The sequence below is a fragment of the Nonomuraea sp. NPDC050022 genome (assembly GCF_044460705.1).
In the GTDB taxonomy this organism is placed as follows: domain Bacteria; phylum Actinomycetota; class Actinomycetes; order Streptosporangiales; family Streptosporangiaceae; genus Nonomuraea.
Genome location: NZ_JBITKE010000022.1, coordinates 1 through 54,439, shown reverse-complemented (window position 1 = coordinate 54,439; position 54,439 = coordinate 1). Strand labels below are relative to the sequence as shown.

Sequence of the window (54,439 nt, the reverse complement as noted above, 5' to 3'; positions counted from 1 at the left end):
CGCGGAGGCCGAGCAGCCGACCGCACCGATCATGACGATGGCTCCCGCGTACGCGACTCGCCTGACCCTGAGCACCGCCGCACCCCACTCCGCGCCGTCCTGCACCAAGCATCCACCAAAAAAGTGGACGCCGCCCCTCCTGATACCCAGAATTTCTGGGCGAATCCCTTACCAATGATCATGTTTTCTATCGATGGTGAGGTACGTCAAGGGTGGCAGCTTTGCCGGAAGACAGGGCGGATTTTACTTTTCCGCAGGTTCGGACGGCGTGTCGGCCCACCGCGCGCCGACGCCGCGCAGCGTCACCAGGCGGGCGTCGTCCCCGCTCTCGCGGTCGATGTGGATCTCCAGGCGGTCGTCGGAAAGCCCCTCGACCAGTCCCTCGCCCCACTCCACGACCGTCACCGACTCCTCCAGCGAGGCGTCGAGGTCGAGGTCGTCGACCTCCAGGTCACCGCCCAGCCGGTAGGCGTCGGCGTGCACGAGCGGCGGTCCCTGGCGCAGCGACGGGTGCACTCTGGCGATCACGAACGTGGGCGAGGTGATCGGGCCGCGTACCTTGAGCCCTTCGGCGATGCCCTGCACGAGCGTGGTCTTGCCCGCGCCGAGCGGGCCGGACAGGATCAGCAGGTCGCCCGCCCGCAGCCCGGCGGCCAGCCGGGCGCCGTAGGCGAGCATGTCCTCGGCGGTCGCAAGCCTTTCGGCCACTACAGCTCCACTCGCTTGATCAGGTCGCGCAGCGCGTCGTTGACCACGCCCGGGCGCTCCAGCTGGATCAGGTGCGAGGTGTCGGGCACCTCGGTGAGCTGGGCGCTGGGCAGCGCGGCGGCGATCGCCTTGCTGTGCTCGGGCGGGGTGAGCCAGTCCTTGTCGCCGACCAGGATCGCGGTCGGGACCGGGTCGAGCACGTCGAGGGCGGCCAGTTTGTCGTGGTTCATCAGCGCGGGGTAGAAGTTGGCGAACACCTCGGTCGGCGTCGCCCTGATCATCGTCTCGGCGAAGTCGACCAGGGTGGGGCTGACGTTCTTGGAGTCGCCGAAGCCCATGTAGCGGGTCATCAGGAACGCGATGTCGCTGCCCGCGCTGCGCGTCTTGTCGACGAACGAGCCCCGCCGGCCCAGCAGCGAGATCGTCGACGGGGCGACCTTGTGCACGGCCTTGGACAGCAGCGCCGGCAGGCCCAGGGTGAGCTCGGCCAGCTTGCCCGCCGAGGTGGCGATGAGGGACACCGCGCGGATCTTGTCACCGAACAGCTCGGGGTGGCGGTCGGCCAGCGCCATGATCGTCATGCCGCCCATGGAGTGGCCGACCAGCACGCATGGGCCGGGCACCAGCTGTTCGATCACCTCGGCCAGGTCGTCGCCCAGCCGGTCGATCGTGCAGTCCTCGGCGGTGGCGCGCTGCGAGCGGCCGTGTGAGCGCTGGTCCCACAGCACCATGCGGTGGTTGTCGCGCAGGTCGCGGCGCTGGTAGTGCCATGACTCCAGGCTGAGACAGTAGCCGTGGCAGAACACGATGGTCAGCGGCGCGTCCTCGGGCCCGTCGATCTCGACGTGCAGCTCCGTGTTGTCGGAGGTGACCAGCGTGAGGTCCCTGCCGCGCAGCTCGCCGAACGGCTCGCTCGCCTCGGCGTCGGGGCGCAGCCTCATGCGGCCCACCGCGTAGCGCTTGGCCAGCGCCGCCGCCGCGACACCGGCCGAAGCGGCACCGACGATGGCGCCGGCGATCCCGACCTTCCGCCGTGTTGTCGTCGTCATGTCCCTGATCCCCTATACACCCGCGGCACCCGCGAACCGATCCTGGTCACGATCTCATGCGTTATCGTGCCGAGGTTATCCGCCCACTCCTGAGCGGTCGGCTCACCCCTCCCACCAGGCCCGAACAGGACGACCTCGTCCCCCGCGGCGAGCGGCTCGTCACCCATGTCGATCATGAACTGGTCCATGCACACCCGACCGGCTATCGCCCTTCGGCGACCTCCCGCCAGAACCTCTGCCCGCCCCGTCGCGTGCCGGAGGATCCCGTCTGCGTACCCGAGCGGCACCAGGCCAAGCGTGGTCTCGGAACTCGTGACATAAAGGTGCCCATAGGACACTCCCGAGCCCTCCGGCACCCGCTTGGCCAGAGCGATCCGCGCCACGAGCGTCATCGCCGGTCGCAGCCCGAAGTCGCCCAGCTCGGGGACCGGGCTGAGCCCGTACATGGCGATGCCGGGCCGGACCATGTCGTAGTGGGTGCGCGGCAGCGTCAGGATCGCGGCGGAGTTGGCCAGGTGCCTGATGACGTGGGACCCGGCGGCGCCGGCCTGCTCGGCCTGCTTGAGCGCCGCCTCGTACGCCTCGATCTGCCGGTCGATCGAGCCATGCCCCGGCACGTCCGCGCAGGCGAAGTGGGACCACAGGCCGACGATCTCGATGACGCCCTCGGCCTGGAGGGCGAGCGCCCTGGCCAGCAGCTCCGGCCAGGCGGCGAGCGGGGCGCCGCCCCTGCTCATGCCGGTGTCGGCCTCCAGGTGCGTCTTGGCGGTGCGTCCGGTGCGCCGCGCCGCGGCGGCGATCTCGTCGAGCACCGGCACGTCGGCCGCCGACAGCTCGATCTCGGCTTTTAGCGCCTCGTCGAGCGGCTCTCCTGGTGTGATGATCCACGCCAGCAGCGGCGCGGTGATGCCACCGGCGCGCAGCGCGAGCGCCTCACGGATGAAGGCGGTGCCGAGCCTGCTCGCGCCACCCCCCAGCACGGCCTCGGAGGTCGGTACGAGCCCGTGCCCGTAGGCGTCGGCCTTGACGGCTCCCAGCACTTCGGCGCCGCCCGCGCGCTCCTTGAGCAGCGCCACGTTGTGCCTGATCGCGGCCAGATCGACCTGCGCCTCCGCGGGCGTCGCCATCGGGGATGTCATCCCTCCAGTCTGGCAGCTCGCTCACGTGGTCGAGCGCGAATCGCCCCTGTTGAGGTCAGCCGACCGAACGGTATTCGCCCCCTCGGCGGGAAAAGCCGCGCGACGTGCGGACTCCGGCTTTACCTGGAAGAGTCGCGCAGCGCCCGGATCGCCGCCGGAACCGCCGAGGCCACGTCCGCGGCCGTCAGCGGTGCGTCCTCGGCCGCGATCCGGCCGGCCAGCCCGTGCAGGTACGCCCCGCACGAGCCCGCGTCGAAGCAGTCGAGCCCCTGGGCGAGCAGCGCGCCGGCCACCCCGGACAGCACATCCCCCGTGCCGCCCGTGGCCAGCCAGGCCGTGCCGGTCGGATTGACCCGTACCGGCCGGCCCCGCTCGGCCACGACCGTGGTCGAGCCCTTGAGCAGGACGGTCACGCCCAGCTCCGCCGCCGCCTGGCGGGCGTACCGGAGCCGGCCCGCCTCGATCGCCTCGCGGTCCACCTCAAGCAGCCGCGACAGCTCGCCCGCGTGCGGCGTGATCAGCACCGGGGCGGTACGCCGGAGCAGCGCCCGGTCACGGGCGACCAGGGTCAGGGCGTCGGCGTCGACCAGGACGGGCACATCACTGGCGAGCACTCTGGCGGCCAGCTCGCGCGCCCAGTCGCCGGTGCCGAGACCGGGCCCCAGCACCCATGCCTGCACCCGGCCGACGTCGTCGATCGACGGCTCGTTCAGCTCGGTGATGACCGCTTCGGGCCAGTGGGTGCGTACCTGGGCCACCGGCTCACTCGGCCCCACGTAACGCACCATCCCCGCGCCCGCGCGCAGCGCGCCGCCCACGGCGAGTACGGCGGCGCCCGTGTAGCGGTCGCTGCCCGCCGCGACGCCCAGGACGCCCCTGCGGTATTTGTCGGACTCGCCCATCGGCTGCTTCAACCGGCCGTCGACGTCGCGGTGGGTGAACGCCACGACGTCGGGGTCGGGCAGGTAGGGGCCGAGCCCGATGTCGATCAGCTCGATCTCGCCCACGTTGCCCGCGCCCGGATCGACGAGCAGCCCGGTCTTGGGCGCGCCCATGGTCACGGTCACCTGCGCCGCGATGGCCGCCCCGTCCACCTGACCGGTGCTCGCGTCGACGCCGCTGGGCACGTCCACCGCGACGACCAGGCCGGGCGCGGCGTTGGCCGCCTCGGCCAGCCCCGCGTACGGCTCCCGCAACGCCCCGGTCGCCCCGATCCCCACCAGCCCGTCGACGATCAGCTCGGCCCGGTCGACGGCGTCGGGCCCGGCGATCGTGCCGCCCGCCCGGAGGAATGCCTCCAGTCCCGCCTCATGGGTCTTGGAGCCCGCCAGGACGGCCTCGACCCGGGCGCCACGCCCGGCCAGGCGGGCCCCGGCGTACAGGGCGTCGCCGCCGTTGTCGCCGCTGCCGATGAGCAGCAGCACGCGCGTGCCGTACACCCTGCCGAGGAGGCCGGCGCAGACGGCGGCGAGGCCGGTGGCGGCGCGGTCCATGAGCGTGCCGTCGGGCAGCCGCGCCATCAGCGCGCGCTCGGCGGTCCTGATCTGGTCGGCGGTGTAGGCGGTACGCATGATCTGAAGCTATCCCTCCGCGATCACGTAGGCCATCGCCACACCGGCGTCATGGCTGAGCGAGATGTGCCAGCGCTTGACGCCCAGGCCGTAAGCGACCTCGGCGGCCTTGCCGGTGACGCGCAGCTCGGGCTTGCCGCTCTCGTCGCAGCGCACCTCGGCCTCCAGGTGCCCGAGCCCCTTCGGCGCGCCGAGCGCCTTGGCGACGGCCTCCTTGGCGGCGAACCTGGCGGCCAGCGAGTGTACGGCGAGCGGCCGTTCGACCTCGGTGAACAGCCGCTCGCGCAGCCCCGGCGTGCGTTCCAGCGCCGACTCGAACCGCGCGATGTCGACCACGTCCACGCCGATGCCCAGGATCATCCCCTCAGGTTAACCGGGCGCGCTCCTACAGCCAGCTGGCCCGCACGCTGTCGGTCGGCCCGTCACCGGGCGCTCTGCCGAGCTCGCCCTTCGCCACCCTGGTGAGCAGGCGGCTGACGCTCTCGACGATCTCGGGGACGCACACGCGCAGCTCGGCCACGTCCGCGGCGATCGACTCGTCACGCTCCACCCCCGCCCTTTCCAGCACGGCGTCCAGGTCCGCCAGCTTGCCCGCCAGCCACTGCAGGGGATCACTCGACAGCTCCCTGTCGAAGACACGCGGGCCCGGGTCCCATCCGGTGAAGGCCGGATGGTGGTGGGTGCGGTCAAAGCTGCCGGGGCTGCCGTCGACCGATTCCAGCAGGTCGACGCGCCAGATGGGCCGGTCGAGGTTGATGGGCCGCGCCGAATAGATGGAACCCTTCAGCTGCCCTGGTTCGAGCATCCGCACTTCGAGGCGGACGCCGTGCTCGGCGCCCTCCTGGCCCTTCATCGGTTTGGGGTCGACGAAGTAGAGATCGCTCACGGCTACGCCGATCCGGTCGAAGCCGAAGATGTACAGCACGAGGAGCCCTCCTGTCGCGAGTGTCCTCTTCGAGTATCAACAACCTCCTGGGCGGCTTCAATCAGGGGGTCTCAGCCAACGGATCTCCGCCGTACGCGGGGTCGGCCTCAGCCTACGTAGGGGCGATCTCAGACGCGGGCCAGCCGCCGTACGCCCTCGACCAGCTCGGCGGCGTCCGCCGTCTCGGCGAACCCGAGGCGCAGCCACGCGGCCGGCACCTCGGTGGCGAAGTAGCGGCTGTCCCTGCGCCAGCGCTTCGGCGTGCGCGTCGTGCACGCGCCGGACGCGCCGGAGGGCGGCGTGGACGTGGCGGCGATGGCCGCGCTCATGCGGGAGCACCGGCCCCGGCTGGTGAGCGCCACCCACATCCCCACCAACTCCGGGCTGGTCCAGCCGGTCGCCGAGATCGGCCGCCACTGCCGCGAGCTGGACCTGCTGTACATGGTCGACGCGTGCCAGTCGGTCGGCCAGTACCCCATCGACGTGGCCGCGATCGGCTGCGACCTGCTCACCGCCACCTGCCGGAAGTTCCTGCGCGGCCCGCGTGGCTCCGGCTTCCTCTACGTGTCGGACCGGGTGCTGAAGGCGGGGTACGAGCCGCTGTTCATCGACATGCGCGGCGCCCGCTGGACCGGGCCGGGCCACTACCAGCCCGCCGAGTCCGCCGCGCGGTTCGAGGAGTGGGAGTTCCCCTACGCGACTGTGCTGGGCTGCGCGGCCGCCGCCCGCTACGCCCGCGAGGTCGGCGTCGAGGCCATCGCGCGCCGCTCGCCCGTGCTGGCCGCCCGGCTGCGCGTCCTGCTCGACGCCGTTCCAGGGGTACGCGTCCTCGAAAAGGGCACCGAACTGGGCGCCATCGTCACCTTCACCATCGAGGGGTGGCGGCCGGAGCCGTTCAAGGCGGCCATGGACGCGAAGGGGATCAACTCGGCGCTCAGCTTCCGGGAGTTCGCCCAGTTCGACTTCGGTGACAAGGACGTCGACTGGTGCCTGCGCCTGTCACCGCATTACTACAACACTGATGAGGAGGTGGACCAGGTGGCCGCCGCGGTCGCGGAGCTGGCCGGCTAGAACGAGCCCCGCTGCCAGGGCCCCCAGATGGCGAACGAGGTGCCCTCTTTGGACTGGACGTTGACGTACAAGGTGTGACCGCCGGGGCCGAAGGTGGAGCCCGCGAACTCCGCGCCAGGGTCGCCCGCCACCGGCTCCAGGCGGCAGAAGTCGAAGATCTGGCCCTGCTTGGTGAGGCCGCGCAGGAAGTTGTCGCCGTCGCCGTCCTCGCAGAGCACCAGCGTGCCGCGGGTGCTGGCCGTCACGTTGTCGGGCAGGTCCAGCACCGACGAGCGCGGCGACTCGTACACCAGCCGGAGCCGCCCGGTCCACGTCTCGTACGCCCACACCTGCCCGCGTCCCTGGCCGAACCCGGACGGCGGCGTGTCACCCTCGGCGGTGGCGCCGCCCTGGGTGGAGCAGAAGTACACGGTGCCCTGGTGGTAGATGGCCCCTTCGAGCCTGGCGAAGATCGCCGCGCCCTCGGCTCGCCCCTGTTTGCCGACGGCCTGGACGGCCTCGTCGTTCGACGGCTTGCCGGTGAAGGTGGGGTCGGGGTCGTCGATGGTCACCCATACGGTGTTGTACGTCGCGCCGGGCCGCTGTCCCTTGGACAGGTCCTTGCGCGGCGAGCCCTTGATCGCGAGCATCTGCAGCCGGCCGCCGTCCAGCAGCCGCCCGGCCTTGAGCGGATGCTTCGGCGGCGTGTAGCGGTAGAAGCCGGAGGCGAAGGAGAAGCAGTCTTCGGTCAGGTAGAGCGCCCCCGCCTGCGGGTCGAACGCGGCCGACTCGTGCGCGAACCGGCCTGCGGCCTTGATCGGCTTGGCGTTGGAGGTGCCCGACACCGGCACCTCGAAGATGTAGCCGTGCTTGCGGGTCAGCTTGCCGTTGTCGCCGCCGGAGAAGTCGTTGGCCACGTCGGGGCCGTTGACGGTCTCCTCGCAGCTCACCCAGGCGTTCCAGGGCATCGGGCCGCCCGAGCAGTTCATCATGGTGCCGTTGAGCGACGGGGCGCTCTTGAGCACCTCGCCGTAGCGGGTGACGTGGAGGGTCGAGGTGCCGCCGCCGGCCGCGGGGTCGTAGGCCTTGGCCTTGTCACCGAAGGCGCCGACCGCTCCGCTGACCTCGTGGTTGCGCACCAGGATCGCGGTGTCGCGCGGCCCGCGGAACGCGGCCATCCCGTCGTGCCTGCCCGGCACGATGGAGCCGTCGGAGTATTTGCTGCCCGCCGGGCTGAAGGAGCGGTATTTGAACCCGTCGGGCAGGTGCAGCCTGACCTTGCCGTCACGCGCGTCGCGCACCGCCTTCAGCGGCCCGTAGCCGGTCGCCCGCGTGACCCCGCCCCTGGCGCCCGCGCAGGCCACCCCGGCGAACGGCCCGGTGATGCCGGCCGCGGCGGCCAGCCCTGCTCTGGTCAGAAAGCGACGACGGTCCACAAGCCCTCCCGAAGGTCAGGTCTCCGAACAGTAGCCGCTGACAAATCGCCGCATGCCCGGTTTGATGAGATCCCCGGGCGCAGGCCACCGCCTTACCCCAAACTGGTCATAAGTAATCCCATGTATTTATCCACAGGCTGTGGATAGAGAGTGCCACCCGGTCGAGAGCGCGTTTGTCGGCCGTCGATACGCTGCCAAGGTGAACAACGGCTACGTTGAACTGAGCAGGGAGCAGTGGAGCGAACTCCGCAAGAACACGCCCTTGACTCTCACCGAGGCAGAGCTGGAAGAGCTGCGTGGCGTCGACGACCCCATCGACCTCGCCGAGGTCACCGACATCTACCTCCCCCTGACCCGGCTGCTGAACCTCCACTACACCGGGTCCAAACAACGCAGTAGCGTGCTGAGCGCTTTTCTCGGGCATCCCGGGCAGCACGTGCCGTACATCCTGGGCATCGCGGGCAGTGTCGCGGTCGGGAAGTCGACGACGGCGCGGCTGCTGCACACACTGCTGGCCCGCTGGCCCGAGCATCCGCACGTGGAGCTGCTCACCACGGACAGCTTCCTCTATCCCAACGCGGTGCTGGAGTCCGAGGGGATCATGCATCGCAAGGGCTTCCCCGAGAGCTACGACCGCAGGGCGCTGGTCAGGTTCGTCGCCGAGGTCAAGGCCGGGCTGCCTGAGGTGCAGGCCCCGGTCTACAGCCACCTCGAATACGACATCGTCCCCGGCGCCAAACAGGTAGTGAAAAATCCGGATATCTTGATCATTGAGGGGTTGAACGTGCTGCAGCCCGCTCCGCCCACATCCCTGGCGGTCAACGACTACTTCGACTTCTCGATCTACGTCGACGCCAAGGTGGAGGACATCCGGGCCTGGTACGTCGACCGCTTCCACAAGCTCCGCCGCACCGCCTTCGAGGACCCCAAGTCATACTTCAAGTACATCGCCGACCTCTCCTACGAGGAGGCGACGGAGTTCGCGGTCAACGTCTGGCGCGACATCAACGAGCGCAACCTGATCGAGAACATCGCCCCCACCCGTGGCCGCGCCGGCCTGGTCATGCAGAAGGGCGCCGACCACTCCGTCAGGCGGGTACGGCTTCGCCGTACCTGAACACCTCCTCGAACAGGTAGGTCGCGAACCTGCCCGAGCACCCCTGATCGTCTATGTCGGCGAACCAGCAGTCCTCGCCGTCCTCGTGACACCTGAACGTCTGCCTCATGTGAGAGACCCTCGCGTACGGTAGTCAACGCCCCATCAACATCCAATGGACAAGAATGACCCAGTGCTACATCTGCGATTGATCACCCCGTCCACCCGTACGGGGGAGGTGACGGCCGTGCTCGACGAGTGCACGGGCGTCACCAACGTCGCCGTGCTGCCCGGCGCGGCCCGCGAGCCGAAGGGCGATCTGATCCTCTGCGACGTCGCGCGCGAAGCGGCCAACGAGGTGATCGACCGGCTCAAGTGGGTGCAGGACGAGGGGTCGATCGCCGTCGAGCAGGTGCATCTGGCCCTGTCCAAGGTCGCCGCGGACGCCGTCGAGGAGGCCCCCGGCGACCCCGACGACGCGGTCATCTGGGCGGAGCTCGCCCAGAGGGTGCAGGCCGAGTCGCGCATCACGTGGGCGTACCTGGCGTTCCTCGCGATCGCCACGCAGCTCGCGGGCATCGGCGTCCTGCAGAACTCACCCATCCTGATCGTCGGCGCGATGGTGCTCGGCCCCGAGTTCGGCGCCATCGCGGCCATCTGCTTCGGCCTGCTCCGTGGCCGGGGCCGGCTGATCATCACCTCGCTCAAGACCCTGGTCGTCGGGTTCGCGGTGGCGATCGCGATCACGTTCGCCTGCGCGCTGGTCTCGCGCTGGATGGGCTGGATCGACCTGAGCAACCTGCGCGTGAACCAGGAGGTCCAGTTCATCGTCAAGCCCGACCGCTGGTCGTTCATCGTGGCGCTGCTGGCGGGCGCCGCCGGGGTGCTGTCGATCACGGCGGGCAAGTCGTCGGCCCTCATCGGCGTCTTCATCTCGGTCACCACGGTCCCCGCCGCCGGCTACGTGGCCGTGGCGCTGGCGCTCAGCGATTGGGGCGAGGTCGGCGGGTCGGTCGCGCAACTCGCGCTGAACATCGCCGGCATGATCATCTCGGGCACCGTCACCCTGGCCATCCAGCGGAAATTCTGGCCTCAAGTAGGACATCGTTCATCCGTGTGAACGAGGCCACACCTCATGTCCGGCCGGTAGGGTCCGGACCATGCACATCCTCGCTACCGAGGGGCTGACCAAACGCTTCCCGACCGTCACGGCACTCGACCAGCTGACGGTCACCGTCGGGTCCGGTGTCACCGGCCTGGTCGGGGCGAACGGCGCGGGCAAGTCGACGCTGATCAAGATCCTGCTGGGCCTGCTGCCCCCGACCCAGGGCGGCGCGCGGGTGCTCGATCTCGACGTGACCACGCAGGGCGCCGAGATCCGCAGGTTCGTGGGCTACATGCCCGAGCACGACTGCCTCCCCCCTGACGTGTCCGCCACCGAGCTGGTCGTCCACCTCGCCCAGATGTCCGGGTTGCCGCGTACGGCGGCCCGCGAGCGCGCCGCCGACGTGCTGCGCCATGTCGGCCTGGCCGAGGAGCGCTACCGCGCCATCGGCGGCTACTCCACCGGCATGAAGCAGCGGGTCAAGCTGGCCCAGGCGCTCGTGCACGACCCCAAGCTGGTATTCCTCGACGAGCCGACCAACGGGCTCGACCCGCGCGGCCGGGACGAGATGCTGGCGCTGATCAGGCGCATCGGCACCGACTTCGGCATCAGCGTGCTCGTCACCTCGCACCTGCTCGGCGAGCTGGAGCGGATCTGCGACCACGTGATCGTCATCGACGCGGGCCGGCTGCTGCGCTCCTCCGCGATCGCCGAGTTCACCCAGGCCACGCAGACCGTCACGGTCGAGGTCGAGGAGGGCACGCAGCCGCTCGCCGAGCGGCTGTCCGAGCTCGGCCACAACGCCGTCCAGCACGGCCGCCTGCTGCTGGTCAAGGTGGCGGGCCCGGAGACGTTCGACGCGATCCGCGACGCGGCCGTCGATCTCGACCTCTGCCTGATCCGGCTGGAACAGGGCCGCCACCGCATCGAGGACGTCTTCAGAGAGGAGGTCGACGCGGGTGTCTGAGATCTATGACATCGGATACCGCCATTACGACGGTCCGCGACTCGGCCGCGGCTACTCGACGCGCGCACTCACCGTCCACAGCCTGCGTGGCGTGTTCGGCCTCGGGCGTACGGCACGCAGCAAGATCATTCCGTTCGCCCTGGTAGTCATCATGCTGCTGCCCGCGGTCGTGTCGATCGCGATGATGGCCCTGTTGAAGCAGCGCGGCATGGCCTACAGCGGCTTCGCGGTCTACATGCAGACGGTCGTGGCGATCTTCCTGGCCTCACAGGCGCCGACGGTCGTCGCGCCCGACCTGCGTTTCCGGGTGCTGCCGCTGTACCTGTCACGTCCGGTCACGATCGCCGAGTACGTGGCCGCCAAGGTCATCGCCATGACCGCGGCGCTGTTCCTGCTGCTCGCCGTGCCGCTCACACTGATCTACGTGGGCGAGCTGCTCATCGACATGGACGGGCCGCCGCAGACCAAGGAGTACTTCGGGGCCCTGGCCATGGCGCTGGTGCTCGCGCTCCTGCTGTCGTCGTTCGGCCTGGCCATCGCCGCGCTGACGCCCAGGCGCGGGCTCGGCGTCGCCTCCGTCATCGCCCTCTACCTGCTGACCTCGGCCTCCGCCACGGTCATCTTCGCCACGCTGTACTCGTCGGGCAACGATACGGGGGCCGGCTGGGCCTGGCTGATCAACCCGTTCTGGCTGGTCGACGCCGTACAGGTGTGGCTGTTCAGCACGACGGCCAACGTTCCGGACGGTACCTACCCGCCGGGGCCCGTCCCGGCGATCCTCGTGCTCGTGCTCATCGGGATCGGCCTGGCGGCGCTCGCGGCGCGCTATCGGAAGGCGGCCGCCCAATGAACATCGAGCTCGCACAGGTCTCTCGCTGGTACGGCAACGTGGTGGCGGTCAACGACGTCACGATGACGATCGGCCCCGGCGTCACCGGGCTGCTCGGCCCCAACGGCGCGGGCAAGTCGACGCTACTGCACCTGATGGCCGGGTTCCTGGCCCCCTCGGGCGGCACGGTGACGATGGACGGCACCCAGATCTGGAAAAACCACCACATCTATAAGAACATCGGCCTGGTCCCTGAACGGGAGGGTGTCTACGGGTTCCTCACCGGCTGGCAGTTCGTCCTGTCCGCCGCCAGGCTCCACGGTCTGCCCGACCCGATCGAGGCCGCTCGCAAGGCGCTGGCCACGGTCGAGATGGAGGAGCCCAAGGACCGCCGGGTCGAGACCTACTCCAAGGGCATGCGGCAGCGGGTGAAGGTCGCCGCCGCGCTCGTCCACGACCCGCCGGTGCTGCTGCTCGACGAGCCGTTCAACGGCATGGACCCGCGCCAGCGGCTGCACCTGATGGACCTGATCCGCGCCATGGGCACGGCGGGCAAGACGATCCTGTTCAGCTCGCACATCCTGGAGGAGGTCGAGCGGGTCGCCCAGCAGATCGAGGTACTGGTCGCGGGCCGGCACGCCGCCTCGGGCAACTTCCGCGAGATCCGTCGGCTGATGACCGACCGGCCGCACCTGTTCAGAATCCGGTCGAGCGACGACAGAAAGCTCGCCGCCGCCCTGATGCTCGACAACTCGGCGGGCGGCGTCTCGCTCGGCGCGGGCGGGCTGGAGGTCCAGGCGGTCGAGTTCCGGCGCTTCGCGTGGCTGCTGCCGCGCGTCGCCCGCACCGAAGGGATCCGCCTGCACGAGGTCTCCCCCGCCGACGAGGACCTGGAGAGCGTCTTCGCCTATCTGATCAACCGGAGCACCTGATCCAGGCGACTGAGGCGCCGAACGGAGTGAGGCAATGAATACAGTCGTCGCAGGTATTACCTACCGGGCTCTGCTGGGCAGGCGGAGGATCTTCCTTCTGCTCCTGCTGCCCCTGGCGCTGATCGGGTTGGCCGTCATGCTGCGGGTGTTCGCCGGCTACGACCCGCGCTCGGCGGCGCTGCTGATGGACAAGTTCGCCATCGGCACGATGCTCCCGCTGCTCGGCCTCATCGCGGGAACCGGGGTGATCGCCCCGGAGATCGACGACGGCACGATCATCCACCTGATGTCCAAGCCGATCTCGCGGCCGGTCATCGCCCAGACGAAGTTCCTGGTGGCCGCCTCCCTGCTGGCGGTGTTCTCGGCGGTCCCGACGTACTTCGCGGCCTGGCTGCTGGTGGGCAACGAGGACGGTCTCGCGGTCGGCTTCGCGCTCGGCGCGCTGGTCGCGGGCATCGCCTACGCCGCGGTGTTCCTGCTGCTCGGCATCCTGACCCGGCACGCGGTCACGATCGGGATCATCTACGCGCTGCTGTGGGAGACGCTGGTCGGCACGTTCGTACCGGGGGCGCAGAAGTTCTCCATCCAGCAGTGGGCCAAAACGATCGCCGACCAGATCTCCGACACGCCGTTCCTGACGGCCAACGTGACGCTCGGATTCGCCGTACCAGCGCTGATCATCGTGACGCTGGGCGCGGTGCTCTTGGCGGGACAGCGCCTGCGGGTCTTCACGCTGACGGGCGACGAATAGCGCCTCGCCTGCGGGCGACGCTCACAGGCGTCACCCGCAGGTGACGAACAGCTCACGGGCGGCCGATGGCCGCGCGCAGCGCCGCCCGGTCGAGCTTGCGCCGGCTGGATCGCGGGAAGTCCGGCAGCACCGCGATCCGGTCGGGCAGCGCGCCCGCGTCGACCAGCGCGGGCAGCCGGGCGCGTACCGCCGCCTCCTGGAAGCCGTCGCCGGGCACCAGCGCCAGTACGACCTCCTCGTCCCCGGTGACCGGATCGGCCAGGCCGACGATGGCCGCGTCGGCTACGCCGGGCAGTGCGGCGATAGCCGGTTCGTACAGGCTCGGGTAGATGTTGAACCCATCGCGAAGGATCATGTCCTTCTTCCGGCCGAGCAGGACGAGACGGCCCTGTCCGTCCAGGCGGACCAGGTCGCCGGTGGCCACCTCGTCGTGCGGCGGCTCGCCCAGGTAGCCGCGCGCCACGTGCGGGCCGCTGACGACCAGCTCCTGGTCCTCGGTGAACCGCACGCCGACTCCCGGCAGCGGCGCGCCGAGCAGGTCTCCCTCGGCGCAGGCCAGCTTCTCGGCCGCGCTCGCCAGCGCGATCGGCAGCGCCTCCGTCATCGCGTACACGCTCAGCACCTCCGCGCCGGGCGCGGCGGCGATCGCCTTCCGCAGTACGGCCGGGGGCGCGGGAGCCGAGCCGAGCAGCAGGTGGCGCAGGCTGTGCGGCAGCCGTTCCACCCGGGCGACGAGCCCGGCCAGCTCGACCGGCACGCAGTACAGGTGGGTCACCCGGCGTTCGAAGATGAGCTTGGCCGGGCCGGGCATCGACCAGGTGGCGCCGCCGATGAGCGCGGGCAGGCCGAGCATGAGGCCGTCGGTGTGGACGACGTCGCCGGGCTCGACGGGGAAGCGGTCTCTGAAGATCTCCAGCCCGGCGGCGAGGGACGCGCGGGTGTGGACGACGGCTCTGGGATGCGCGGTGGTGCCGGAAGTGAAGATCACCGCCGCCGGATCGTCCACCTCACCCCGGCTCGCGCCGGCCGTCGGCATCGGACCGTCCAGGCCGCGTAACCGTACCGCCGCGCTCGGCACGCCGGGCAGCCACCGGCCGGTGTAGGCGTGGCGCAGTTCCAGCTCCGGCAGCGGATCGCGAAGGCCGGGCAGGAGCACGCCCCGCCGCCTGGCCAACGCGCGCAGCGGCGCGAACGACGTGACCGCGTACAGCAGCGACCCCGCCACCACCCAGCGCGGCCGGGCCAGCCGGAGCCGGGCCCGCAGGATCTCCGGCGCGAGACCGGGATCGGCCAGCACCAGCACCCCGCCCGCGGCGACCACGCCCAGCGCCACGGCGATCGCGTCCGGCGAGGGCTCGACGGCGTACAGCACGCCATCCCCACGCCCGAGCCCTTCCGCCACCAGCCGGTCGCGGATGCGCAGCGCCCGCTCGCGCAGCCCGCCGAACGTCAGCTTCCGCCCGCGCGCCCCCACGATCGCCGTCGCCCGGGGCGTACGCTCGCACGCGGCGAACACCTGAGCCAGCAGATCACTCCGCATCCCACTCCCTCAAAAGCCCTCAAAGCTCGTAACGCCGCATGATCGGCACCGCGACCCGGTCGAGCAGCCAGGCCAGCACCACCCACCCTGTACGCCGCCGCCACGGCAGATGCCCGACATACACGGCCCGATACTCGATCTCCGGCACCGCCCCACGCAGCCGCTTGAACTCCCCCGCACCCGCACTGTCGTTGACCGACAGCCCCTCGTCCACAGCGATCTGGTAGACCAGCGCGCTCAGCATCCGGTACAGCCCGATCCCCTGCGGCAGCGCGGTGTCGTAGCCGAAGATCGGCGTGGTCAGCGTCCCGTCGCGGTGGAAGTAGCCGAGCACCGCGTCGATCCGCCCGTCCCTGGTCAGCGCCCAGTAGGTGATCGTCCCCGCCCGCATGGTCTCGCGCACGAACCGCTCGGTGAACTGCGGATTGTTCCGTGAGTACTTATCCAGATAAAGCAGGTCATAAAGCTCGACCACCCGAGCCACGTCACCCTCGCCCGGCCGCACCACCTCGTACCCCCTGCGCCCGACCAACCGCAGATCGCGCCGCCACCGCTTGCGATGCCGGGCCTCCTGCTCCCCCGGCCGCACCAGGTAGATCCGCCGCCCCGGCACCATTACGCAGCCGTCGATCCGCCGGTTCACCGAGCAGAACCCGACGGCGTGCCCGGGGAACCGCTCCCGCAGGAAGCGGATGGCGGCCTGCTCATGGGCGGGCTCGATGGCCGGATAGAGGTTCGTGGACAGCAGCCAGTTGTTGACCAGCACCACCCGGTCCAGCTCCGCCCACCGGCACAGCGCGCCCAGCGCGGCCAGCGCCGCCGCCAGCACCGCGCGCAGCGCCCCGCTGCCGAGCACGCGCAGCTCCTCACCGGCATAGGTCACATAGTGCGTGTACGGCGAGCACACCCACGCGTTCCCCTGTTCACCGTCGTTGACCGACACCGGCAGGACAATGCGCCCGTCCACCAGCAGCACCCCGTAGGTCGTGGTCACATTGGCGACGAACGCCTCGGTCCCGTGCTCGACCAGCGGCACCAGGTAGTCACGCGCGTAGGCGCCGTCCTCGGTGTCGGGCCAGGGCAGCTCGCCGAGGGTGTCCTTCGTGAACAGCTCGGCCTTCACCGGCCGTCCCACTCGATGTCGTACGTCGAGCACTCGATCAGTGACCGCCGCGTCCACAACGAGCGGATCCAGTTCTCCCACAGCACCCCGAACTGCGCCAGGAACGGCCCCCGGTCCCCGTCCACCGCGATCACGTCGTCAGCGGCCGACACCACGCTCGCCCACCGGCGCAGCTCCGGCCAGGACCGTACTCCCGCCAGGCCGAAGCCCAGCATCGCCAGCCCGATCATCGCCCGCGTGCCCGGCGCGGGCCGCAGCGGCCGGTCGGGCACGTCACCGAGCAGCACCCCGGCCAGCTCGTCGCCCAGCAGATGGACCCCGCTGGTGGCCCGTGGATTGCACTCCATCGGCAACACCCGATCGCCGGCCATGAAGTCGAAGGCGATCTGCCCACTGAACCCGACTCGCGCGACGAACTCCGTCACCCAGGCGTCCACCTCGGCATGCTCCACCGGCTCGAAGCTGACACAAGCCCCGGAAGCCGTGAACTCCACCGCGTAGGCGGCATGAGCCACCAATCGCCCCTTCACCGCCACGGAGTAGGTGCAGACCTGCTTCCCGTCGAGCAGTTCCTGAGCCACCCAGGGCCCCTCGCCCGCCCTTAACGCGATATTTCCCCGGACAACCCGCACTTTCGTACCAAAGCGCGAAAAAACAGGCTTCAGGATGAACGGGCGCCGGATCCCGGCCAGGTCGGCCTGCGACGTCACCAGCGCCGTCTCGGGCGCCGGCAGCCCGAACCCCTTCGCCAGCTGGACGAACTCCCACTTGCTGTGCAACGCCCGCAGCGTCCCGAGCGGCTCGGCCAGCACCTCACAGGGCAGCCGCTTCCGCCCCCGCGCCACCCAGAAGATCTCCTCGCACGTGGGCACGACCAGCCGCACGCCCTCCAGCTTGACGATGTCGGCCAGCGCGTCGGCGAACGCCTCGGGCGCCCGGTTGGGCGGCGGCACCCGATAGCTGACCGCCACGGCCGAGGACCGCGCGCAGAGCTGCGCCCGCGAGCTCTCGGCCACCACGACCCGCGCACCCGACCTGGCGAACTTCCTGGCCAGGTCCAGCGCCACGGGCGCCCGCCCACCGGTGATCAGCACAGTCACGCTCACCAGCCGCAGGATACGCGTGAGGGGCACGGCGCCGCCGTGCCCCTCACTGGAAAAGCCTCAGACGCAGGCGGCCCGGACCACGTCGGCCAGCCGGCCGGCGACCTCGGAGGCGTGCTCCTCGGACGAGGCCTCGACCATCACGCGGATCATCGGCTCGGTGCCGCTGGGCCTGATCAGCACCCGGCCCGTCTCACCCAGCTCCTTCTCCGCCAGCGCCACGGCCTCGGTGAGCTCGGGCACCGACGCCTTGCCCCGGTCCACGTCCTTGACGTTGATCAGGATCTGCGGCAGTGGCGTCATCACCGCGGCCAGCTCGCGCAGCGACTTGCCCGACCTGGCCACGACCGAGAGCAGGTGCAGCGAGGTGAGCAGGCCGTCTCCGGTGGTGGCGTGGTCGAGCATGATGACGTGCCCCGACTGCTCACCGCCCAGGTTGTAGCCGTCGGACTTCATGCGCTCCAGCACGTAGCGGTCGCCCACCGCGGTCTCCACGACGTGGATGCCCGCTTCGCGCATGGCCAGCTTGAAGCCCAGGTTGGACATCACGGTCGCGACCACGGTGTCCTTGGCCAGCGTGCCCTCGGCGTGCATGTCGGCCGCGAGGATCGCCATGATCTGGTCGCCGTCGATGATCGCGCCGGTGTGGTCGACCGCCAGGCAGCGGTCGGCATCGCCGTCATAGGCGATGCCGAGGTCGGCGCCGCGCGAGACGACGACCTGCTGCAGCTTGGGCAGGTGGGTGGAGCCGTAGCCGGCGTTGATGTTGAGGCCGTCGGGCCGCGCGCCGATGGCCTCCACCCTGGCTCCGGATCGCACCAGCGCCTCGGGGGCGACCATGTGAGCGGCGCCGTGGGCGCAGTCGACGACGATGTCGAGGCCGTCGAGCCGGCCACTGACCGTGGTCAGCACATGGGAGATGTAGCGGTCGGCCTCACCGTAGGCGTCACGCACCCGGCCCACGGCGGAGCCGACGGGAAAGGTCCAGTCCTCGCCGAGCCGCCGCTCGATCTCGTCCTCGACCGCGTCGGACAGCTTGAAGCCGCCCCGGGCCAGGAACTTGATGCCGTTGTCCGGTGCCGCGTTGTGCGACGCCGACAGCATGACGCCGATGTCGGCGCCGAGCGCCGCGGTGAGGTAGGCGACGGCCGGGGTGGGCAGCACGCCGAGGCGCAGCACATCCACTCCGGACGACGCAAGGCCGGCGACCACTGCGGCCTCGAGGAACTCCCCCGAGGCACGCGGGTCCCGGCCTACGACGGCCACAGGACGACGTCCTGTGGCCGTGAACGCGCCCGCATCGCCGAGGACGTGAGCCGCCGCGACCGAGAGGTCCATGGCGAGCTCCGCCGTGAGGTCGCGACCAGCGACCCCACGAACCCCGTCGGTGCCGAAAAGACGCGCCAATTTAGCGCTTGCTGTACTGCGGAGCCTTACGGGCCTTCTTGAGGCCGTACTTCTTCCGCTCCGTGGCGCGGGCGTCACGGGTGAGGAAGCCGGCCTTCTTCAGAGGCGCTCGGTTGGTCTCGACATCAAGGATCGCCAGCGCACGGGACAGGCCCATGCGCAGCGCGCCGGCCTGGCCGGTCACGCCGCCACCGTCGATGCGCGCGATGACGTCGAACGCCTCCTCGGCGCCGAGCACAACGAAGGGCTCGTTGACGATCTGCTGGTGGACCTTGTTGGGGAAGTAGACGTCCAGCGAACGACCGTTGATCGTCCACTTGCCGGTGCCGGGGACGATGCGCACGCGGGCGATCGCCTCCTTACGGCGACCGGTGCCGTACGAGTTGCCCGTGGTGACGGGCTTGCGCACGGGAGCGTCAGCGCTGGCGGTGGACTCGGTGGTGTACTCGGAAGGGAACTCCTCGCCGGAGAATTCTTCCACCTCGGCCTCGACGGCCGTCTCGACACCGGTGGGCTCAGCCACGGTTCTCCTCTAAATCTTTCGGACTACTACTGGGCGATCTGGGTGATCTCGAACGGCACCGGCTGCTGGGCCTGGTGCGGGTGCTCGGACCCCGCGTAGACCTTGAGCTTCTTGGCCATCTTCCGGCCGAGGGAGTTCTTCGGCAGCATGCCCTTGACGGCCTTTTCGACGGCCTTGTCCGGCCGCTTGTCCATGAGCTCGCCATAACTGACGGAACGCAGACCGCCCGGGTAACCCGAGTGGCGGTAGGCCTTCTTCTGCTCACGCTTGTTGCCGGTGAGCGCGATCTTGTCCGCGTTGATGATGACGACGAAGTCGCCGGTGTCGACGTGGTTGGCGAAGATCGGCTTGTGCTTGCCGCGGAGCAGGATCGCGACGTGGCTGGCCAGCCGGCCCAGCACGACATCGGTCGCGTCGATGACGTACCACTGACGCTGAACGTCGGCGGGCTTCGGTGAGTACGTGCGCACGGTCGTAGCCTTCTTTATGCTCGCGTCTTCGGCGCTGTCGGGAAGCGACAGCTCTAGGGTCGGTCGGTGCGGGCACACGGCAGCCCGGACCTTCCGTCTCCCTGGCCCGATGGGCTGATGATGGGAGATGACGCCGGACGCGCCGCGCATCGGTCGCGCTGGACCTATGCACACAACGATTGATTAGGCTACCCGCATTTAAGGGTGCTGGTCAAAAGACCGGTAACCTGCGATCAGTCTACCTGACACAGAACGGTTCGATTTCGGTTCCCTGGGATCCCTTCTTTCCCAGGACCAGACATCTCTATCGTTGGGTGTGGCATGTGGCACACCTCTCTCACCCGGCACACCCAGCGGAGCGCACGGCGCCGGAACCATCTGGGGGTGCTCGCCTGTCTTATGGCGGTTCTGTTCACGGGTGTGCTGATCGGGCGGTTGACGGACAACGTCGAAGAAACCGGCCACATCTACCTCAACGAGACAGCCCCGCCCGCCGCCGCGGCCAAGGCCGAACCCACGGTCACGCCCACGGCCAAGAAGGCGCAGCCGTACGCGGGCCGCATCCCCAGGGAGAGCACCGCCGGGGTCCCGCGCGGCAACGTCAGGGCCAAGCCCACCAAGAGCCCGGACGGCAACACAGTGCCCGGCTTCACCGCCGAAGATCCCACGCGGGTGCTCGGCGAGCAGACCGCCGAGATGTCGCCGGCGATGGCGGCCAAGGTCGTCAACCTCACCAACGCCGCCAGGCTCAAACGCGGCTGCGGCCGCCTCCGGACCGACGCGAGGCTGACTCGCTCGGCCCGCGCGCACTCCCTTGAGATGGCGAGCAGCGGCCGCTTCACCCACGACTCCCCCGACGGCTCGTCGCCGTGGGACCGGATGGAGCGCGCCGGATACCGCGCGGGCGCCGCCGAGAACATCGGCCGCGGCTACACCTCTCCCGAAGAGGCGGTCCGCGGCTGGCTCGACAGCAAGGACCACCGCCAGAACATCCTCAACTGCCGCATCGAATCCATCGGAGTCGGCGTGGTGGCGGGGGCCGGCGGTCCGTGGTGGACGCAGGACTTCGGTTACTCATGACCACTTCACGGTAATGTCGCCGCATGGGTTTTCCCGACGAACGTGACACCAGCACGGAGAGCACCCCCCGCCGTTCTCGCAGGGCCCGTGACACGGCCGAATCCGGCGGCTCCCGCAACCCCTTCGAACCGATCGGGGCTGCCACCGGTCGCAGGGCCAAGGAACCGGCCGCGGCCGAGCCGGTCGCCGAACCGGCGCGCCGCAGCACTACGTGGAGCCCCTACGACGAGGGCAAACGCTCGCGTGGGCCGCTCTGGTTCACGCTCGGCGGCGTCGCGGTGCTCGGCCTGTTCGTCGCGGGCCTCGTGGTGATGTTCAAGTCAGGCGGCTCCGACCAGGCCGAGACCCAGGCGGCCCGCCGCACCTCCGCGCCGTTGCCGTCCTCGCCTCCCGGCAAGTACAGCTACGCGGCCGATCGCAAGACCGACCCCGAGCCGCTCACGGTCAAGGAGCTATTCGCGACCAAGAAGATCGCGGTCGCCGGCCGCTCGTACACGATGACCGTCACCAGCAAGGTCAAGAAGTGCTCCGACGGAGCCGTCGGCGACAAGCTGCAGAAGGCCCTCAAGGCCGGCAAGTGTACGCAGATCATCCGCGCGAGCTTCCGCGACAAGGCCGGCAAGCTGATGGGCACGGTCGGCGTGGCCAACCTCAAGTCCAGCCCGACCGCGACCAAGGTGCAGTCGGTCGGCAGCAAGACCGACTACGTCAAGCCGCTGGCCGGCAAGGACTCACTCACCAAGAGCCTCGGCACCGGGAGCGGCGGCACCCAGATGTGGATGCACGGCCACTACGCCGTCATGATCTGGTTTCAGAACAAGGACGGCAGCAAGCCCGACAAGAAGGGGCAGAAGAAGCTCTTCCAGGCGGTCGACGACATCACCAAGGCCACCGTCTTCAAGGCCCTTGACTCCCGCACGCTGACCGGCCACCCGGGCACCTAAAAGCCTCAAACCTTTTCATAGGTACCCAAACGGCATCGATGATCCAGTCGGGAACGCCCATACCGGCATAACGATCTCGCGACTCTCGCTAGGCTCCCCCTTATGCGTGGCCAGGAACCTGGGTCTGACAACGAGCGCAGGGACAAAGATCGTAGGGAAGCTGACGGCTCGGCCGCACCGGCGACGCCACCGCCGAGCTTCGGCCAGCCCCTTCAATATCCCGAGTCACGGGCGTCTCACGAGGCGCCCGGAGCTACTCCAGCATCGCCACCGGAGCCCGGCACGGGCGCTGACTCCGGCTCTGACAGCGCCGGTTACGAGAGTGCCGGTTACGAGAGTGCCGCCTACGGGAGTGCCGATAATGACGATGCCGGTCATGACATGCTGCCCGCTTTCCCGGGCACGCCATCGGATGCTGAGCAGACGGTGACCGGGGCATCGGACTTCGACTCGCCGTCCGAGTGGCAACCGTTCGAACCACAGCCGTCGGACCCGGCGTCGGCCGAGGACCAGTCCGACCTTCCTGGGCTGCCGGCCTTCCCTGGCGCGCAGCCGTGGGAGGTGGCGGGCGACGACGCCGCGCCGTACGACTGGTTCGCCGACCCCCAGGGCCCGCCCCGCCCCATGCGCGGCCGCCTGCCCCGCAACCTCGGCGCCCAGCCCGGCACCCCGTCCCCGTCTCCGCGACCTCCCGCCGCGGGCCCTCCGCCCGCCGGCTCCGCACCCACAAGGCCGCCCGCTCCGGGACCGGGCGCTCAACCTCCGTCGCAGACCCCGCGACCGGGCGCCCAGCTTCCGTCGCACAGCCCGGCGCCAGGCGCTCAGCCTCCGTCACATCCCCCCGGGCCAGGCGCTCAGCCTCCATCACACGCCGGCGGGCCGGGCGCTCAGCCTCCATGGCAGTCCGCCGAGTCCGAATCGGGCGGTCAGGCCTCCGGCCCCCAGCCCTCGTGGCCGCGCGCCGAGCCGGGGCAGGACGCCCCGGCTCCCGGCCAGCCCGGCGCCGGATGGTCTCCGGCGTCCGGCGTCTGGCCCGCACCCATCCCGGAGGAGCCCGCCACCTGGGCCCCCGAGGAGCCCGCCACCTGGGCGGCCGACCCCGTGGTGCCCGGTGCGCCGTCGTGGGAGCCGCCACCGGCCTTCACCGCGGCGGCCGCGGGCATGCAGGTATGGCCCGCCCCCGTGGCCGACCCGCCCGCCATGCCGCCCTGGCCCGCCGCCACGGGCGAACTCGCCGTGGAGCCGGATTCCGACGACGTGTCCGGCCCGACATCGCCCTGGAACGTCCCATCGGACAGCTCGCCCCCGGACGACTCCCCCACCCGCCCGGGGGGCATCATCCCGCCCGGAGCCCCCGCGTCCGACGACAGCGACCCCGCGCCCAAGAGCTCCGTGTACGGCGGGCCGACGACCAAGGGCCCCGCGTTCGGGCAACCCGCGGCCGACTACGAAGAGGCCGACCCCTCAGAGGACGCCGAGGACTACCAGACCGACCCGAACCTGACCGACCCGAACCTGACCGCCCCCTTCGACGCGAGGGGCGCGTCCGCCCGCCCCTTCGCCGCCAATGAGGCGGCCCCACCGGCCTTCGACCCGAACGCCACCGATCCCACCTTCGACGCGAACCCCACTACGCCCGCGTCCGGCGCGACGGCGCCCCACGCCTTCAACCCCAACACCGGCGCCCCCAGCACCTTCGACCCGAACGCCACCGGGCTCACCTTCGACCCGAACGCGACCGCGCCGGGGTTCGACGCGACGGCCCCCCACGCCTTCGGCCCCAACGCCCGCCCGCACGCGTTCGACGCCAGCACCCCACCAACCGCCTTCGACCCGGGCACCCCGCCGCCCGCCTTCGACCCGAACGCCGCCGGACACCCGGTCGAGCCGAGCGACGTCCCGGTCTGGCCGCCGATCCCCCCTGGCGGAACCCAGCAGAAGGGCAACGTCCCCGACCTCCCGTTCGAGGTATGGGGCCAGAAGCCCACCGCCGCCCTGCCCGTCCCGGCCTCGCAGGACCGCTCCACACCGCCCGCCGCCTACGGGCAGGGGCCGTTCAAGCAATCGCCGTTCCAGGCGACACCGCCCGCCACCGGCCAGCCCGGCAAGCCGGCGGGCCGGAAAGCACTCTTCATCACCCTGGGCGTGCTCGCTCTGGCAGGCGTCGCCACGGGCGGCTTCTTCGCTTACAAGTCGGTGAGCGCCCCATCAGCGCCCGCCGCCACGACGGCCGCCAAGGAGCCGCCGACGACGGCACCCCCGGCCATCGTCAGCCCCGATGCCTCCACGACCCCGGTCGTCCCCGCCACCTCGATCCTCAACTCCGAGCAGACCGACCCGCGCAAGATGTCGCTCTCCGAGGCGTTCCCGAAGAAGAAGATCGAGGCGGAGGGAGCCGTCTTCTCCAAGGTCAAGACCGACATGACGGGGAGCTGCGAGAAGGCCGCCTCCGGTCCCTTCGCCGACGCGCTGCGCGAGCAGAAGTGCAGCCGGATCGTACGAGCGACGTACGTCGACACCAAGCGCCGCTACGCCGTGACGACCGGCATCGCCGTACTGCCCACCAAAGAGGCCGCCATGAGCGCCGACAAGGCCAAGAACCTCGGCCGCAACGTCTGGTTCCGCGGCCTGCCCGCGGCGGCGGGCTCGGGCGGCGAACGCGTGGAGATCGCGGGCGGCTATGCCGCGGGGCTGGTCTGGGGCCGCTACATCGTCTTCAGCTACGCCACGTACGCCGACGGCCACACACCAGGCACCAAGGAGAAGACACTCGGCAAGGTCAGCGGCGCCTTCCGCGACCAGACCTCCCAGGCCCTGGAACGCCGCCTCACCAACGACTGACAACCCGCTCGGCACGGGGCTACGCACTCGCCGACAACAGACGAATCGACGCGCCGGGCTGCCGCAAGCGGGTCACCGCCCAACGCACGAACGCGCTGCACCATGGCTCGTCGGCAGCAGGCGGCCGGACGCGCTGACAGACGGCCCGCCGACCGCGGGCGGATCACCGCCCGGCGTACGGACAGGCCGGGTTACGGCGCGTCGACGGCGGGCGGATCATCGCCCAGCGTGCGGACGCGCCGGGTCGCGAGGGCGCGCGCGGCGAGTTCCGCGTCCGGCGGGTAGGTCACCTCTTCCAGGCACAGGCCGTGCGCGGGCGCCACATGCACCCCGGAGTCCCGTACGGCCCGCCCCAGCACCTGCCCGGGCCACTCGACAGGCCGGCGCCCATCGGCGGCCGACAGGAGGGAGCCGACCAGCGACCGCACCATCGAGTGGCAGAACGCGTCGGCGACCACGGTGGCGACCAGCACCCCGTCGCCCTCCCGCACCCAGTCGAGCCGTTGCAGCCGCCGGATCGTGGTGGCCCCCTCGCGCTTCTTGCAGAAGGCGGCGAAGTCGTGCTCGCCGAGCAGGTGCGTGGCCGCCGCGTTCAGCGCGTCCAGGTCCAGCGGCCGGTTGTGCCAGACCACCTCCCGGCGCCGCAACGGATCCACCCCACCGGCCGCGTCACTGACCCGGTACGCGTACCGCCGTGACAAGGCGGAGAACCGCGCGTCAAAGCCCTCAGAAGCCACGGAGACCCGATGAACGCGTACATCTGACTCCAGCACCCCGGCCAGCCGCCGCAGGAGTGTAGCGAGCCGCTCATCCACGTCCAGCGGCAACACCGCGCCGGCCCTCACAGAGCCGACAGCCGGAAAGAGAGCCGCGGAGTCGGCCGCCAGAAAAGCCGCCGTGGGGGCCGCCGCAGGCTCGGGCCCGGCGGATCTCCGGTGGTTGCGGTCGAGGGCGGAGAACGCCTCCACGGGAAGATCCACGTGCGCCACCTGCCCGCGCGCGTGCACCCCGGCATCCGTACGCCCGGCGACGGTCAACGCCGGTGGCTCGGCCAGCCGCAGGATCCTGCCGAGCGCCCGCTCGATCTCCCCCTGGACCGTACGCAGCCCCGGCTGCCTGGCCCACCCGGAGAAGTCGGTCCCGTCATAGCCGAGATCAAGCCGGAGCCGTACCACCATCGCCCTCCCCAAAACGCGAACAGGCCCGAACCCCCGCGAGAGGGGCTCGAGCCCGATTCAACTGGGCCCGGAATCCCCGCATAAAAGGGGGTCTGGGCCCGATTCAGCTGACCTGACGGATCAGGCCTCGTCCTTCTTAGCCTCGCCGGCCTCAGCCTCGGCCGAACCCGACTCAGCGGCCTCAGCCGTGGCGGCCTCGTCCGACGCGGCGGTCTCCGCGGCGGCCGGCGCCTCAGTCTCGGCCTCAGCGGCGGGAGCGGCAGCGGCGGCCGGAGCCTCCGTGCGCGACACGCGAACCGGGTTCAGCGGCTCGGTCACCAGCTCGATCACCGCCATGGGGGCGTTGTCACCCTTACGGGCGCCCACCTTGGTGATGCGGGTGTAACCGCCGGGACGCTCGGCGAACGTCACCGCGATGTCCGTGAACAGGTGGTGGACGACGCCCTTGTCCTTGACGACCGTGAGCACCTGGCGACGGTTGTGGATGTCGCCCTTCTTCGCCTTGGTGATCAGGCGCTCCGCCAGCGGACGGACGCGCTTGGCCTTGGCAACCGTGGTGCGGATCTTGCCGTGGCGGAACAGGTCCGTGGCGAGGTTCGCCAGGATCAGCCGCTCGTGCGCCGGGCTGCCGCCAAGACGTGCACCCTTGGTGGGCTTGGGCATTGCGTTCTCCTTGTGAGTTAACCCGCCCCGGCCGTACCAGGTACCGAAGTCGGGCCGGTCGCAGTCGCTCTAGGGGCGATGCGAGCCGTTACCGTCGCCCGCGCCGAACGGGAACCGTTCGGCGCGGGGAGTCGCGAGGCAGAGCCCTCGCGATGGCTTAGTACTGCTCGGTCTCGACGTACGCGCTGTCGTCGTCGTCGTAGCCGGCGCCGGCCACCGCGCTCGGGTCGAACCCGGGCGGGGAGTCCTTGAGCGCCAGCGTCATCTCGTGCAGCTTCTGCTTGACCTCTTCGATCGACTTGGCGCCGAAATTCCTTATGTCGAGCAGGTCCTGCTCGCTGCGGGCGACGAGCTCACCCACGGTGTGGATGCCCTCGCGCTTGAGGCAGTTGTAGGAGCGAACGGTGAGGTTCAGCTCCTCGATCGGCAGCGCCAGGTCGGCGGCCAGGGCGGCGTCGGTCGGCGACGGGCCGATGTCGATGCCCTCGGCCTCGACGTTGAGCTCACGGGCCAGGCCGAAGAGCTCGACGAGGGTCTTACCGGCGGAGGCCACCGCGTCGCGGGGCTTCATGGCCGGCTTGGTCTCGACGTCGAGGATCAGACGGTCGAAGTCGGTACGCTGCTCGACTCGGGTCGCCTCGACCTTGTAGGTGACCTTGAGCACCGGGGAGTAGATCGAGTCGATCGGAATGCGGCCGATCTCCTGACCCGGCTGCTTGTTCTGCGCGGCGGAGACGTAGCCGCGACCGCGCTCGACGGTCAGCTCCATCTCCAGCTTCGCCTTGCCGTTGAGCGTGGCGATGCGCAGCTCGGGGTTGTGCACCTCGACACCGGCCGGCGGCGCGATGTCGGCGGCGGTGACCTCACCCGGGCCCTGCTTGCGCAGGTACATCACGACCGGCTCGTCGTGCTCGGAGGAGACGACGAGCTCCTTGAGGTTGAGGATGATGTCGGTGACATCTTCCTTGACCCCGGGAACGGTCGAGAACTCGTGCAGCACGCCCTCGATCCGGATGCTCGTCACGGCCGCGCCCGGAATGGACGACAGCAGCGTGCGGCGGACCGAGTTGCCGATGGTGTAGCCGAAACCCGGCTCCAGCGGCTCGATGACGAATCGGGATCGGGTGTCGTCGATCGACTCTTCGAGAAGAGTCGGGCGCTGAGCGATCAGCATGTGGGGTCTCCCCTTTTCGTGTGGCGCCCGCTATATGACGCCACTCCGATACAAGCCTAGTTGAGGTGCGGCGAACCGCACCTCAACCACTACTTACTTCGAGTAGTACTCGACGATCAGCTGTTCCTGAACCTGGGTGTCGATCTGCTGACGGACCGGCAGCTGGTGGATCAGGACGCGGATCTTGTCCGGCACGACGCCGAGCCACGCCGGGACCGAGCGGTCACCGGCGGTGGCGCGAGCCACCTCGTACGGGAGCAGGTTGCGCTTGGTCTCACGGACCTCGATGATGTCGTGCTCACGCACGCGGTACGAGGGGATGTCGACCTTCTTGCCGTTGACCAGGAAGTGTCCGTGACGGACCTGCTGGCGAGCGGCGTCGCGCGACTGGGCGAACCCGGCGCGGTAGACCACGTTGTCGAGACGGCTCTCCAGGATCTGGAGCAGCGCCTCACCGGTCTTGCCGCTCTTGCGGGTGGCTTCCTCGTAGTAGTTGTGGAACTGCTTCTCGAGGACGCCGTAAATGCGGCGGGTCTTCTGCTTCTCACGAAGCTGAAGCTGGTACTCGGACTCCTTGGGACGTCCGCGGCCGTGCTCACCCGGCGGGTAAGGACGGATCTCGATGGGGCACTTCGCGGACTCGCACTTGCTGCCCTTGAGGAAGAGCTTGGTCTTCTCGCGGCGGCAGAGCTTGCAGTCCGCACCCGTGTAACGAGCCATTTCTCAGATTCTCCTGGGTGTCAGACGCGGCGGCGCTTCGGCGGACGGCAGCCGTTGTGCGGAACCGGGGTGACGTCCTGGATCGAACCCACTTCGAGGCCGGTGGCCTGAAGGGAACGGATCGCGGTCTCACGGCCGGAGCCGGGACCCTTGACGAAGACGTCAACCTTGCGCATGCCGTGCTCCATGGCGCGGCGGGCGGCGTTCTCGGCGGCCATCTGAGCGGCGAACGGGGTGGACTTACGGGAGCCCTTGAAACCCACGTGGCCGGCGCTGGCCCAGGAGATCACGTTCCCGTTGGGGTCGGTGATCGAAACGATCGTGTTGTTGAACGTGCTCTTGATGTGGGCGTGCCCATGAGCGACGTTCTTCTTTTCCTTGCGGCGCACCTTCTTGGGCGCACCCTGACGGCTCTTAGGAGGCATCCTTTGCCTTCACTCCTGAGGTGTTCGGTCCCGCGGCTGCGTGGACTACTTCTTACCGGGCTTCTTCTTGCCGGCCACGGTCTTCTTCTTGCCCTTGCGGGTGCGCGCGTTGGTCTGCGTGCGCTGACCGTGGACAGGCAGGCCCTTGCGGTGCCGAATGCCCTGGTAGCACCCAATCTCGATCTTGCGGCGAATGTCGGCCTGAACCTCACGGCGCAGGTCACCCTCGATCTTGAAGTTCGCCTCGATGTAGTCACGCATCGGGACGAGCTCAGCGTCGGTGAGCTGATGCACGCGGGTGTCGCCGCTGACACCGGTGGCCTCGAGGACCTCCAGCGCACGGGTGCGGCCGATTCCGTAAATGTAGGTGAGAGCGATCTCCAGCCGCTTTTCGCGGGGGAGGTCGACGCCAACCAGGCGAGCCATGGTCGGGCATTCTCCTTCGTTGTGGCGGAGGTCTTGCGCCTCACGTCCCCTCCCCATGCCCGGGGTGAGGGCCTCGGCCTCCGACCGAGGGTCTCCTGGGTGGTACGGCCCGGAAATCAGGCCGCCTGCTCAGGTGTGACGCGCGATTACTGTCTCAGGCTTCTCATGCGTCGAGCCCGCTCCCTGACTGGGGCGGACTCGGAGAAGCCTTACGGCGACTAACCCTGACGCTGCTTGTGGCGCAGGTTGTCGCAGATCACCATGACGCGACCGTGCCGGCGGATCACCTTGCACTTGTCGCAGATCTTCTTGACGCTCGGCTTTACCTTCATTGTCCTTCGTGTTCCTCAGACGTCTTACTTGTATCGGTAGACGATCCGCCCACGACTCAGGTCGTAGGGGCTCAGTTCCACGACTACCCGGTCGTCGGGCAGGATCCGGATGTAGTGCATCCGCATCCGTCCGCTGATGTGGGCCAGGACCTTATGGCCGTTGTCAAGCTGCACCCGGAACATAGCGTTCGGGAGCGACTCGACCACAGTGCCCTCGATCTCGATGGCGCCGTCTTTTTTGGCCAAAATTCCTCGCGTTTCACTGATCGATCGTCTGAGGCTCCGGTTCACTAAGCAGCCGCGACCTCACGCTTCGAAGAGAGCGGCGACCGGCAACGGGCGCCGACGCGTGATAGTCATAGTGAGCCGAGTAAGGAGTGTACGACACCTGAGACAAAAACGCGAAACGCGTGTCAGGTGTCCTGACACAACCACGAGTCAGCTTACCCCACCCGCGAACCCGTATGAGCCGAGCGGCACAGCGATTCGGGCGGCACAGCGATTCAGGCGGCACAGCGGTTCGGGTGGCACAGCAAAGGCCCACCGGCGAACCGGCGGGCCCTCGCGAGTCAGCACACCCCCTGGGATGACTCCCCCCTGATGTGCCGTGAAGACGCTGATGTGCTTAGAAGACGTCGTGCCAGCCGCCGCAGCCGCTGTTGCGCGAGCCGCCCTCACACACCTGGATCTTGAAGTCCCTCTTGAAGCGGATGCTGTCGAAGTGCCGGCGGTCGTCGGACCGGTACCAGTTGCGGTGGAAGTCGCCGTGCCGGTCGTAGTACTGGAACCACACGTAGCTGTAGTCGCCGTCGTTGTGGTGACGGTCGTACAGGTCGCCGTAGAAGTAGTAGTTGCCCCCGCGCTTCTGCCAGTAGCCCTTGAAGTACGACTCGTGGCCGCCGTTCTCGGAGCCGTTGGAGAAGTACGGGCCGAAGAAGTGCCTCGGGCCGGCCTGGGCGCTCTGCGCCTGGGTGGCGGTCGCGGCGTCGGCCTGGGCCGTGGGAGCGATGGCCAGCGCACCGGCGACCATCGAGCCGGCGAGAGCGGTGCCCGCGAGAAGGTGACGAATACCCACTGTGTCCTCCTGTAAGACGGTTCCCCGTACCGGACCGGGACTGCTCGGGTGAGCCCCTCTGTTGTCCGGCACCGCTTACGTTAGGAAGGACATTCGCCGCCTTCTGCGGACGAATACACACAGTGCACTACTACACACTCACTGACGCTTTTGACCGCCCCCGAAGATGGTGCTGATCAGCAGAATCGCACCCCAGGGACCCATCACCCACAGCGGCCAGGGGTAGATCATGTGCCCGGAGGTGACGCTCACGATCAGCCAGATCACCCAGTTGATCGAGCTCGCCGCGGCCCACGCGCTCCAGGCCGCGCGCATTCCCGAGTGCATGCCGCTCTTGGGCGCCGGGGTGGGCTCGGTCAGCTTGGCGGGCGGGTTGCGCAGGTCCACGTCCGGCAGGTCCGCGGTCAGCCGGGCCAACTCGCCATAGGTCTTGCTCTGGTAGAGCTGTTCGAGCCGCTCGTTGAACTCGTCCATCGTGATGCGGCCCTGCGCGGTGTGCTCCCGGAGCACGCCGGCCACCCGATCTCTGTCGACGTCCGAGGCACGCATCTCGGGGCTCTGCGCCATACCCACCACTCCCGGCTCGTCTACGGCTGCGCCAAGCGCTCTTCGCCCCCATCGAGGGCGGTTAGCACCCAAGGACCATTATGTGTCACCGCGACGCTGTGTTCGAAGTGTGCGGATTGCTTCCCGTCGATCGTCACGACGGTCCAATCGTCGGCCAGTACGCGCGTGCGCTCCGTGCCCAGGTTGACCATGGGCTCGATCGCCAGGCACATCCCGGCCTCCAGCACGGGTCCCCTGCCGGGACGGCCGTGGTTGGCGATCCACGGGTCCATGTGCATCTCGGTGCCGATGCCGTGGCCGCCGTACTCGGGCGGGATGCCGAAGCGGCCCTGCGACTTGATGTAGCGCTCCACCTCGTACCCGATGTCCGACAGGTGGCGGCCGACGGTCAGCGCGGCGATGCCGCGCCACATCGACTCCTCGGTGATCCGCATGAGCTCGGTGAGCTTCGGGTCCACCTCCCCCACCGGCACCGTGACCGCCGAGTCGCCGTGCCAGCCGTCGAGGATGGCGCCGCAGTCGATGGAGATGACGTCGCCTTCGCGCAGCGCGCGGGCGCTCGTCGGGATGCCGTGGACGACTTCTTCGTTGACCGAGGCGCAGATCGTGGCGGGAAACCCCTGATAGCCCTTGAACGACGGGATGGCGCCCTCATCCCTGATCGCCTTCTCCGCGATGGCGTCGAGGTCCAGGGGTGTCATCCCCGGCTCGACGGAGCGCTTCAACAGATCGAGCGTTCGCCCGACCACCAGACCGGCCGCCCGCATCTTGTCGAGCTGCTCGGGCGTCTTGATCTGGATTCCATGCCGGTTCTTCTTGAACACGTGTGGCACCCCCCCGGGGTCTCAACGGGCAGATGTGGGAGCCCAATTCCCTCACAATAGCCGCGAGGTGGCACGGAAATCCGTGCCACCTCCGCAGTCGGCCATCGGGCTTACCCCATGAAAGGGCGGATGGCCTCCATGGCCCGCTGGGTGACCTCCTCGACCGGACCGGTCGCGTCGACACCCACGAGGATGCCCTCGTCCGCGTAGTAGGACACCAGCGGCGCCGTCTGCTCCTGGTAGACCTCCAGGCGATGCCTGACCGTCTCCTCTTTGTCGTCGTCACGCTGGAACAGCGTGCCGCCGCAGGCGTCGCACCGGTCGTCCTTCTTGTCATCGAACTCGACGTGCCAGATGCGACCGCACTGGCTGCAGGTGCGGCGGCCGGCCAGCCGCCTGACCACCTCGTCGTCGTCAACTACCAGCTCCAGGACCAGGTCGAGCGCCTGGCCCCACTCCTTCAGCATGTCGCGCAGGATCTCGGCCTGAGCGACGTTCCTGGGGAAGCCGTCGAGCAGGAAGCCGTCCTGCGCGTCGTCCTCGGCGAGACGGTCGCGGACCATGGCGATGGTGACCTTGTCGGGCACCAGGTCGCCGCGGTCCATGAACGTCTTGGCGAGCTTGCCGAGCTCCGTGCCCCCGGAGACGTTGGCACGGAAGATGTCACCTGTCGAGATCTTCGGGATGGACAGGTTCGACGCGATGTACTGGGCCTGTGTCCCCTTACCCGCTCCGGGGGGCCCGACCAGAACGAGACGCACTACCGCAGGAAGCCTTCGTAATTACGCTGCTGCAACTGGCTCTCGATCTGCTTGACCGTGTCCAGGCCGACGCCAACCATGATCAGAATGCTCGTCCCTCCGAACGGGAAGTTCTGGCTCGCTCCGGCCACCGCGAGCGCGACGATCGGGATCATGGCGATCAGACCCAGATAGAGCGCGCCGGGGGCGGTCAGGCGGGTGAGCACAAAACTCAGGTAACCAGCCGTCGGCCGTCCCGGGCGGATGCCCGGAATGAACCCACCGTACTTCTTCATGTTGTCAGCCACTTCAGTGGGGTTGAAGGTGATGGACACGTAGAAGTAGGTGAAGAACACGATCAGGACGAAGAACGTGATCATGTAGATGGGCGTGTCGCCCTTGGTGAGGTTCGCGGAGATCCACTGCACGACCGCGTTGGGGTTCTCCGCGTTGGCGAACAGCGAGGTCAGCAGCTGCGGCAGATAGAGCAGCGAGGACGCGAAGATGACCGGGATGATGCCGGCCTGGTTGACCTTCAGCGGGATGTAGGTGGACGTGCCGCCGTACATCCTGCGGCCGACCATCCGCTTGGCGTACTGCACCGGAATGCGGCGCTGCGCCTGCTCGACGAAGACCACGGCGGCGATCATGAAGACGCCTACCACCATGACGACGGCGAAGGTGAACTTGTTGGCCTGGAAGATGCTGGCCAGCTCGGACGGGAAGACCGCGACGACCTGCGTGAAGATGAGGATCGACATGCCGTTGCCCACACCACGGTCGGTGATGAGCTCGCCCAGCCACATGATGACCGAGGTGCCGGCCGTCATGATGACGACCATCGTGACGATCATGAAGATGTTGTCGGGGTCGAGCAGGACGTCCTTGTCACAGCCCTGGAAGAGCTGCCCGGAGCGCGCCAGCGCGATGAACGCCGTCGACTGCAGGATGCCCAGACCGATCGTCAGATAACGCGTATATTGTGTGATCTTCGTCTGACCGGCCTGCCCCTCCTTCTTGAGGGCTTCAAGGCGTGGGATCACGACGACGAGAAGTTGGAGAATGATGCTGGCGGTGATGTACGGCATGATGCCCAGTGCGAACACCGACAGCTTCAGGAGCGCGCCGCCGCTGAACAGCTGCACCATCCCGTAGATATTGCCGTTTTCACCGTTGCGGACCTGATCAAAACAGGACGCAAGGTTCTGGACGTGAACTCCCGGAGTCGGAAGAACCGAGCCGAGTCGGAACAGCGCGATGATGCCCAGAGTGAAGAGCAACTTCTTGCGCAGATCCGGCGTCCGGAACGCCCGGGTAAACGCGGTCAGCACGGTCCCTCCTGCGCGCCTATAAGGCGGTGTGAGTATGCGATGGTGCGGGGATCTGCCATCAGAAGTCTCATGTCAAAACGAGCCGGACAGAATCCTGCCGTCTCGCGAACTCTAACGCACTACGGGCGTGGGGGCCCATGGTCAGAGCCCCCACGCCTCGTAATAGCTCTTACAGCTCGGTAACGGAACCCCCAGCAGCGGCGATTTTCTCCTTCGCGGAAGACGAGAAGGCATGCGCCCGCACGTTCACCGCGACCGAGATCTCGCCGGTGCCGAGCACCTTCACCAGCTGGTTCTTGCGGACAGCACCCTTGGCGACCAGCGTCTCGACGGTGACCTCGCCACCCTCGGGGAACAGCTCGCCGAGCCTGTCCAGGTTGACGACCTGGTAGGTCGTCTTGAACAGCGCGTTGGAGAAGCCCTTGAGCTTCGGCAGACGCCTCTGCAGCGGCACCTGGCCACCCTCGAAACCGAGGGGGACCGTCGTACGGGCGTGGCTGCCCTTGGTGCCGCGACCGGCCGTCTTACCCTTGGACGCCTCGCCGCGACCCTTGCGGATCTTGGACTTGTTGGCGCCGGGGGCCGGACGCAGGTCGTGAATCTTGAGCGGAGCCTTGTCAGTCATGACTAGTCGACCTCTTCCACCTCGACGAGGTGCGTCACCACGGAGACCATGCCGCGAATCTCGGGCCGGTCCTCCTTGACGACGACATCGCCGATTCGCTTCAGGCCAAGCGAACGCAGCGAGTCACGCTGGTTCTGCTTGCCACCGATCTTCGAGCGAACCTGAGTGATCTTCAGGCGTGCCATGACTAGCTCACCGCCTTGGCGGCCGCCGCTTCGGCGATGCCTTCGCGCTGAGCCTTCAGCATCCGGGCCGGAGCGACGTCCTCGATCGGCAGACCACGGCGGGCGGCGATCTCCTCGGGCCGGGAAAGACCCTTCAGAGCCGCCACCGTGGCGTGCACGATGTTGATGGGGTTGTCCGAGCCGAGCGACTTGGACAGGACGTCGTGGATGCCGGCGCACTCCAGAACGGCGCGCACCGGGCCACCGGCGATGACGCCGGTACCGGCGGAAGCCGGACGCAGGAAGACGACACCGGCCGCCTCCTCACCCTGCACGGTGTGCGGGATGGTGCCCTGGATCCTCGGGACCTTGAAGAAGTGCTTCTTGGCCTCTTCGACGCCCTTGGCGATGGCCGCGGGGACTTCCTTGGCCTTGCCATAGCCGACGCCGACCAGGCCGTTGCCGTCACCGACGACGACGAGGGCGGTGAAGCTGAAGCGACGACCACCCTTCACGACCTTGGCCACTCGGTTGATCTTCACTACGCGCTCGATGTACGAGACGCCCTTGTCGGCGGCGCCACCGCGGCGATCGTCACGACGGTCCCGCCGCTCGCCACCGGTGCCGCCACCGCGACGCGGAGCTGCAGCCATCAGTGGTTCCTCATCTCAGTTGCCATATCAGAACTCGAGCCCACCTTCGCGGGCGCTGTCCGCCAGAGCGGCGATGCGCCCGGCGTAGCGGTTGCCACCGCGGTCGAACACGACCGCCGTGATCCCGGCTTCCTTGGCCCGCTGAGCGAGGAGCTCGCCGACCTTCTTGGCCTTCTCGGTTTTGTCAGCCTCGAGCGTGCGCAGCGCGGAGTCCATGGTGGACGCGCTCACCAGCGTGTGGCCGACGGAGTCGTCCACGATCTGCACGAACAGGTGACGAGTCGAACGGTTGACGACCAAGCGCGGACGCGCGGCCGTACCGACGACGTTCTTGCGGACGCGGCGGTGACGGCGGGCCCGCGAGACGGTGCGGGCAGCCGTGTGCTTGCCGAACGCAGTCTTCGGAGCCATGCCTACTTACCAGCCTTTCCGACCTTGCGGCGGATCTGTTCGCCCTGGTAACGCACGCCCTTGCCCTTGTACGGGTCAGGCTTGCGCAACTTGCGGATGTTGGCCGCGACCTCGCCGACCTTCTGCTTGTCGATGCCGTCCACGTGGAACAGGGTCGGCTTCTCGACGCGGAAGGTGACGCCCTCGGGGGCGTCGACGATGACCGGGTGACTGAAGCCCAGTGCGAACTCCAGCTGCGCCGGGCCCTTGGCCTGAACGCGGTAACCGACGCCGACGATCTCCAAGGTCTTGGAGTAGCCCTGCGTGACGCCCTGCACCATGTTGGCGATCAGCGTCCGCGACAGGCCGTGCAGCGCACGGACCTTGTTCTCGTCGTTGGGCCGGGTGACGGCGATAGCGCCGTCGTCATCGCGACCCACCTTGATGGGATCCGCGACTGTATGAGAAAGCGTGCCCTTCGGGCCCTTGACCTGGACATCCTGGCCGCTGATCGCGATGTCAACGCCGCTCGGCACAGGGATGGGCAGCCGTCCGATTCTCGACATGCTGTGTTCCTCCCCTCTACCAGACGTAGGCGAGGACTTCCCCGCCCACGCCACGCTTGCCGGCCTGCTTGTCGGTCATGAGACCGGCGGACGTCGAGATGATCGCGACACCCAGCCCTCCCAGAACGCGAGGCAGGTTGTCCTTCTTCGCATACACCCGCAGACCGGGCTTCGACACCCGGCGCAGCCCCGCGAGCGACCGCTCACGGGTAGGCCCGAACTTGAGCTCCACCACGAGGTTCTTGCCAACCTTGGCGTCTTCGACGGTCCAAGCCTGGATGTAACCCTCCTGCTGGAGGATCTCGGCGATGTGCGCCTTGATCTTCGAATACGGCATGGTCACGCTGTCGTGATACGCCGAGTTCGCATTACGCAGACGCGTCAGCATGTCTGCGATCGGGTCGGTCATCGTCATGGCCAGTGGCCTTCCTCGCCGCGGTTTCCAGTCGGTGAAGCGGAGCTCTACCGGTGGACCTTCGGCGCGGTCATGGGCGCTCTCTAGGAGAGCACCCGGTTTGACAGGTTCAACATATGTACGGCGAGCAGCCCCCACGGGGGCGACACGTGGCCGCCCCCAAGGGTAACTACCAGCTGGACTTGGTGATGCCGGGCAGCTCGCCCCGGTGCGCCATCTCACGGAAGCACACACGGCAGAGCCCGAACTTGCGGTAGACGGCGCGGGGCCGGCCACAACGCGTGCAACGGGTGTACGCCCGGACTTCGAACTTCTGCTTACGCCCTGCCTTGGCGATCAGCGACTTCTTCGCCATGATCAGGCCTCCTTGAAGGGGAACCCGAGGAGCTTCAGCAGCGCCCGGCCCTGGTCGTCGGTCTTCGCGGTGGTCACGACCGTGATGTCCATGCCCCGCGGCCGGTCGACCTTGTCCTGGTCGACCTCGTGGAACATGACCTGCTCGGTCAGACCGAACGTGTAGTTGCCGTTGCCGTCGAACTGCTTGGGCGACAGGCCACGGAAGTCCCTGATGCGGGGCAGCGCCAGCGACAGCAGCCTGTCGAGGAACTCCCACATCCGGTCGCCGCGGAGCGTGACGTGCGCGCCGATCGGCATGCCCTCGCGCAGCTTGAACTGGGCGATGGACTTGCGCGCCCGGACGACGGCCGGCTTCTGGCCGGTGATCACGGTGAGGTCGCGCACAGCGCCCTCGATGAGCTTCGAGTCGCGAGCCGCCTCGCCGACACCCATGTTGACCTTGATCTTCACCAGGCCGGGGATCTGCATGACGTTCTCGATGCCGAAGTCCTCGCGAAGCTTGGCCGCGATCTCCTCGCGGTACTTCGTCTTGAGGCGCGGCGTCGGACGCTCGGTCTCAGTGGTCGTGGCAGTCATCAGCTGTCCTCACCCGTCTCGTCGGCCTTGTCCTCGGCCTTCTTGTCGGCGGGCTTGTCCTCGCGCTTCTCGTCCTTGAGCTTCTTCACGTTGCTCACGTGGATGGGAGCCTCCATGGTCTGCACGCCGCCGGTCTTGGCGCCACGCGGGCCCTGGTGGGTCTCCTTGGTGTGCTTCTTGATCATGTTGACGCCCTCGACCACCACGCGGTCTTCCCGCGGGAGGGTGGCGATGACATGACCCTTGGCACCCTTGTCCTTGCCGGTGATGACCTGGACGAGGTCACCCTTCTTCACATGCAGCTTCGGCATTACAGCACCTCCGGCGCGAGCGAGATGATGCGCATGAACTTCTTGTCGCGCAGCTCACGGCCCACCGGGCCGAAGATACGGGTGCCACGAGGGTCACCGCTGTCCTTGATGATGACGGCGGCGTTCTCGTCGAAGCGGATGTAGGAGCCGTCCGGCCGGCGGCGCTCCTTGGCCGTGCGGACGATGACGGCCTTGACCACGTCGCCCTTCTTGACGCCGGTGCTACCGGGCAGGGCATCCTTGACGGTGGCGACGATCACGTCGCCGATACCGGCGTAGCGTCGGCCCGAGCCACCGAGAACGCGGATGCAAAGAATCTCCTTGGCACCCGTGTTGTCGGCGACCTTGAGCCGCGACTCCTGCTGGATCACTGTTTTCTCCTGATTAGTCGCGCCGGTTCTCGTTACCGAGCCTGGCGGAACTCGTATGGTCTTGTTCCTCCGGCTACAGCCCCTGAGTGCCCTCCGAAAGCCCAGGGGCTTCGGGTGGCTCTGGAGCCGCACCGCAGGCGACGCGAGGCCGGAGCCTCGCGTCCTTGGACACCGTCATGGGGGCTTGGCGGCCCCCACGAGGCGCGTTATATCCGAGAAGCCGTTAGGTTACTTGGCCTTCTCAAGGATCTCCACGACCCTCCACCGCTTGGTGGCGGAGAGGGGGCGGGTCTCCATCAGCAGCACGCGGTCGCCGACGCCACAGGCGTTGGCCTCGTCGTGCGCCTTGTACTTGGTCGTACGGCGGATGACCTTGCCGTACAGCCGGTGCTTGACCCGGTCCTCGACGGCGACGACGACGGTCTTGTCCATCTTGTCGCTGACGACCAGGCCCTCACGGACCTTGCGGAAGTTCCGCGCGTCGTCGTTCGTCTCGGTGGTCTCTGTGGTCTCGGTCTCAGCCATCGCTCGTCTCCTTCTCGACCGTGATGATGCCAAGCTCGCGCTCGCGCATCACGGTGTAGATACGGGCGATCTCGCGGCGGACGGCGCGCAGCCGCCCGTGGCTCTCCAACTGTCCGGTCGCTGCCTGGAAGCGGAGGTTGAACAGCTCCTCCTTGGCTTCCTTGAGCTTCTGGACCAGGGTGTCCTCGTCCTCGACTCGCAGCTCGCCGGCGGTCAGGCCCTTAGCCATCACGCCTCACCAACTTCACGCTTAACGATCTTGCACTTCATGGGCAGCTTGTGGATCGCGCGAGTGAGCGCCTCGCGGGCAACCGACTCGGCGACACCGGAAAGCTCGAACATGACGCGACCCGGCTTGACGTTGGCGATCCACCACTCGGGCGAACCCTTACCGGAACCCATGCGGGTCTCAGCCGGCTTCTTGGTCAGCGGGCGGTCGGGGTAGATGTTGATCCACACCTTTCCACCACGCTTGATGTGACGGGTCATCGCAATACGAGCCGACTCGATCTGGCGGTTGGTCACGTAGGAGTGCTCAACAGCCTGGATGCCGAACTCGCCGAACACGACCCTGGTGCCACCCTTGGCGGCGCCACTGCGGTCGGGCCGGTGCTGCTTGCGGTGCTTGACCCTGCGCGGGATCAGCATGGTCAGCTCCCTTCAGCACCCGGCTGCGCAGCCGGGCCGGTCTCGGGGGCAGCCTGTGAGGCCGCCTCAGTCCTGGGGGCACGGTCGCCACGACCGCCACCGCGACGGGCGCCACCGGCGCCACCACGGCGCGGACGGTCGCCGCCGCCACCGCCGCCACCGCGACGGTCGTCACGCTCGCGACGCTGGCCGGCACGGGCGCCGGCAGCCGCCGCCTCGCGCTCGGCGCGGCTCGTGGGCGCCTCGCCCTTGTAGATCCACACCTTCACGCCGATGCGGCCGAAGGTGGTGCGGGCCTCGTAGAAGCCGTAGTCGATGTCCGCGCGGAGCGTGTGCAGCGGCACGCGACCCTCGCGGTAGAACTCCGACCTCGACATCTCGGCGCCGCCAAGACGACCGGAGCACTGCACCCGGATGCCCTTGGCGCCGCTCTTCATGGCCGACTGCATCGCCTTGCGCATGGCGCGGCGGAACGAGACACGGCTGGAGAGCTGCTCGGCGACACCCTGCGCGACGAGCTGGGCGTCGATCTCGGGGTTCTTCACCTCGAGGATGTTGAGCTGAACCTGCTTCTTGGTCAGCTTCTCCAGGTCGCCACGGATCCGGTCGGCCTCCGCGCCGCGACGGCCGATGACGATGCCCGGCCGGGCGGTGTGGATGTCGACCTGGACGCGGTCGGTCGTGCGCTCGATCTCCACCTTGGAGATACCGGCCCGCTCCATGCCCTTCTGCAGCATGCGACGGATCGACACGTCCTCGGCGACGTACGACTTGTACAGCTTGTCGGCGTACCACCGGCTCTTGAAGTCGGTCGTGATGCCGAGGCGGAACCCGTGCGGGTTAACCTTCTGGCCCACTATCGGGTCCTTCCCTTCGGCTCGCGGGACTCCACGATCACGGTGATGTGGCTCGTCCGCTTGTTGATCCGATAGGCACGACCCTGGGCACGCGGACGGAACCGCTTCAGCGTCGGGCCCTCGTCGACCCACGCCCGGCTCACGAAGAGCGTCTGGGGGTCGAGATCGAAGTTGTGCTCTGCATTTGCCATGGCGCTCGAGAGCACCTTGTAGATCGGCTCGCTCGCCGACTGGGGAGCGAACTGCAGCACGGCCTGCGCCTCCGAAGCGGGCAGCCCGCGAATAAGGTCCACCACACGGCGGGCCTTGAGGGGCGTGACGCGGACGAACCGCGCCTGAGCCCTGGCTTCCATCGCTTACTCCTCTTACTGCTTCTGAAGGCGTCTATCGCCGGCTGCGGCGGTCTTCCTTGACGTGGCTGCGGAAGGTGCGCGTCGGGGCGAACTCTCCCAGCTTGTGGCCGATCATCGACTCGGTGACGAACACCGGGACGTGCTTGCGGCCATCGTGTACGGCGATCGTGTGCCCGAGCATGTCAGGCACGATCATGGAGCGCCGCGACCACGTCTTGATGACGGTCTTGGTGCCCTTCTCGTTCTGGACATCCACCTTCTTGGCGAGGTGGCCGTCCACGAAGGGACCCTTCTTAAGGCTACGTGGCATATCGGCTGCTCCTACCGCTTCTTCCTCTTGCTCCGGCGGCGGATGATCAGCCGGTCGCTGGACTTGTTGGCCTGGCGGGTGCGGCCCTCGGGCTTGCCCTTCGGGTTCACCGGGTGGCGACCACCGGAGGTCTTACCCTCACCACCACCGTGCGGGTGGTCAACGGGGTTCATGGCGACACCACGGACGGTCGGGCGCTTGCCCTTCCACCGCATACGGCCGGCCTTGCCCCAGTTGATGTTGGCCTGCTCGGCGTTACCGACCTGACCCACCGACGCCCGGCAGCGCACGTCGACCATGCGCATTTCGCCGGACGGCATACGCAGCGTGGCGTACTGGCCTTCCTTGGCGAGCAGCTGGATCTGAGCGCCCGCGGAGCGGCCGAGCTTGGCGCCGCCGCCCGGACGGAGCTCCACCGCGTGGATGAAGGTACCCGTCGGGATGTTGCGCAGCGGCAGGCAGTTGCCCGGCTTGATGTCGGCCCCGGCGCCGTTCTCGATGCGGTCGCCCTGCTTGAGGCCGGTCGGCGCGATGATGTAGCGCTTCTCGCCGTCGGCGTAGTGCAGCAGAGCGATGTTGGCGGTGCGGTTGGGGTCGTACTCGATGTGAGCGACCTTCGCCGGGATGCCGTCCTTGTCATGCCTACGGAAGTCAATGATCCGGTAGGCGCGCTTGTGACCGCCGCCTTGGTGGCGCGCGGTGACCCGGCCGTGTACGTTGCGGCCGCCCTTGCCATGAAGGGGCGCAAGCAACGACTTCTCGGGCGTGCTGCGGGTGATCTCGGAGAAGTCCGAGACACTCGAGCCGCGGCGACCCGGAGTCGTCGGCTTGTACTTACGGATGCCCATCTTTTTCGTTCATCCTTCGTCGGTTACATGGGTGAGCCCGCCGCACGGACGTGCGACGGTCTCGACCCCTGGCAGGCCGTACGGCCCGCCTACTTCTATGGCTGCTAGCCGATCTGACCGAAGATGTCGATCCGATCGCCCTCGACCAGGCTCACAATCGCGCGCTTGGTGTCGGGACGCTTGCCGAAACCGGTGCGGGTGCGCTTGCGCTTGCCCTGCCGGTTGATCGTGTTCACGCTGGTGACCTTGACCCCGAAGATCTGCTCAACGGCGATCTTGACCTGGGTCTTGTTCGCGGTCTTCTTCACCAGGAACGTGTACTTGTTGTTCTCATCGATCAGGCCGTAGCTCTTCTCAGAGACGACCGGCTTGATGATGACGTCGCGCGGGTCGGCGATCTTCTCCATCAGGCGTCTGCCCCTTCACTCGAATTGGCCGACCCTGCCGACAAACGCGCCACGACCTGGTCGTACGCCTCCTGGGTGAAGACCACGTCGTCGTGGCAGAGCACGTCGTAGGTGTTGAGCTGCCCGGAGTCCAGCAGGTGGACCTCGGGAGCGTTGCGCAGGCTCAGCCAGGTCAGCTCGTCGGCCTCGTCGACGACGAGGAGGACGGTCCTGGACTGGGTGATCTTACGCAGGGCCTCCAGAGCCGCCTTGGTCTTCGGCGTCTCGCCGGTGACCAGGCCACTCACCACGTGCACGCGACCGCCGCCGGCCCGGTCCGACAGGGCGCCACGCAGGGCGGCGACCTTCATCTTCTTGGGCGTCCGCTGCGAGTAGTCGCGCGGCACCGGGCCGTGGACGACGCCACCACCGGTGAACTGCGGCGCGCGGGTCGAGCCCTGACGGGCGCGACCGGTGCCCTTCTGGCGGTACGGCTTCTTGCCGCCGCCCCTGACCTCACCACGAGTCTTGGCCTTGTGGGTGCCCTGCCGGCGAGCGGCGAGCTGGGCCACGACCACCTGATGGATCAGCGGAATGTTGACCTTGGCGCCGAAGATGTCTTCGGGCAGGTCGACGGTGCCGGCCTTGCTACCGCTGGCGTCGAGGACGTCAATGCTGGTCACTTGGCAGCCCCCTTCTTAGCAGCGGTACGGACGAGGACCAGGCTGCCGTTGGCGCCGGGGATCGCACCCTTGATCAGGATGAGACCGTTCTCGACGTCGATGGCGTGAACCTTGAGGCTCTGCACGGTGGTGCGGACGTTACCCATCCGACCAGCCATGCGCAGACCCTTGAATACGCGGCCCGGGGTGGCGCAGCCACCGATGGAACCCGGCGAGCGGTGCTTGCGCTGCGTACCGTGCGACGCGCCCAGACCCTTGAAGCCGTGCCGCTTCATGACACCGGCGAAGCCCTTGCCCTTGCTCTTGCCCGTCACATCGACGAACTGGCCGGCCTCGAAGGTATCGGCCAGCAGCTCCTGGCCCAGGGTGTAGTCGCTCGCGTCGTCGGTGCGGATCTCCGCGAAGTAACGGCGCGGGGTGATGTCGTGCTTACGCAGGTAGTCGCCGAGCGGCTTGTTGACCTTCCGCGGGTCGACCTGTCCGAAGCCGAGCTGAACAGCGGAATAGCCATCCTTGTCGGCGGTGCGGACCCTGGTCACCACGCACGGACCGGCCTCCACCACGGTCACCGGAACCATCCGGTTGTCCGCGTCGAAGACCTGGGTCATGCCGAGCTTCTTGCCCAGGACGCCCTTGATCGTCTTAGCCATGTCAGTGCGTTCCCTCAGAGCTTGATCGAAATGTCGACGCCCGCGGGGAGGTCGAGCCGCATGAGCGAGTCGACGGTCTTGGGCGTCGGGTCGATGATGTCAATCAGCCGCTTGTGCGTGCGCATCTCAAAGTGCTCGCGGCTGTCCTTGTACTTGTGCGGCGAGCGGATGACGCAGTACACGTTCTTCTCGGTCGGCAGCGGCACCGGGCCCGCGACCTTCGCGCCAGTCCGCGTCACCGTCTCGACGATCTTCTTGGCCGAGCTGTCGATGACCTCGTGGTCATAGGCCTTAAGCCGGATGCGGATCTTTTGTCCCGCCATAGTGGCCTCGGTGTCCTTCGCTGTCGTCTGAAAAAGTATCGTGCGGCCTGTTGCCGCTGTTCGTGCGGGTCGAACCCGCACGGCCCCACGTGACAGACGTTGTCGATCTGCCGTTTTCTTCCGTGATCCGGCAGTTACTTCGGTCACTCCGAAGCCACTGCGAGATCACGGCTTTCCCGTGGAGCCTGAGGGCGGAAGCCGTAGGGACTCCTGCCCTCGTGGCGCGGCGGTCGGCCTTCTTCCGAGGGCCGACCGCCGCCCCGCGATCGTACTACTTGATGATCTTGACGACCCGGCCGGCGCCGACGGTGCGGCCACCCTCACGGATCGCGAACTTCAGACCGTCCTCCATGGCGATGGGCTGGATCAGCTCAACGCGCATTTCGGTGTTGTCGCCCGGCATGACCATCTCGGTGCCCTCGGGGAGGTGCACGACACCGGTCACGTCAGTCGTACGGAAGTAGAACTGCGGGCGGTAGTTGTTGAAGAACGGCGTGTGGCGGCCGCCCTCGTCCTTCGACAGAATGTAGACCTGGCCGTCGAACTCGGTGTGCGGGGTGGTCGTGCCCGGCTTGATGATGCACTGGCCGCGCTCGACGTCGTCGCGCTTGATACCACGGAGCAGCAGCGCGGCGTTGTCGCCCGCGTGACCCTCGTCGAGCATCTTGTTGAACATCTCGATGCTGGTGACGGTGGTGGTCGTCTTCTCGGTCTTGATGCCGATGATGTCGACCTGCTCGTTGATCTTGACGACACCGCGCTCGATACGGCCGGTGACGACCGTGCCACGACCGGTGATCGAGAAGACGTCCTCGACCGGCATGAGGAACGGCTTGTCCGTCTCACGGGGCGGCTCGGGCACGTTCTCGTCGACCGCGTCCATCAGCTCGATGATGCTGTCGGCCCACTTCTGGTCGCCCTCAAGAGCCTTGAGCGCGGAGACGCGGATGACCGGCAGGTCGTCGCCGGGGAACTCCTGAGCGGACAGGAGCTCACGGACCTCGAGCTCGACGAGCTCCAGGATCTCCTCGTCGTCGACCATGTCGGACTTGTTAAGGGCCACGACGATGTAGGGGACGCCGACCTGGCGGGCCAGGAGGACGTGCTCCTTCGTCTGCGGCATCGGGCCGTCAGTGGCGGCGACCACGAGGATCGCACCGTCCATCTGCGCGGCACCGGTGATCATGTTCTTCACGTAGTCGGCGTGACCGGGGCAGTCCACGTGGGCGTAGTGGCGCTTCTCGGTCTGGTACTCGACGTGCGCGATGGAGATCGTAATTCCGCGGGCCTTCTCCTCGGGCGCCTTGTCGATCTTGTCGAACGGCGTCGCCTTGTTCAGCTCGGGGAAACGGTCGTGAAGCACCTTGGTGATCGCCGCGGTGAGCGTGGTCTTACCGTGGTCGATGTGCCCAATGGTGCCGATGTTCATGTGCGGCTTGTTCCGCTCGAACTTGGCCTTGCCCACTGGTTCTCTCCTTGAGAATCTGTCTGACTTTCGTCTACACACTCGGGCCCGGGTGATCCCGAACCCCTAAGCGGTGAGGCGGCTCGCACCGCCCCACCAGAGGCCGAAGCCCCTTAACGGCTGGGCGAAGCCCGGCCGGGGGTCCCGGGACTATTCGCCCCGGGCCTTCGCGACGATCTCCTTGGCGATGCCCGGGGGCACCTCCGAGTAGGAGTCGAACTGCATGCTGTAGCTCGCGCGCCCCTGCGTCTTGCTACGCAGGTCGCCCACGTAGCCGAACATCTCAGAAAGCGGTACGAGCGCCGAGACGACACGGGCGCCTGCCCGCTCGTCCATCGCCTGGATCTGTCCGCGGCGACCGTTGAGGTCACCGATGACGTCACCCATGTAGTCCTCGGGCGTGGTGACCTCGACGGCCATCATCGGCTCGAGGAGTACAGCATCGGCCTTGCGAGCGGCCTCCTTGAAGGCCATCGAGCCGGCGATCTTGAAGGCCATTTCCGAGGAGTCGACGTCGTGCGCGGCACCGTCGATGAGCGTCACCTTCACGCCCACCATCGGGTAGCCGGCCAGCACGCCGAACTCGGCGGCCTCCTGAGCACCCGCGTCGACCGAGGGGATGTACTCCCTCGGGACACGGCCACCGGTGACCTTGTTCTCGAACTCGTAGCCGTCGTTGCCTTCGCCCAGCGGCTCGAGCTTGATGATGACCCGCGCGAACTGGCCGGACCCACCCGTCTGCTTCTTGTGGGTGTAGTCGACCTTGTCCACCGTGCGGCGGATGGTCTCGCGGTAGGCCACCTGCGGACGACCGACGTTGGCCTCGACCTTGAACTCGCGACGCATACGGTCGACGAGGATCTCCAGGTGAAGCTCGCCCATGCCCCAGATGACCGTCTGGCCGGTCTCCTCGTCACGACGGACCTGGAAGGACGGGTCCTCCTCGGCCAGCCGCTGGATCGCGGTCGACAGCTTCTCCTGGTCGCCCTTGGTCTTGGGCTCGATCGCGACGTTGATGACCGGAGCCGGGAACGTCATCGACTCGAGCACGACCTGGTTGGCCGGGTCGGACAGGGTGTCGCCGGTCGTGGTGTCCTTGAGACCCATGACCGCGACGATCTGACCGGCGGAGGCAACCGGGCGCTCTTCACGCTTGTTAGCGTGCATCTGGTAGATCTTGCCGATCCGCTCCTTCTTGCCCTTCACCGAGTTCACGACCTGTGAACCCGCCTCGAGCGTGCCGGAGTAGATGCGGATGTAGGTGATCTTGCCCAGGTGCGGGTCGCTCGCGATCTTGAAAGCGAGAGCGGAGAACGGCTCGGTCGGGTCCGCGTGACGTACGACGACCTTCTCCTCGTTGCCGACCGCGTGGCCCTCGAAGGCCGGGATGTCGGTCGGCGCGGGGAGGTAGGCGACCACCGCGTCGAGCAGGGGCTGAACGCCCTTGTTCTTGAACGCGGTGCCGGTGAGAACCGGGTTGATGGCGCTGGACAGCGTCGCGCGGCGGATGGCCGCGACCAGCTGCTCCTCGGTGGGCTCGATGGCCTCGAGGAAGAGCTCCATCATCTCGTCGTCGTTCTCGGCGACGGTCTCGACGAGCTTGTCACGCCACTCGCGAGCTGCTTCGGCGTGGTCGGCCGGGATGTCGACGACGTCGTACATCTCGCCCTTGGCCGCGTCCTCGCTCCAGAGCAGGCCCTTCATCTTCACCAGGTCGATGACGCCGCGGAAGCCGGCCTCGACGCCCCAGGGAAGCTGGATGACCGCGGGAGTCGCGGCAAGACGGGTGACCATCATGTCGACGCAGCGGTGGAACTCCGCGCCGACCCGGTCCATCTTGTTCACGAAGCAGATGCGGGGGACGTTGTAGCGGTCGGCCTGACGCCACACCGTCTCTGACTGCGGCTCGACGCCCGCGACACCGTCGAACACGGTGACCGCACCGTCGAGGACACGAAGGTTGCGCTCGACCTCGATGGTGAAGTCGACGTGGCCCGGGGTGTCGATCAGGTTGATCGTGTGACCGGCCCACTCGCAGGTCGTCGCGGCAGACGTGATCGTGATGCCACGCTCCTGCTCCTGCTCCATCCAGTCCATGGTGGCTGCGCCGTCGTGGACTTCACCGATCTTGTAGTTGATGCCGGTGTAGAACAGGATGCGCTCAGTCGTGGTGGTCTTACCCGCGTCAATATGGGCGATGATCCCGATGTTTCGGACCTTCGCCAGGTCAAGGGCGGTCGTTGCGGCCACTTCTCTCGCGTCCTCGTCGTCTCGTCGAACCCGCCGGGGTTACCAGCGGTAGTGGGCGAAGGCCTTGTTGGACTCGGCCATCTTGTGGGTGTCCTCGCGCTTCTTGACGCTCGCCCCGAGGCCGTTGCTGGCGTCGAGGAGCTCGTTCATGAGGCGCTCGGTCATGGTCTTCTCGCGGCGGGCGCGGGAGTACTGCACCAGCCAGCGCAGGGCCAGGGTCGTGCTGCGCGCGGCGCGCACCTCGACCGGCACCTGGTAGGTCGCGCCACCAACGCGACGGCTGCGGACCTCGAGGGTCGGCTTGACGTTGTCAAGCGCGCGCTTCAGGGTGACGACCGGGTCGTTGCCCGTCTTGTCCCTGCAGCCCTCAAGGGCGCCGTACACGATCGACTGCGCGATGGAACGCTTGCCGTCCAGGAGCACCTTGTTGATCAGAGCGGTGACCAGGGGCGAGCTGTAAACCGGGTCAGACATGAGCTGACGGCGGCCGGGAGAACCCTTGCGAGGCATAGTTAGCTCTTCTCCCTCTTCGCGCCGTACTTGCTGCGAGCCTGCTTACGGTTGCGGACACCCTGGGTGTCCAGCGAACCGCGAATGATCTTGTAGCGGACACCCGGCAGGTCCTTCACACGACCGCCGCGCACGAGCACGATGGAGTGCTCCTGCAGGTTGTGGCCCACACCCGGGATGTACGCCGTGACCTCGATGCCGTTGGTGAGCCGCACACGGGCCACCTTGCGCAGTGCCGAGTTGGGCTTCTTGGGGGTCGTGGTGTAAACGCGCTGGCAAACACCTCGCCGCTGCGGATTCGCCCTTAGGGCAGGAGTCTTGGTCTTGGCGACCTTGTCCTGCCGGCCCTTGCGGACCAACTGCTGAATAGTGGGCACTGCCACTCCGTTCGTGCCTTGGCCGGTAATACGTCTGTTGTTCATTCGCAGGTTCTGCCGGTGTCATGACCTGCTGGTTTTCCCCGTCTCGGCGCCCCCGCGCTCGGGCGTGTCGCGCACTTCGCACAGACACATCCGAGGGGACTTCGAGCCAGGAAGCCGTCCGGCGCTCCCAAATATGAGCGCACAGCCGAGAGCCCGCTAACGACGGGCACGATGCTCTAGACTACCCAGGCCCACGCGACACGTCAAAGCAGCGCGACAAAGCGGACAACGCTTCTGCCACTACTGCCGGTCGCTGGGCCTCTTCGATGCATGCCCGGCTACTGCTCCGCGCCTATCATATCCGGCCCGGGGAGTGTTTGGTCGCGGTTCCCCTGGACGCCGCGCGCGGCGCTGCATCGGCGCACCGGCCCCTGGGCCGTCCGGGCAGTCCCCGGCACACCCTCCCACCACCCGAACGGCCCAGAGGGCGCACGTAGCGGCGCACAGTCCTATCTGTCGGTAAAAAGCACCGCGCCCGGATCGCAGCGATCCGGGCGCGGTGCTTCAAAGAGCGACTAGCGGTTGTACTGACCGAAGTCGTACTCCTCCAGCGGAACGGCCTCGCCGCTACCGGTGCCGAAGGTGTAGTCGGCCGCGGAACCGTCGTATCCACCAACGGTGTACATGGCCGCCTTGGCCTCTTCGGTCGGCTCGACCCGGATGTTGCGGTACTGGGGCATGCCCGTACCGGCCGGGATGAGCTTACCGATGATGACGTTCTCCTTCAGGCCCAGGAGCGAGTCGGACTTGGCGTGGATCGCCGCGTCCGTCAGGACCCTGGTCGTCTCCTGGAAGGAGGCCGCCGACAGCCACGACTCGGTGGCGAGCGACGCCTTCGTGATGCCCATGAGCACCGGACGGCCGGCGGCAGGAGCGCCACCCTCCGCCACCGTCTCGCGGTTCATCTGCTCGAAGCGCGGGCGCTCGACGAGCTCGCCGGGCAGCAGGTCGGTCTCGCCGGACTCCAGCACGTTCACGCGCTTGAGCATCTGCCGCACGATGATCTCGATGTGCTTGTCGTGGATCGACACACCCTGCGAGCGGTAGACCTGCTGGACCTCCGCCACCAGGTGCAGCTGCACGGCCCGCGGGCCGAGGATGCGCAGCACCTCGTTGGGGTTGACCGCACCGGCGACCAGCTGCTGGCCGACCGTCACACGCTGGCCGTCGGAGACCTGCAGGCGCGAACGCATCGAGACCGGGTAGGCGATCTCCTCCGAACCGTCGTCCGGAGTGATGACGAGCTTGCGCGACTTGTCGGTCTCGTCGATGCGGACCCTGCCCTCGGCCTCGGAGATCGGGGCGACACCCTTGGGGATGCGCGCCTCGAAGAGCTCCTGGACACGGGGCAGACCGTGGGTGATGTCCGCGCCCGCCACACCACCGGTGTGGAAGGTACGCATCGTCAGCTGCGTGCCCGGCTCGCCGATCGACTGGGCGGCGATGATGCCGACCGCCTCGCCGACGTCGACGAGCTTGCCGGTCGCCAGCGAGCGGCCGTAGCAGGTCGCGCAGACGCCGATCTTGGCCTCGCAGACGAGCGCGCTGCGCGTGCGGACGGTCTCGATGCCGGCCTCGACCAGCGCGGTGACGTGGATGTCGTTGATGTCGACACCCGCCGCCACGACGACCTTGCCGTCGACCTCGACGTCCTCGGCCAGGATGCGGCCGTGCACGTTGGACTCGGCGTTCTCCGCCTTGACCAGGTTGCCCGAAGAGTCCCGCTCGCCGACGTGCAGCGGGACCGCGCGGTCGGTGCCGCAGTCGATCTCACGCACGATGACGTCCTGCGCGACGTCCACCAGACGACGGGTCAGGTAACCCGAGTCGGCGGTACGCAGGGCGGTGTCGGCCAGACCCTTCCGCTGTCCGTGGGTGGAGATGAAGTACTCCAGCACCGACAGGCCCTCGCGGAAGGAGGCCTTGATCGGACGCGGGATCGTCTCACCCTTGGTGTTGGACACCAGGCCACGGATACCGGCGATCTGACGCACCTGCATCTTGTTGCCTCGGGCACCGGAGTTGACCATCATCCAGACCGGGTTGGTCGCCGGGAAGGCGTTGACCATGTCGGTCTCGACGTCGGCCGTGGCGTGCGTCCAGATCTCGATGAGCTCCTGACGGCGCTCCTCGTCGGTGATCAGGCCGCGCTCGTACTCGCGCTGAACCTTGTCGGCCCGGCGCTCGTAGTTCTCCATGATGTCGGCCTTGTTCGGCGGCGCGACGACGTCGTCGATCGAGATCGTGACGCCGGAACGGGTCGCCCAGCGGAAGCCGGCGTCCTTGAGCGCGTCGAGCGAGTTGGCCACGTCGACCTTGGGGTAGGTCTCGGCCAGCTCGTTCACGATCGTGGACAGCTGCTTCTTGCCGACCTGGAAGTTGACGAACGGGTAGCTCGCCGGGAGCGTCTGGTTGAACAGGCACCGGCCGAACGTCGTCTCCAGGCGGATCGGGTCACCCTGCTCCCAGCCCTCCGGCGCGACCCACTCACGGGGCGGCAGGACGTCCTTGAGCCTGATCTGGATCTTCGCCTGAATATCCAGCTCGTGGCGGTCGAAGGCCATCTGGGCCTCGGCGATCGAGCCGAAGACCCGGCCCTCACCCGTGGCGCCGTCCTTGTGGGTGGTCAGCCAGTAGAGGCCGATGACCATGTCCTGGGTGGGCATCGTCACGGGCTTGCCGTCGGCCGGCTTGAGGATGTTGTTGGTCGAGAGCATCAGGATGCGGGCCTCGGCCTGGGCCTCAGCCGACAGCGGCAGGTGCACGGCCATCTGGTCGCCGTCGAAGTCCGCGTTGAACGCGGTGCAGACGAGCGGGTGGATCTGGATGGCCTTGCCCTCGACCAGCTGCGGCTCGAACGCCTGGATGCCCAGGCGGTGGAGCGTCGGAGCGCGGTTGAGCAGCACGGGGTGCTCGGTGATGACCTCTTCGAGCACGTCCCACACGACCGGACGCGCCCGCTCGACCATCCGCTTGGCCGACTTGATGTTCTGGGCGTGGTTGAGATCGACCAGCCTCTTCATCACGAATGGCTTGAACAGCTCCAGCGCCATCTGCTTGGGCAGACCGCACTGGTGCAGCTTGAGCTGCGGGCCGACGACGATGACCGAACGGCCGGAGTAGTCGACTCGCTTGCCCAGCAGGTTCTGGCGGAAGCGGCCCTGCTTGCCCTTCAGCATGTCGCTGAGGGACTTGAGCGGACGGTTACCGGGACCGGTGACCGGGCGACCGCGACGGCCGTTGTCGAACAGCGCGTCGACGGCCTCCTGGAGCATCCGCTTCTCGTTGTTCACGATGATCTCGGGGGCACCGAGGTCGAGCAGACGCTTGAGGCGGTTGTTCCGGTTGATGACCCGGCGGTACAGGTCGTTCAGGTCGGAGGTCGCGAACCGGCCACCGTCGAGCTGCACCATCGGGCGCAGGTCCGGCGGGATGACCGGAATGCAGTCGAGCACCATGCCGCGCGGCGAGTTGGTGGTGTTGAGGAACGCCGACACGACCTTGAGCCGCTTGAGCGCGCGGGCCTTCTTCTGGCCCTTGCCGCTGCGGATCGTCTCGCGCAGGTTCTCAGACTCGACGTCGAGGTCGAAGCTGATCAGACGGTCCTGGATCGCCTGCGCGCCCATGCCGCCCTTGAAGTAGCGGCCGAAGCGGTCGCGCATCTCGCGGTAGAGCAGCTCGTCGCCCTCAAGGTCCTGGACCTTGAGGTTCTTGAAGCGGCTCCAGACCTCGTCGAGCCGGTCCAGCTCGCGCTGGGCCCGGTCGCGAAGCTGACGCATCTCGCGCTCGGCGCCCTCACGAACCTTGCGGCGCTGGTCGCCCTTGGCGCCCGCGGCCTCAAGCTCGCCCAGGTCGCCTTCGAGCTTCTTCTGCCTGGCCTCGACGTCGGCGTCACGGCGCTGCTCGATGTGCTGCCGCTCGACGGAGATCTTCGCCTCCAGCGACGGCAGGTCACGCTCACGCATCTCGGTGTCGACATGCGTGATCATGTACGCCGCGAAGTAGATGACCTTCTCCAGGTCCTTCGGGGCGAGGTCGAGCAGGTAGCCAAGGCGCGACGGGACGCCCTTGAAGTACCAGATGTGCGTGACGGGCGCGGCCAGCTCGATGTGGCCCATCCGCTCACGACGCACCTTGGCGCGAGTCACCTCGACGCCACAGCGCTCACAGATGATGCCCTTGAACCGGACGCGCTTGTACTTGCCGCAGTAGCACTCCCAGTCGCGGGTCGGACCGAAGATCTTCTCGCAGAAGAGTCCGTCCTTTTCCGGCTTGAGGGTGCGGTAGTTGATGGTCTCTGGCTTCTTCACCTCGCCGTGCGACCACTGGCGGATGTCGTCGGCCGTCGCGAGGCCGATCCTGAGCTCGTCGAAGAAGTTGACGTCTAGCATTTTGTGCGATCTCCCCCTCAGACTTCTTCCACGCTGCTCGGCTCACGCCGGGACAGATCGATGCCGAGCTCTTCCGCGGCGCGGAAGACGTCCTCGTCGGTGTCACGCATCTCGATGGACATGCCGTCGCTGGAGAGCACCTCGACATTCAGGCACAGCGACTGCATTTCCTTGATGAGGACCTTGAAGGACTCGGGGATTCCCGGCTCGGGGATGTTCTCGCCCTTGACGATCGCCTCGTAGACCTTCACGCGGCCCAAGACGTCGTCGGACTTGATCGTCAGCAGCTCCTGGAGGGCATAGGCGGCGCCGTAGGCCTCCAGAGCCCACACCTCCATCTCACCGAAGCGCTGGCCACCGAACTGGGCCTTACCGCCGAGCGGCTGCTGGGTGATCATGGAGTACGGGCCGGTCGAACGTGCGTGGATCTTGTCGTCGACCAGGTGGAGCAGCTTGAGGATGTAGATGTAGCCGACCGAGATCGGGTACGGGAACGGCTCGCCGGAGCGGCCGTCGAACAGCTTGGCCTTACCGCTCTGCTGGACCATGCGGTCCCCGTCGCGGTTGGCGATGGTGTTGTCGAGCAGCCCGACGATTTCTTCCTCGTGGGCGCCGTCGAAGACCGGGGTGGCCATGTTGGTGCGCGGGGCCACCTTCTCGAAGCCCTTGTCACGCAGGCGCTCGGCCCAGGCCTCCTGGACGCCGGAGATGTCCCAGCCGCGGGCGGCGATCCAGCCGAGGTGGGTCTCCAGCACCTGGCCGACGTTCATCCGGCCGGGCACGCCCAGCGGGTTGAGGATGATGTCGACCGGGGTGCCGTCCTCCAGGAACGGCATGTCCTCCACCGGGAGGATCTTGGAGATGACGCCCTTGTTGCCGTGCCGGCCGGCCAGCTTGTCGCCGTCGGTGATCTTCCGCTTCTGGGCCACGTAGACGCGGACCAGTTCGTTGACGCCGGGCGGCAGCTCGTCGCCCTCCTCGCGGGAGAAGACGCGGACGCCGATGACTTTGCCCTGCTCGCCGTGCGGCACCTTCAGCGAGGTGTCGCGGACTTCGCGGGCCTTCTCACCGAAGATCGCGCGCAGCAGCCGCTCTTCCGGGGTCAGCTCGGTCTCGCCCTTCGGGGTGACCTTGCCGACCAGGATGTCGCCGGGTACGACCTCGGCGCCGATGCGGATGATGCCGCGCTCGTCGAGGTCGGCCAGGACCTCTTCGGAGACGTTCGGGATGTCCCGGGTGATCTCTTCTGGGCCCAGCTTGGTGTCACGGGCGTCGACCTCGTGCTCCTCGATGTGAATCGAGGACAGGACGTCGTCCTGGACCAGCCGCTGGGACAGGATGATCGC

The 54,439-nt window shown here is 68.0% G+C and carries 65 protein-coding genes and 1 pseudogene (1 of these 66 cut by a window edge); 10 read left to right on the top strand and 56 right to left on the bottom strand.

Annotation, left to right across the window (positions count from 1 at the left end; translation table 11 throughout):
• The 8 genes from ACIBO2_RS56045 to ACIBO2_RS56010 form a co-directional block, all read right to left on the bottom strand.
• Nucleotides 1-105, bottom strand: the start of a protein-coding gene (locus tag ACIBO2_RS56045; RefSeq protein ID WP_397305105.1) for a hypothetical protein. 597 nt of this gene lie to the left of the window's left edge; only the first 105 of its 702 coding nucleotides appear in the window; the start codon lies at nucleotides 103-105; its stop codon lies off the left edge, out of view.
• 138 nt (nucleotides 106-243) lie between these two features.
• Complete coding sequence (gene tsaE, locus ACIBO2_RS56040) at nucleotides 244-708, bottom strand: tRNA (adenosine(37)-N6)-threonylcarbamoyltransferase complex ATPase subunit type 1 TsaE (protein ID WP_358553034.1); 465 nt, start codon at nucleotides 706-708, stop codon at nucleotides 244-246.
• Nucleotides 708-1,757 carry an alpha/beta hydrolase gene (locus tag ACIBO2_RS56035; RefSeq protein ID WP_358553036.1) on the bottom strand — a complete coding sequence of 350 codons (1,050 nt, stop codon included), beginning with the start codon at nucleotides 1,755-1,757 and terminating at the stop codon, nucleotides 708-710. Before ACIBO2_RS56035 ends, tsaE begins: the two co-directional genes overlap by 1 nt.
• The gene (alr, locus tag ACIBO2_RS56030) at nucleotides 1,754-2,884 is read right to left on the bottom strand and encodes an alanine racemase (RefSeq protein WP_397305131.1); all 1,131 of its coding nucleotides are present in this window, start codon (nucleotides 2,882-2,884) and stop codon (nucleotides 1,754-1,756) included. The genes ACIBO2_RS56035 and alr overlap by 4 nt, the downstream gene beginning before the upstream one ends.
• A 131-nt stretch (nucleotides 2,885-3,015) precedes the next feature.
• Complete coding sequence (locus ACIBO2_RS56025) at nucleotides 3,016-4,467, bottom strand: NAD(P)H-hydrate dehydratase (RefSeq protein WP_397305104.1); 1,452 nt, start codon at nucleotides 4,465-4,467, stop codon at nucleotides 3,016-3,018.
• A 9-nt stretch (nucleotides 4,468-4,476) separates the two neighbouring features.
• On the bottom strand, nucleotides 4,477-4,827 hold the full coding sequence (locus ACIBO2_RS56020; protein WP_225293879.1) for a holo-ACP synthase: 351 nt from the start codon (nucleotides 4,825-4,827) through the stop codon (nucleotides 4,477-4,479).
• A gap of 25 nt (nucleotides 4,828-4,852) precedes the next feature.
• Nucleotides 4,853-5,392 carry a hypothetical protein gene (locus ACIBO2_RS56015; RefSeq protein WP_358553040.1) on the bottom strand — a complete coding sequence of 180 codons (540 nt, stop codon included), beginning with the start codon at nucleotides 5,390-5,392 and terminating at the stop codon, nucleotides 4,853-4,855.
• Between the two features lie 128 nt (nucleotides 5,393-5,520).
• Entirely contained in the window at nucleotides 5,521-5,721 is a 201-nt protein-coding gene (locus ACIBO2_RS56010) for a hypothetical protein (protein ID WP_358553042.1), read from the bottom strand.
• Here ACIBO2_RS56010 and ACIBO2_RS56005 point away from each other — a divergent pair.
• Nucleotides 5,693-6,463 (top strand): aminotransferase class V-fold PLP-dependent enzyme, encoded by a 771-nt coding sequence (locus ACIBO2_RS56005; protein ID WP_397305103.1) that lies wholly within the window; start codon nucleotides 5,693-5,695, stop codon nucleotides 6,461-6,463. The genes ACIBO2_RS56010 and ACIBO2_RS56005 overlap by 29 nt on opposite strands.
• Here the strand turns inward: ACIBO2_RS56005 and ACIBO2_RS56000 are convergent.
• Complete coding sequence (locus tag ACIBO2_RS56000) at nucleotides 6,460-7,878, bottom strand: alkaline phosphatase PhoX (RefSeq protein ID WP_358553046.1); 1,419 nt, start codon at nucleotides 7,876-7,878, stop codon at nucleotides 6,460-6,462. The genes ACIBO2_RS56005 and ACIBO2_RS56000 overlap by 4 nt on opposite strands.
• Before the next feature lie 199 nt (nucleotides 7,879-8,077).
• Between ACIBO2_RS56000 and coaA the strand changes: the two genes are divergently transcribed.
• A complete protein-coding gene (coaA, locus tag ACIBO2_RS55995) occupies nucleotides 8,078-8,995 on the top strand; it encodes a type I pantothenate kinase (protein WP_358553048.1) in 918 nt (305 codons plus the stop codon).
• Here coaA and ACIBO2_RS55990 read toward each other — a convergent pair.
• Nucleotides 8,967-9,104 carry a hypothetical protein gene (locus ACIBO2_RS55990; protein ID WP_358553050.1) on the bottom strand — a complete coding sequence of 46 codons (138 nt, stop codon included), beginning with the start codon at nucleotides 9,102-9,104 and terminating at the stop codon, nucleotides 8,967-8,969. The genes coaA and ACIBO2_RS55990 overlap by 29 nt on opposite strands.
• Before the next feature lie 63 nt (nucleotides 9,105-9,167).
• Between ACIBO2_RS55990 and ACIBO2_RS55985 the strand changes: the two genes are divergently transcribed.
• Genes ACIBO2_RS55985 through ACIBO2_RS55965 form a run of 5 tightly spaced genes read left to right on the top strand, consistent with a single transcriptional unit; the run spans nucleotide 9,168 to nucleotide 13,558 of the window.
• Entirely contained in the window at nucleotides 9,168-10,094 is a 927-nt protein-coding gene (locus ACIBO2_RS55985) for a DUF389 domain-containing protein (protein ID WP_397305102.1), read from the top strand.
• A gap of 40 nt (nucleotides 10,095-10,134) precedes the next feature.
• On the top strand, nucleotides 10,135-11,046 hold the full coding sequence (locus tag ACIBO2_RS55980) for an ABC transporter ATP-binding protein (protein ID WP_358553054.1): 912 nt from the start codon (nucleotides 10,135-10,137) through the stop codon (nucleotides 11,044-11,046).
• Nucleotides 11,039-11,896, top strand: coding sequence for an ABC transporter permease (locus tag ACIBO2_RS55975; protein WP_358553056.1), 858 nt, complete (start codon nucleotides 11,039-11,041; stop codon nucleotides 11,894-11,896). The genes ACIBO2_RS55980 and ACIBO2_RS55975 overlap by 8 nt, the downstream gene beginning before the upstream one ends.
• Nucleotides 11,893-12,807, top strand: a complete 915-nt coding sequence (locus tag ACIBO2_RS55970) for an ABC transporter ATP-binding protein (protein ID WP_358553058.1) — start codon at nucleotides 11,893-11,895, stop codon at nucleotides 12,805-12,807. Before ACIBO2_RS55975 ends, ACIBO2_RS55970 begins: the two co-directional genes overlap by 4 nt.
• A 34-nt stretch (nucleotides 12,808-12,841) precedes the next feature.
• Nucleotides 12,842-13,558, top strand: a complete 717-nt coding sequence (locus ACIBO2_RS55965) for an ABC transporter permease subunit (RefSeq protein ID WP_358553060.1) — start codon at nucleotides 12,842-12,844, stop codon at nucleotides 13,556-13,558.
• Nucleotides 13,559-13,610: 52 nt separating this feature from the next.
• Here ACIBO2_RS55965 and ACIBO2_RS55960 read toward each other — a convergent pair whose 3' ends face one another.
• Genes ACIBO2_RS55960 through rplM form a run of 6 tightly spaced genes read right to left on the bottom strand, consistent with a single transcriptional unit; the run spans nucleotide 13,611 to nucleotide 19,724 of the window.
• Complete coding sequence (locus ACIBO2_RS55960; protein WP_358553062.1) at nucleotides 13,611-15,098, bottom strand: class I adenylate-forming enzyme family protein; 1,488 nt, start codon at nucleotides 15,096-15,098, stop codon at nucleotides 13,611-13,613.
• Between the two features lie 19 nt (nucleotides 15,099-15,117).
• Nucleotides 15,118-16,302, bottom strand: a complete 1,185-nt coding sequence (locus ACIBO2_RS55955) for a GNAT family N-acetyltransferase (protein ID WP_397305101.1) — start codon at nucleotides 16,300-16,302, stop codon at nucleotides 15,118-15,120.
• The gene (locus tag ACIBO2_RS55950; RefSeq protein ID WP_358553066.1) at nucleotides 16,218-17,327 is read right to left on the bottom strand and encodes an ATP-grasp domain-containing protein; all 1,110 of its coding nucleotides are present in this window, start codon (nucleotides 17,325-17,327) and stop codon (nucleotides 16,218-16,220) included. Before ACIBO2_RS55950 ends, ACIBO2_RS55955 begins: the two co-directional genes overlap by 85 nt.
• A 57-nt stretch (nucleotides 17,328-17,384) precedes the next feature.
• Nucleotides 17,385-18,731, bottom strand: a complete 1,347-nt coding sequence (gene glmM / locus ACIBO2_RS55945; RefSeq protein WP_363993188.1) for a phosphoglucosamine mutase — start codon at nucleotides 18,729-18,731, stop codon at nucleotides 17,385-17,387.
• 1 nt (nucleotide 18,732) lies between these two features.
• Nucleotides 18,733-19,254: a 30S ribosomal protein S9 gene (gene rpsI / locus ACIBO2_RS55940; RefSeq protein ID WP_357948202.1), complete on the bottom strand. Its 522-nt coding sequence runs from the start codon at nucleotides 19,252-19,254 to the stop codon at nucleotides 18,733-18,735.
• Nucleotides 19,255-19,280: 26 nt separating this feature from the next.
• Nucleotides 19,281-19,724, bottom strand: a complete 444-nt coding sequence (gene rplM / locus ACIBO2_RS55935) for a 50S ribosomal protein L13 (protein WP_225293910.1) — start codon at nucleotides 19,722-19,724, stop codon at nucleotides 19,281-19,283.
• A 321-nt stretch (nucleotides 19,725-20,045) separates the two neighbouring features.
• Between rplM and ACIBO2_RS55930 the strand changes: the two genes are divergently transcribed.
• From ACIBO2_RS55930 to ACIBO2_RS55920, 3 genes are all read left to right on the top strand, one after another.
• Nucleotides 20,046-20,804: a CAP domain-containing protein gene (locus ACIBO2_RS55930; RefSeq protein ID WP_358553070.1), complete on the top strand. Its 759-nt coding sequence runs from the start codon at nucleotides 20,046-20,048 to the stop codon at nucleotides 20,802-20,804.
• 23 nt (nucleotides 20,805-20,827) lie between these two features.
• On the top strand, nucleotides 20,828-21,748 hold the full coding sequence (locus tag ACIBO2_RS55925; RefSeq protein WP_397305100.1) for a hypothetical protein: 921 nt from the start codon (nucleotides 20,828-20,830) through the stop codon (nucleotides 21,746-21,748).
• A gap of 426 nt (nucleotides 21,749-22,174) precedes the next feature.
• A complete protein-coding gene (locus ACIBO2_RS55920; protein ID WP_397305099.1) occupies nucleotides 22,175-24,589 on the top strand; it encodes a hypothetical protein in 2,415 nt (804 codons plus the stop codon).
• Nucleotides 24,590-24,780: 191 nt separating this feature from the next.
• On the opposite strand, the gene ACIBO2_RS55915 is transcribed toward ACIBO2_RS55920, so the two are convergent.
• From ACIBO2_RS55915 to ACIBO2_RS55720, 40 genes and pseudogenes are all read right to left on the bottom strand, one after another.
• Nucleotides 24,781-25,767, bottom strand: coding sequence for a tRNA pseudouridine synthase A (locus tag ACIBO2_RS55915; protein WP_358553076.1), 987 nt, complete (start codon nucleotides 25,765-25,767; stop codon nucleotides 24,781-24,783).
• 120 nt (nucleotides 25,768-25,887) lie between these two features.
• Nucleotides 25,888-26,430, bottom strand: a complete 543-nt coding sequence (gene rplQ / locus ACIBO2_RS55910; protein WP_397305098.1) for a 50S ribosomal protein L17 — start codon at nucleotides 26,428-26,430, stop codon at nucleotides 25,888-25,890.
• 157 nt (nucleotides 26,431-26,587) lie between these two features.
• A complete protein-coding gene (locus ACIBO2_RS55905) occupies nucleotides 26,588-27,604 on the bottom strand; it encodes a DNA-directed RNA polymerase subunit alpha (protein ID WP_214633194.1) in 1,017 nt (338 codons plus the stop codon).
• A 93-nt stretch (nucleotides 27,605-27,697) separates the two neighbouring features.
• Entirely contained in the window at nucleotides 27,698-28,324 is a 627-nt protein-coding gene (gene rpsD / locus ACIBO2_RS55900; protein WP_225293921.1) for a 30S ribosomal protein S4, read from the bottom strand.
• A 20-nt stretch (nucleotides 28,325-28,344) separates the two neighbouring features.
• Nucleotides 28,345-28,749: a 30S ribosomal protein S11 gene (gene rpsK / locus ACIBO2_RS55895; protein ID WP_020542285.1), complete on the bottom strand. Its 405-nt coding sequence runs from the start codon at nucleotides 28,747-28,749 to the stop codon at nucleotides 28,345-28,347.
• Nucleotides 28,750-28,794: 45 nt separating this feature from the next.
• Nucleotides 28,795-29,175: a 30S ribosomal protein S13 gene (rpsM, locus tag ACIBO2_RS55890; protein WP_214633192.1), complete on the bottom strand. Its 381-nt coding sequence runs from the start codon at nucleotides 29,173-29,175 to the stop codon at nucleotides 28,795-28,797.
• Between the two features lie 218 nt (nucleotides 29,176-29,393).
• Nucleotides 29,394-29,507 (bottom strand): 50S ribosomal protein L36, encoded by a 114-nt coding sequence (gene rpmJ, locus ACIBO2_RS55885; RefSeq protein WP_003956441.1) that lies wholly within the window; start codon nucleotides 29,505-29,507, stop codon nucleotides 29,394-29,396.
• 24 nt (nucleotides 29,508-29,531) lie between these two features.
• Nucleotides 29,532-29,753, bottom strand: coding sequence for a translation initiation factor IF-1 (gene infA, locus ACIBO2_RS55880; RefSeq protein ID WP_012887858.1), 222 nt, complete (start codon nucleotides 29,751-29,753; stop codon nucleotides 29,532-29,534).
• Nucleotides 29,754-30,132: 379 nt separating this feature from the next.
• On the bottom strand, nucleotides 30,133-30,582 hold the full coding sequence (locus ACIBO2_RS55875; protein WP_358553080.1) for a hypothetical protein: 450 nt from the start codon (nucleotides 30,580-30,582) through the stop codon (nucleotides 30,133-30,135).
• Nucleotides 30,583-30,720: 138 nt separating this feature from the next.
• Nucleotides 30,721-31,149, bottom strand: a complete 429-nt coding sequence (locus ACIBO2_RS55870; protein ID WP_357948180.1) for a DUF1707 domain-containing protein — start codon at nucleotides 31,147-31,149, stop codon at nucleotides 30,721-30,723.
• A gap of 20 nt (nucleotides 31,150-31,169) precedes the next feature.
• Nucleotides 31,170-31,973: a type I methionyl aminopeptidase gene (gene map / locus ACIBO2_RS55865; protein ID WP_357948177.1), complete on the bottom strand. Its 804-nt coding sequence runs from the start codon at nucleotides 31,971-31,973 to the stop codon at nucleotides 31,170-31,172.
• A 110-nt stretch (nucleotides 31,974-32,083) separates the two neighbouring features.
• Nucleotides 32,084-32,734, bottom strand: coding sequence for an adenylate kinase (locus ACIBO2_RS55860; RefSeq protein ID WP_225293929.1), 651 nt, complete (start codon nucleotides 32,732-32,734; stop codon nucleotides 32,084-32,086).
• Nucleotides 32,734-34,044 (bottom strand): preprotein translocase subunit SecY, encoded by a 1,311-nt coding sequence (gene secY, locus ACIBO2_RS55855; protein WP_225293931.1) that lies wholly within the window; start codon nucleotides 34,042-34,044, stop codon nucleotides 32,734-32,736. The genes ACIBO2_RS55860 and secY overlap by 1 nt, the downstream gene beginning before the upstream one ends.
• Before the next feature lie 169 nt (nucleotides 34,045-34,213).
• Nucleotides 34,214-34,669 carry a 50S ribosomal protein L15 gene (gene rplO / locus ACIBO2_RS55850; protein ID WP_358553082.1) on the bottom strand — a complete coding sequence of 152 codons (456 nt, stop codon included), beginning with the start codon at nucleotides 34,667-34,669 and terminating at the stop codon, nucleotides 34,214-34,216.
• A gap of 2 nt (nucleotides 34,670-34,671) precedes the next feature.
• Nucleotides 34,672-34,854 (bottom strand): 50S ribosomal protein L30, encoded by a 183-nt coding sequence (rpmD, locus tag ACIBO2_RS55845; protein WP_080043226.1) that lies wholly within the window; start codon nucleotides 34,852-34,854, stop codon nucleotides 34,672-34,674.
• A gap of 2 nt (nucleotides 34,855-34,856) precedes the next feature.
• Complete coding sequence (gene rpsE / locus ACIBO2_RS55840; RefSeq protein ID WP_049572667.1) at nucleotides 34,857-35,486, bottom strand: 30S ribosomal protein S5; 630 nt, start codon at nucleotides 35,484-35,486, stop codon at nucleotides 34,857-34,859.
• A 27-nt stretch (nucleotides 35,487-35,513) separates the two neighbouring features.
• Nucleotides 35,514-35,897, bottom strand: a complete 384-nt coding sequence (gene rplR, locus ACIBO2_RS55835) for a 50S ribosomal protein L18 (protein ID WP_225293936.1) — start codon at nucleotides 35,895-35,897, stop codon at nucleotides 35,514-35,516.
• A gap of 2 nt (nucleotides 35,898-35,899) precedes the next feature.
• Nucleotides 35,900-36,442 (bottom strand): 50S ribosomal protein L6, encoded by a 543-nt coding sequence (rplF, locus tag ACIBO2_RS55830; protein WP_358553084.1) that lies wholly within the window; start codon nucleotides 36,440-36,442, stop codon nucleotides 35,900-35,902.
• Nucleotides 36,443-36,458: 16 nt separating this feature from the next.
• Entirely contained in the window at nucleotides 36,459-36,857 is a 399-nt protein-coding gene (gene rpsH / locus ACIBO2_RS55825) for a 30S ribosomal protein S8 (protein ID WP_192789898.1), read from the bottom strand.
• Nucleotides 36,858-37,026: 169 nt separating this feature from the next.
• On the bottom strand, nucleotides 37,027-37,212 hold the full coding sequence (locus ACIBO2_RS55820; protein ID WP_090769707.1) for a type Z 30S ribosomal protein S14: 186 nt from the start codon (nucleotides 37,210-37,212) through the stop codon (nucleotides 37,027-37,029).
• Between the two features lie 2 nt (nucleotides 37,213-37,214).
• A complete protein-coding gene (gene rplE / locus ACIBO2_RS55815; protein WP_225293940.1) occupies nucleotides 37,215-37,790 on the bottom strand; it encodes a 50S ribosomal protein L5 in 576 nt (191 codons plus the stop codon).
• Nucleotides 37,790-38,092 (bottom strand): 50S ribosomal protein L24, encoded by a 303-nt coding sequence (rplX, locus tag ACIBO2_RS55810; RefSeq protein WP_225293984.1) that lies wholly within the window; start codon nucleotides 38,090-38,092, stop codon nucleotides 37,790-37,792. The genes rplE and rplX overlap by 1 nt, the downstream gene beginning before the upstream one ends.
• An 8-nt stretch (nucleotides 38,093-38,100) precedes the next feature.
• Entirely contained in the window at nucleotides 38,101-38,472 is a 372-nt protein-coding gene (rplN, locus tag ACIBO2_RS55805) for a 50S ribosomal protein L14 (RefSeq protein ID WP_225293942.1), read from the bottom strand.
• Nucleotides 38,473-38,700: 228 nt separating this feature from the next.
• On the bottom strand, nucleotides 38,701-38,997 hold the full coding sequence (gene rpsQ / locus ACIBO2_RS55800) for a 30S ribosomal protein S17 (RefSeq protein WP_219539595.1): 297 nt from the start codon (nucleotides 38,995-38,997) through the stop codon (nucleotides 38,701-38,703).
• Entirely contained in the window at nucleotides 38,990-39,226 is a 237-nt protein-coding gene (rpmC, locus tag ACIBO2_RS55795; RefSeq protein ID WP_214633180.1) for a 50S ribosomal protein L29, read from the bottom strand. Before rpmC ends, rpsQ begins: the two co-directional genes overlap by 8 nt.
• On the bottom strand, nucleotides 39,226-39,645 hold the full coding sequence (gene rplP / locus ACIBO2_RS55790; protein WP_219539596.1) for a 50S ribosomal protein L16: 420 nt from the start codon (nucleotides 39,643-39,645) through the stop codon (nucleotides 39,226-39,228). Before rplP ends, rpmC begins: the two co-directional genes overlap by 1 nt.
• 2 nt (nucleotides 39,646-39,647) lie before the next feature.
• Nucleotides 39,648-40,502, bottom strand: a complete 855-nt coding sequence (rpsC, locus tag ACIBO2_RS55785) for a 30S ribosomal protein S3 (RefSeq protein WP_357948170.1) — start codon at nucleotides 40,500-40,502, stop codon at nucleotides 39,648-39,650.
• Nucleotides 40,502-40,855 (bottom strand): 50S ribosomal protein L22, encoded by a 354-nt coding sequence (gene rplV, locus ACIBO2_RS55780; RefSeq protein WP_219539598.1) that lies wholly within the window; start codon nucleotides 40,853-40,855, stop codon nucleotides 40,502-40,504. Before rplV ends, rpsC begins: the two co-directional genes overlap by 1 nt.
• Before the next feature lie 31 nt (nucleotides 40,856-40,886).
• Nucleotides 40,887-41,165, bottom strand: a complete 279-nt coding sequence (gene rpsS / locus ACIBO2_RS55775; protein WP_357650645.1) for a 30S ribosomal protein S19 — start codon at nucleotides 41,163-41,165, stop codon at nucleotides 40,887-40,889.
• A gap of 11 nt (nucleotides 41,166-41,176) precedes the next feature.
• On the bottom strand, nucleotides 41,177-42,013 hold the full coding sequence (gene rplB, locus ACIBO2_RS55770) for a 50S ribosomal protein L2 (protein WP_225293948.1): 837 nt from the start codon (nucleotides 42,011-42,013) through the stop codon (nucleotides 41,177-41,179).
• Nucleotides 42,014-42,117: 104 nt separating this feature from the next.
• Nucleotides 42,118-42,420, bottom strand: a complete 303-nt coding sequence (gene rplW, locus ACIBO2_RS55765) for a 50S ribosomal protein L23 (RefSeq protein WP_221519391.1) — start codon at nucleotides 42,418-42,420, stop codon at nucleotides 42,118-42,120.
• Nucleotides 42,420-43,082 carry a 50S ribosomal protein L4 gene (gene rplD, locus ACIBO2_RS55760; protein WP_357948166.1) on the bottom strand — a complete coding sequence of 221 codons (663 nt, stop codon included), beginning with the start codon at nucleotides 43,080-43,082 and terminating at the stop codon, nucleotides 42,420-42,422. The genes rplW and rplD overlap by 1 nt, the downstream gene beginning before the upstream one ends.
• Nucleotides 43,079-43,732 (bottom strand): 50S ribosomal protein L3, encoded by a 654-nt coding sequence (gene rplC / locus ACIBO2_RS55755; RefSeq protein WP_225293952.1) that lies wholly within the window; start codon nucleotides 43,730-43,732, stop codon nucleotides 43,079-43,081. Before rplC ends, rplD begins: the two co-directional genes overlap by 4 nt.
• A 14-nt stretch (nucleotides 43,733-43,746) precedes the next feature.
• On the bottom strand, nucleotides 43,747-44,055 hold the full coding sequence (gene rpsJ / locus ACIBO2_RS55750) for a 30S ribosomal protein S10 (RefSeq protein WP_012887830.1): 309 nt from the start codon (nucleotides 44,053-44,055) through the stop codon (nucleotides 43,747-43,749).
• A gap of 271 nt (nucleotides 44,056-44,326) precedes the next feature.
• Nucleotides 44,327-45,520: an elongation factor Tu gene (gene tuf / locus ACIBO2_RS55745; protein ID WP_358553086.1), complete on the bottom strand. Its 1,194-nt coding sequence runs from the start codon at nucleotides 45,518-45,520 to the stop codon at nucleotides 44,327-44,329.
• Between the two features lie 150 nt (nucleotides 45,521-45,670).
• Nucleotides 45,671-47,770 (bottom strand): elongation factor G, encoded by a 2,100-nt coding sequence (gene fusA / locus ACIBO2_RS55740; RefSeq protein WP_358553088.1) that lies wholly within the window; start codon nucleotides 47,768-47,770, stop codon nucleotides 45,671-45,673.
• Between the two features lie 39 nt (nucleotides 47,771-47,809).
• Nucleotides 47,810-48,280, bottom strand: a complete 471-nt coding sequence (gene rpsG / locus ACIBO2_RS55735) for a 30S ribosomal protein S7 (RefSeq protein ID WP_138670613.1) — start codon at nucleotides 48,278-48,280, stop codon at nucleotides 47,810-47,812.
• 2 nt (nucleotides 48,281-48,282) lie between these two features.
• Nucleotides 48,283-48,657 carry a 30S ribosomal protein S12 gene (rpsL, locus tag ACIBO2_RS55730; protein ID WP_214633169.1) on the bottom strand — a complete coding sequence of 125 codons (375 nt, stop codon included), beginning with the start codon at nucleotides 48,655-48,657 and terminating at the stop codon, nucleotides 48,283-48,285.
• Nucleotides 48,658-49,217: 560 nt separating this feature from the next.
• Nucleotides 49,218-53,093, bottom strand: coding sequence for a DNA-directed RNA polymerase subunit beta' (locus ACIBO2_RS55725; protein WP_397305097.1), 3,876 nt, complete (start codon nucleotides 53,091-53,093; stop codon nucleotides 49,218-49,220).
• Between the two features lie 17 nt (nucleotides 53,094-53,110).
• Nucleotides 53,111-54,439: pseudogene (locus ACIBO2_RS55720) on the bottom strand (DNA-directed RNA polymerase subunit beta); the annotation flags it as partial.

What these genes read in the sequence shown, in the direction of transcription:
- ACIBO2_RS55980 (WP_358553054.1), top strand. Translation starts at nt 10,135, where the DNA reads ATGCACATCCTCGCTACCGAGGGGCTGACCAAACGCTTCCCGACCGTC.
- rpsD (WP_225293921.1), bottom strand. Translation starts at nt 28,324, where the DNA reads ATGGCTCGTTACACGGGTGCGGACTGCAAGCTCTGCCGCCGCGAGAAG.
- ACIBO2_RS55870 (WP_357948180.1), bottom strand. Translation starts at nt 31,149, where the DNA reads ATGGCGCAGAGCCCCGAGATGCGTGCCTCGGACGTCGACAGAGATCGG.
- rplP (WP_219539596.1), bottom strand. Translation starts at nt 39,645, where the DNA reads ATGCTGATCCCGCGCAGGGTCAAGCACCGCAAGCAGCACCGGCCCGAC.
- ACIBO2_RS56020 (WP_225293879.1), bottom strand. Translation starts at nt 4,827, where the DNA reads ATGATCCTGGGCATCGGCGTGGACGTGGTCGACATCGCGCGGTTCGAG.
- alr (WP_397305131.1), bottom strand. Translation starts at nt 2,884, where the DNA reads ATGGCGACGCCCGCGGAGGCGCAGGTCGATCTGGCCGCGATCAGGCAC.
- rplQ (WP_397305098.1), bottom strand. Translation starts at nt 26,430, where the DNA reads ATGCCCAAGCCCACCAAGGGTGCACGTCTTGGCGGCAGCCCGGCGCAC.
- rplE (WP_225293940.1), bottom strand. Translation starts at nt 37,790, where the DNA reads ATGACTGCCACGACCACTGAGACCGAGCGTCCGACGCCGCGCCTCAAG.
- rpsH (WP_192789898.1), bottom strand. Translation starts at nt 36,857, where the DNA reads ATGACGATGACCGACCCGATCGCAGACATGCTGACGCGTCTGCGTAAT.
- rplB (WP_225293948.1), bottom strand. Translation starts at nt 42,013, where the DNA reads ATGGGCATCCGTAAGTACAAGCCGACGACTCCGGGTCGCCGCGGCTCG.
- ACIBO2_RS55915 (WP_358553076.1), bottom strand. Translation starts at nt 25,767, where the DNA reads ATGGTGGTACGGCTCCGGCTTGATCTCGGCTATGACGGGACCGACTTC.
- ACIBO2_RS56025 (WP_397305104.1), bottom strand. Translation starts at nt 4,467, where the DNA reads ATGCGTACCGCCTACACCGCCGACCAGATCAGGACCGCCGAGCGCGCG.
- ACIBO2_RS55725 (WP_397305097.1), bottom strand. Translation starts at nt 53,093, where the DNA reads ATGCTAGACGTCAACTTCTTCGACGAGCTCAGGATCGGCCTCGCGACG.
- rplR (WP_225293936.1), bottom strand. Translation starts at nt 35,897, where the DNA reads ATGGCTCCGAAGACTGCGTTCGGCAAGCACACGGCTGCCCGCACCGTC.
- rplO (WP_358553082.1), bottom strand. Translation starts at nt 34,669, where the DNA reads ATGACTGACAAGGCTCCGCTCAAGATTCACGACCTGCGTCCGGCCCCC.
- rplW (WP_221519391.1), bottom strand. Translation starts at nt 42,420, where the DNA reads ATGGAGAAGATCGCCGACCCGCGCGACGTCATCATCAAGCCGGTCGTC.
- rpsJ (WP_012887830.1), bottom strand. Translation starts at nt 44,055, where the DNA reads ATGGCGGGACAAAAGATCCGCATCCGGCTTAAGGCCTATGACCACGAG.
- rpsS (WP_357650645.1), bottom strand. Translation starts at nt 41,165, where the DNA reads ATGCCACGTAGCCTTAAGAAGGGTCCCTTCGTGGACGGCCACCTCGCC.
- rpsE (WP_049572667.1), bottom strand. Translation starts at nt 35,486, where the DNA reads ATGGCTGCAGCTCCGCGTCGCGGTGGCGGCACCGGTGGCGAGCGGCGG.
- ACIBO2_RS55990 (WP_358553050.1), bottom strand. Translation starts at nt 9,104, where the DNA reads ATGAGGCAGACGTTCAGGTGTCACGAGGACGGCGAGGACTGCTGGTTC.
- rpsQ (WP_219539595.1), bottom strand. Translation starts at nt 38,997, where the DNA reads ATGGCTGAGACCGAGACCACAGAGACCACCGAGACGAACGACGACGCG.
- rpmD (WP_080043226.1), bottom strand. Translation starts at nt 34,854, where the DNA reads ATGGCACGCCTGAAGATCACTCAGGTTCGCTCGAAGATCGGTGGCAAG.
- ACIBO2_RS55930 (WP_358553070.1), top strand. Translation starts at nt 20,046, where the DNA reads ATGTGGCACACCTCTCTCACCCGGCACACCCAGCGGAGCGCACGGCGC.
- rpsG (WP_138670613.1), bottom strand. Translation starts at nt 48,280, where the DNA reads ATGCCTCGCAAGGGTTCTCCCGGCCGCCGTCAGCTCATGTCTGACCCG.
- rplC (WP_225293952.1), bottom strand. Translation starts at nt 43,732, where the DNA reads ATGGCTAAGACGATCAAGGGCGTCCTGGGCAAGAAGCTCGGCATGACC.
- ACIBO2_RS55905 (WP_214633194.1), bottom strand. Translation starts at nt 27,604, where the DNA reads ATGCTGATCGCTCAGCGCCCGACTCTTCTCGAAGAGTCGATCGACGAC.
- ACIBO2_RS55965 (WP_358553060.1), top strand. Translation starts at nt 12,842, where the DNA reads ATGAATACAGTCGTCGCAGGTATTACCTACCGGGCTCTGCTGGGCAGG.
- ACIBO2_RS56035 (WP_358553036.1), bottom strand. Translation starts at nt 1,757, where the DNA reads ATGACGACGACAACACGGCGGAAGGTCGGGATCGCCGGCGCCATCGTC.
- rplV (WP_219539598.1), bottom strand. Translation starts at nt 40,855, where the DNA reads ATGGAAGCCAGGGCTCAGGCGCGGTTCGTCCGCGTCACGCCCCTCAAG.
- rpsK (WP_020542285.1), bottom strand. Translation starts at nt 28,749, where the DNA reads ATGCCTCCTAAGAGCCGTCAGGGTGCGCCCAAGAAGGTGCGCCGCAAG.
- rpmJ (WP_003956441.1), bottom strand. Translation starts at nt 29,507, where the DNA reads ATGAAGGTAAAGCCGAGCGTCAAGAAGATCTGCGACAAGTGCAAGGTG.
- ACIBO2_RS55960 (WP_358553062.1), bottom strand. Translation starts at nt 15,098, where the DNA reads ATGCGGAGTGATCTGCTGGCTCAGGTGTTCGCCGCGTGCGAGCGTACG.
- ACIBO2_RS55925 (WP_397305100.1), top strand. Translation starts at nt 20,828, where the DNA reads ATGGGTTTTCCCGACGAACGTGACACCAGCACGGAGAGCACCCCCCGC.
- ACIBO2_RS56010 (WP_358553042.1), bottom strand. Translation starts at nt 5,721, where the DNA reads ATGAGCGCGGCCATCGCCGCCACGTCCACGCCGCCCTCCGGCGCGTCC.
- rpsM (WP_214633192.1), bottom strand. Translation starts at nt 29,175, where the DNA reads ATGGCTCGCCTGGTTGGCGTCGACCTCCCCCGCGAAAAGCGGCTGGAG.
- ACIBO2_RS55970 (WP_358553058.1), top strand. Translation starts at nt 11,893, where the DNA reads ATGAACATCGAGCTCGCACAGGTCTCTCGCTGGTACGGCAACGTGGTG.
- rplF (WP_358553084.1), bottom strand. Translation starts at nt 36,442, where the DNA reads ATGTCGAGAATCGGACGGCTGCCCATCCCTGTGCCGAGCGGCGTTGAC.
- ACIBO2_RS55820 (WP_090769707.1), bottom strand. Translation starts at nt 37,212, where the DNA reads ATGGCGAAGAAGTCGCTGATCGCCAAGGCAGGGCGTAAGCAGAAGTTC.
- rpmC (WP_214633180.1), bottom strand. Translation starts at nt 39,226, where the DNA reads ATGGCTAAGGGCCTGACCGCCGGCGAGCTGCGAGTCGAGGACGAGGAC.